The sequence below is a fragment of the Rhodococcus sp. ACS1 genome (assembly GCF_002300155.1).
Classification (GTDB): Bacteria; Actinomycetota; Actinomycetes; order Mycobacteriales; family Mycobacteriaceae; genus Rhodococcus_F; species Rhodococcus_F koreensis.
Map to the genome: position 1 here is coordinate 230,686 of NZ_NSDZ01000008.1, position 57,206 is coordinate 287,891.

The 57,206-nt window shown below is 64.7% G+C and carries 52 protein-coding genes and 1 pseudogene (2 of these 53 only partly in view); 30 read left to right on the forward strand and 23 right to left on the reverse strand.

The window, feature by feature from the left end; translation table 11 throughout:
• The 8 genes from CJ179_RS35410 to CJ179_RS35445 form a co-directional block, all read left to right on the forward strand.
• Window positions 1-1,251: the 3' portion of an MFS transporter gene (locus tag CJ179_RS35410; RefSeq protein ID WP_095864486.1), read on the forward strand. The gene continues 186 nt to the left of window position 1, outside the view; the window shows 1,251 of its 1,437 coding nt (coding positions 187-1,437); its start codon lies off the left edge, out of view; the stop codon is at window positions 1,249-1,251.
• 131 nt (window positions 1,252-1,382) lie between these two features.
• The gene (locus tag CJ179_RS35415; protein WP_095864487.1) at window positions 1,383-2,546 is read left to right on the forward strand and encodes an iron-containing alcohol dehydrogenase family protein; all 1,164 of its coding nucleotides are present in this window, start codon (window positions 1,383-1,385) and stop codon (window positions 2,544-2,546) included.
• Between the two features lie 213 nt (window positions 2,547-2,759).
• Window positions 2,760-4,247, forward strand: coding sequence for an aldehyde dehydrogenase (locus CJ179_RS35420; protein WP_095864488.1), 1,488 nt, complete (start codon window positions 2,760-2,762; stop codon window positions 4,245-4,247).
• A gap of 60 nt (window positions 4,248-4,307) precedes the next feature.
• Complete coding sequence (locus CJ179_RS35425) at window positions 4,308-5,489, forward strand: MaoC family dehydratase N-terminal domain-containing protein (RefSeq protein WP_095864489.1); 1,182 nt, start codon at window positions 4,308-4,310, stop codon at window positions 5,487-5,489.
• Window positions 5,486-7,072, forward strand: coding sequence for a class I adenylate-forming enzyme family protein (locus CJ179_RS35430; RefSeq protein WP_095864490.1), 1,587 nt, complete (start codon window positions 5,486-5,488; stop codon window positions 7,070-7,072). The genes CJ179_RS35425 and CJ179_RS35430 overlap by 4 nt, the downstream gene beginning before the upstream one ends.
• On the forward strand, window positions 7,069-7,818 hold the full coding sequence (locus CJ179_RS35435) for an enoyl-CoA hydratase/isomerase family protein (protein ID WP_095864491.1): 750 nt from the start codon (window positions 7,069-7,071) through the stop codon (window positions 7,816-7,818). The genes CJ179_RS35430 and CJ179_RS35435 overlap by 4 nt, the downstream gene beginning before the upstream one ends.
• Before the next feature lie 117 nt (window positions 7,819-7,935).
• Window positions 7,936-8,634 (forward strand): IclR family transcriptional regulator, encoded by a 699-nt coding sequence (locus tag CJ179_RS35440; protein ID WP_257015940.1) that lies wholly within the window; start codon window positions 7,936-7,938, stop codon window positions 8,632-8,634.
• A gap of 83 nt (window positions 8,635-8,717) precedes the next feature.
• On the forward strand, window positions 8,718-9,485 hold the full coding sequence (locus CJ179_RS35445) for an alpha/beta fold hydrolase (protein WP_095864493.1): 768 nt from the start codon (window positions 8,718-8,720) through the stop codon (window positions 9,483-9,485).
• Window positions 9,486-9,610: 125 nt separating this feature from the next.
• On the opposite strand, the gene CJ179_RS35450 is transcribed toward CJ179_RS35445, so the two are convergent.
• Window positions 9,611-10,501, reverse strand: a complete 891-nt coding sequence (locus CJ179_RS35450) for an IS1380 family transposase (protein ID WP_179377761.1) — start codon at window positions 10,499-10,501, stop codon at window positions 9,611-9,613.
• Between CJ179_RS35450 and CJ179_RS50860 the strand changes: the two genes are divergently transcribed.
• Complete coding sequence (locus CJ179_RS50860) at window positions 10,494-11,039, forward strand: hypothetical protein (protein ID WP_143548958.1); 546 nt, start codon at window positions 10,494-10,496, stop codon at window positions 11,037-11,039. The two genes, CJ179_RS35450 and CJ179_RS50860, sit on opposite strands and share 8 nt — an antisense overlap.
• A gap of 137 nt (window positions 11,040-11,176) precedes the next feature.
• Here CJ179_RS50860 and CJ179_RS35460 read toward each other — a convergent pair whose 3' ends face one another.
• The 4 genes from CJ179_RS35460 to CJ179_RS35475 form a co-directional block, all read right to left on the reverse strand.
• Window positions 11,177-11,893, reverse strand: coding sequence for a 2,3-bisphosphoglycerate-dependent phosphoglycerate mutase (locus CJ179_RS35460; RefSeq protein ID WP_095864810.1), 717 nt, complete (start codon window positions 11,891-11,893; stop codon window positions 11,177-11,179).
• Between the two features lie 126 nt (window positions 11,894-12,019).
• Window positions 12,020-13,375, reverse strand: a complete 1,356-nt coding sequence (locus CJ179_RS35465; RefSeq protein ID WP_095864496.1) for an MFS transporter — start codon at window positions 13,373-13,375, stop codon at window positions 12,020-12,022.
• A gap of 123 nt (window positions 13,376-13,498) precedes the next feature.
• Window positions 13,499-13,876 carry a carboxymuconolactone decarboxylase family protein gene (locus CJ179_RS35470; protein ID WP_095864497.1) on the reverse strand — a complete coding sequence of 126 codons (378 nt, stop codon included), beginning with the start codon at window positions 13,874-13,876 and terminating at the stop codon, window positions 13,499-13,501.
• Window positions 13,877-13,910: 34 nt separating this feature from the next.
• Window positions 13,911-14,837, reverse strand: coding sequence for an NAD(P)-dependent oxidoreductase (locus CJ179_RS35475; protein ID WP_095864498.1), 927 nt, complete (start codon window positions 14,835-14,837; stop codon window positions 13,911-13,913).
• 452 nt (window positions 14,838-15,289) lie between these two features.
• On the opposite strand from CJ179_RS35475, the gene CJ179_RS35480 reads away from it, so the two are divergent.
• From CJ179_RS35480 to CJ179_RS35525, 9 genes and pseudogenes are all read left to right on the forward strand, one after another.
• On the forward strand, window positions 15,290-16,702 hold the full coding sequence (locus CJ179_RS35480) for an aldehyde dehydrogenase family protein (RefSeq protein WP_095864499.1): 1,413 nt from the start codon (window positions 15,290-15,292) through the stop codon (window positions 16,700-16,702).
• Window positions 16,703-16,945: 243 nt separating this feature from the next.
• Window positions 16,946-17,623, forward strand: coding sequence for a hypothetical protein (locus tag CJ179_RS35485; protein WP_143548959.1), 678 nt, complete (start codon window positions 16,946-16,948; stop codon window positions 17,621-17,623).
• Window positions 17,624-18,082: 459 nt separating this feature from the next.
• Window positions 18,083-18,265, forward strand: a pseudogene (locus CJ179_RS35490) (transposase); the annotation flags it as partial.
• Between the two features lie 1,072 nt (window positions 18,266-19,337).
• Complete coding sequence (locus CJ179_RS35500) at window positions 19,338-20,750, forward strand: aldehyde dehydrogenase family protein (RefSeq protein ID WP_095864499.1); 1,413 nt, start codon at window positions 19,338-19,340, stop codon at window positions 20,748-20,750.
• Window positions 20,751-20,833: 83 nt separating this feature from the next.
• The gene (locus CJ179_RS35505) at window positions 20,834-21,877 is read left to right on the forward strand and encodes an ABC transporter substrate-binding protein (protein ID WP_095864501.1); all 1,044 of its coding nucleotides are present in this window, start codon (window positions 20,834-20,836) and stop codon (window positions 21,875-21,877) included.
• A 50-nt stretch (window positions 21,878-21,927) separates the two neighbouring features.
• On the forward strand, window positions 21,928-22,767 hold the full coding sequence (locus CJ179_RS35510; RefSeq protein WP_095864502.1) for an ABC transporter ATP-binding protein: 840 nt from the start codon (window positions 21,928-21,930) through the stop codon (window positions 22,765-22,767).
• Window positions 22,768-22,900: 133 nt separating this feature from the next.
• The gene (locus CJ179_RS35515; protein WP_257015942.1) at window positions 22,901-23,665 is read left to right on the forward strand and encodes an ABC transporter permease; all 765 of its coding nucleotides are present in this window, start codon (window positions 22,901-22,903) and stop codon (window positions 23,663-23,665) included.
• Between the two features lie 217 nt (window positions 23,666-23,882).
• Window positions 23,883-25,301, forward strand: a complete 1,419-nt coding sequence (locus tag CJ179_RS35520) for an MmgE/PrpD family protein (protein WP_095864504.1) — start codon at window positions 23,883-23,885, stop codon at window positions 25,299-25,301.
• Window positions 25,302-25,428: 127 nt separating this feature from the next.
• On the forward strand, window positions 25,429-26,550 hold the full coding sequence (locus CJ179_RS35525) for an alpha/beta hydrolase (protein ID WP_218834873.1): 1,122 nt from the start codon (window positions 25,429-25,431) through the stop codon (window positions 26,548-26,550).
• Window positions 26,551-26,749: 199 nt separating this feature from the next.
• Here the strand turns inward: CJ179_RS35525 and CJ179_RS35530 are convergent, their stop codons facing one another.
• The 4 genes from CJ179_RS35530 to CJ179_RS35550 all read right to left on the reverse strand — a co-directional run bounded on the left by CJ179_RS35530 (window position 26,750) and on the right by CJ179_RS35550 (window position 31,517).
• Window positions 26,750-27,607, reverse strand: coding sequence for an enoyl-CoA hydratase/isomerase family protein (locus CJ179_RS35530; protein WP_095864505.1), 858 nt, complete (start codon window positions 27,605-27,607; stop codon window positions 26,750-26,752).
• A 527-nt stretch (window positions 27,608-28,134) separates the two neighbouring features.
• On the reverse strand, window positions 28,135-29,184 hold the full coding sequence (locus tag CJ179_RS35540; RefSeq protein WP_095864507.1) for an NAD(P)-dependent alcohol dehydrogenase: 1,050 nt from the start codon (window positions 29,182-29,184) through the stop codon (window positions 28,135-28,137).
• A 73-nt stretch (window positions 29,185-29,257) separates the two neighbouring features.
• Entirely contained in the window at window positions 29,258-30,286 is a 1,029-nt protein-coding gene (locus CJ179_RS35545; protein WP_095864508.1) for a zinc-binding dehydrogenase, read from the reverse strand.
• A gap of 43 nt (window positions 30,287-30,329) precedes the next feature.
• Window positions 30,330-31,517: a CaiB/BaiF CoA-transferase family protein gene (locus CJ179_RS35550; protein WP_095864509.1), complete on the reverse strand. Its 1,188-nt coding sequence runs from the start codon at window positions 31,515-31,517 to the stop codon at window positions 30,330-30,332.
• Between the two features lie 284 nt (window positions 31,518-31,801).
• Between CJ179_RS35550 and CJ179_RS35555 the strand changes: the two genes are divergently transcribed.
• Window positions 31,802-33,145 (forward strand): MFS transporter, encoded by a 1,344-nt coding sequence (locus tag CJ179_RS35555; RefSeq protein ID WP_257015943.1) that lies wholly within the window; start codon window positions 31,802-31,804, stop codon window positions 33,143-33,145.
• A 70-nt stretch (window positions 33,146-33,215) separates the two neighbouring features.
• On the opposite strand, the gene CJ179_RS35560 is transcribed toward CJ179_RS35555, so the two are convergent.
• Window positions 33,216-34,232, reverse strand: coding sequence for an MBL fold metallo-hydrolase (locus CJ179_RS35560; RefSeq protein WP_095864510.1), 1,017 nt, complete (start codon window positions 34,230-34,232; stop codon window positions 33,216-33,218).
• Window positions 34,233-34,648: 416 nt separating this feature from the next.
• Here CJ179_RS35560 and CJ179_RS35565 point away from each other — a divergent pair, with 416 nt between their 5' ends.
• The 3 genes from CJ179_RS35565 to CJ179_RS35575 all read left to right on the forward strand — a co-directional run bounded on the left by CJ179_RS35565 (window position 34,649) and on the right by CJ179_RS35575 (window position 38,082).
• A complete protein-coding gene (locus CJ179_RS35565; RefSeq protein WP_095864511.1) occupies window positions 34,649-36,037 on the forward strand; it encodes an MFS transporter in 1,389 nt (462 codons plus the stop codon).
• A 22-nt stretch (window positions 36,038-36,059) separates the two neighbouring features.
• A complete protein-coding gene (locus CJ179_RS35570) occupies window positions 36,060-36,809 on the forward strand; it encodes an N-acyl homoserine lactonase family protein (RefSeq protein ID WP_095864512.1) in 750 nt (249 codons plus the stop codon).
• A gap of 73 nt (window positions 36,810-36,882) precedes the next feature.
• A complete protein-coding gene (locus CJ179_RS35575; RefSeq protein ID WP_095864513.1) occupies window positions 36,883-38,082 on the forward strand; it encodes an acetyl-CoA C-acyltransferase in 1,200 nt (399 codons plus the stop codon).
• 62 nt (window positions 38,083-38,144) lie between these two features.
• Here CJ179_RS35575 and CJ179_RS35580 read toward each other — a convergent pair whose 3' ends face one another.
• The 5 genes from CJ179_RS35580 to CJ179_RS35600 form a co-directional block, all read right to left on the reverse strand.
• Window positions 38,145-39,254 (reverse strand): alpha/beta fold hydrolase, encoded by a 1,110-nt coding sequence (locus CJ179_RS35580; protein WP_095864514.1) that lies wholly within the window; start codon window positions 39,252-39,254, stop codon window positions 38,145-38,147.
• A gap of 421 nt (window positions 39,255-39,675) precedes the next feature.
• Window positions 39,676-40,410, reverse strand: coding sequence for an SDR family oxidoreductase (locus CJ179_RS35585; RefSeq protein ID WP_095864515.1), 735 nt, complete (start codon window positions 40,408-40,410; stop codon window positions 39,676-39,678).
• A gap of 205 nt (window positions 40,411-40,615) precedes the next feature.
• Window positions 40,616-41,350 (reverse strand): flavodoxin, encoded by a 735-nt coding sequence (locus CJ179_RS35590; protein ID WP_257015944.1) that lies wholly within the window; start codon window positions 41,348-41,350, stop codon window positions 40,616-40,618.
• The gene (locus tag CJ179_RS35595) at window positions 41,337-42,158 is read right to left on the reverse strand and encodes an oxidoreductase (protein WP_095864516.1); all 822 of its coding nucleotides are present in this window, start codon (window positions 42,156-42,158) and stop codon (window positions 41,337-41,339) included. The genes CJ179_RS35590 and CJ179_RS35595 overlap by 14 nt, the downstream gene beginning before the upstream one ends.
• Window positions 42,155-43,000 carry an oxidoreductase gene (locus CJ179_RS35600; RefSeq protein ID WP_095864517.1) on the reverse strand — a complete coding sequence of 282 codons (846 nt, stop codon included), beginning with the start codon at window positions 42,998-43,000 and terminating at the stop codon, window positions 42,155-42,157. Before CJ179_RS35600 ends, CJ179_RS35595 begins: the two co-directional genes overlap by 4 nt.
• Window positions 43,001-43,191: 191 nt before the next feature.
• Here CJ179_RS35600 and CJ179_RS35605 point away from each other — a divergent pair, with 191 nt between their 5' ends.
• The 4 genes from CJ179_RS35605 (at window position 43,192) to CJ179_RS35620 (ending at window position 46,945) form a co-directional block, all read left to right on the forward strand.
• Complete coding sequence (locus tag CJ179_RS35605) at window positions 43,192-44,073, forward strand: helix-turn-helix transcriptional regulator (RefSeq protein ID WP_095864518.1); 882 nt, start codon at window positions 43,192-43,194, stop codon at window positions 44,071-44,073.
• A 118-nt stretch (window positions 44,074-44,191) separates the two neighbouring features.
• A complete protein-coding gene (locus tag CJ179_RS35610) occupies window positions 44,192-45,073 on the forward strand; it encodes an aldo/keto reductase (RefSeq protein ID WP_095864519.1) in 882 nt (293 codons plus the stop codon).
• A gap of 22 nt (window positions 45,074-45,095) precedes the next feature.
• Window positions 45,096-46,004 (forward strand): FAD:protein FMN transferase, encoded by a 909-nt coding sequence (locus tag CJ179_RS35615; protein ID WP_218834875.1) that lies wholly within the window; start codon window positions 45,096-45,098, stop codon window positions 46,002-46,004.
• 143 nt (window positions 46,005-46,147) lie between these two features.
• The gene (locus CJ179_RS35620) at window positions 46,148-46,945 is read left to right on the forward strand and encodes an SDR family oxidoreductase (protein ID WP_095864520.1); all 798 of its coding nucleotides are present in this window, start codon (window positions 46,148-46,150) and stop codon (window positions 46,943-46,945) included.
• A gap of 79 nt (window positions 46,946-47,024) precedes the next feature.
• On the opposite strand, the gene CJ179_RS35625 is transcribed toward CJ179_RS35620, so the two are convergent.
• Window positions 47,025-47,495: a hypothetical protein gene (locus CJ179_RS35625; protein ID WP_179377762.1), complete on the reverse strand. Its 471-nt coding sequence runs from the start codon at window positions 47,493-47,495 to the stop codon at window positions 47,025-47,027.
• Between CJ179_RS35625 and CJ179_RS53195 the strand changes: the two genes are divergently transcribed.
• Window positions 47,396-48,343 (forward strand): DUF998 domain-containing protein, encoded by a 948-nt coding sequence (locus tag CJ179_RS53195; protein ID WP_095864522.1) that lies wholly within the window; start codon window positions 47,396-47,398, stop codon window positions 48,341-48,343. The genes CJ179_RS35625 and CJ179_RS53195 overlap by 100 nt on opposite strands.
• Before the next feature lie 10 nt (window positions 48,344-48,353).
• On the opposite strand, the gene CJ179_RS53200 is transcribed toward CJ179_RS53195, so the two are convergent.
• Complete coding sequence (locus CJ179_RS53200) at window positions 48,354-48,488, reverse strand: hypothetical protein (protein WP_257015945.1); 135 nt, start codon at window positions 48,486-48,488, stop codon at window positions 48,354-48,356.
• A gap of 210 nt (window positions 48,489-48,698) precedes the next feature.
• Here CJ179_RS53200 and CJ179_RS35635 point away from each other — a divergent pair, with 210 nt between their 5' ends.
• A complete protein-coding gene (locus CJ179_RS35635; RefSeq protein ID WP_095864523.1) occupies window positions 48,699-49,487 on the forward strand; it encodes a response regulator transcription factor in 789 nt (262 codons plus the stop codon).
• 71 nt (window positions 49,488-49,558) lie between these two features.
• Window positions 49,559-51,046 carry a cell wall metabolism sensor histidine kinase WalK gene (locus tag CJ179_RS35640; protein WP_306454266.1) on the forward strand — a complete coding sequence of 496 codons (1,488 nt, stop codon included), beginning with the start codon at window positions 49,559-49,561 and terminating at the stop codon, window positions 51,044-51,046.
• 59 nt (window positions 51,047-51,105) lie between these two features.
• On the opposite strand, the gene CJ179_RS35645 is transcribed toward CJ179_RS35640, so the two are convergent.
• From CJ179_RS35645 to CJ179_RS35665, 5 genes are all read right to left on the reverse strand, one after another.
• Window positions 51,106-52,098, reverse strand: a complete 993-nt coding sequence (locus tag CJ179_RS35645; protein WP_095864525.1) for a zinc-binding dehydrogenase — start codon at window positions 52,096-52,098, stop codon at window positions 51,106-51,108.
• Window positions 52,099-52,136: 38 nt separating this feature from the next.
• Window positions 52,137-52,550, reverse strand: coding sequence for a cupin domain-containing protein (locus tag CJ179_RS35650; RefSeq protein WP_095864526.1), 414 nt, complete (start codon window positions 52,548-52,550; stop codon window positions 52,137-52,139).
• Between the two features lie 26 nt (window positions 52,551-52,576).
• Window positions 52,577-53,404, reverse strand: coding sequence for an SDR family oxidoreductase (locus CJ179_RS35655; RefSeq protein ID WP_095864527.1), 828 nt, complete (start codon window positions 53,402-53,404; stop codon window positions 52,577-52,579).
• 103 nt (window positions 53,405-53,507) lie between these two features.
• Window positions 53,508-54,353: an SDR family oxidoreductase gene (locus CJ179_RS35660; protein WP_095864528.1), complete on the reverse strand. Its 846-nt coding sequence runs from the start codon at window positions 54,351-54,353 to the stop codon at window positions 53,508-53,510.
• Window positions 54,350-55,126: a carboxymuconolactone decarboxylase family protein gene (locus tag CJ179_RS35665; protein WP_095864529.1), complete on the reverse strand. Its 777-nt coding sequence runs from the start codon at window positions 55,124-55,126 to the stop codon at window positions 54,350-54,352. Before CJ179_RS35665 ends, CJ179_RS35660 begins: the two co-directional genes overlap by 4 nt.
• A gap of 237 nt (window positions 55,127-55,363) precedes the next feature.
• On the opposite strand from CJ179_RS35665, the gene CJ179_RS35670 reads away from it, so the two are divergent.
• On the forward strand, window positions 55,364-56,251 hold the full coding sequence (locus CJ179_RS35670; protein WP_095864530.1) for a helix-turn-helix domain-containing protein: 888 nt from the start codon (window positions 55,364-55,366) through the stop codon (window positions 56,249-56,251).
• 167 nt (window positions 56,252-56,418) lie between these two features.
• Here the strand turns inward: CJ179_RS35670 and CJ179_RS35675 are convergent, their stop codons facing one another.
• Window positions 56,419-57,206: the 3' portion of an oxaloacetate decarboxylase gene (locus CJ179_RS35675; protein WP_257015947.1), read on the reverse strand. The gene runs 91 nt beyond the window's last position; only the last 788 of its 879 coding nucleotides appear in the window; the start codon falls outside the window, past its right edge; the stop codon is at window positions 56,419-56,421.

Consider the following 57,206-nt stretch of genomic DNA (forward strand, 5'->3'; position numbering starts at 1 on the left):
ATGTACATCACCACGGCGGTGGGTGCGCCCACGGCAGGCCGCATGGGTGCACTCTTCGGAGCGCGGCGCATATTCGTCGGCGGCCTGGTTCTGGCCGCTGCCGGCTCGATCGTGGGAATGCTGGCCCCCGACGTGAGGTGGTTGATCGCGGCGTATGTTCTTCTTGGCTGCGGTATTTCGGCGCACATGCCCAATGCCATGACGATGATCCGCAGCTATGCGGAGCGTTACGGGCGGCAGTCGCGCACCGCGCTCACCACGTTGGTGGTGTGTGGCCAGTCCGTCGCTGCTCTCGGGCCCACGATCGGCGGTTTGCTCGTGGGTACATTCGGATGGCAGTCCATTCTGTGGGTAAACCTTCCGGTCGTGTTGCTCAGTGCCATCGCTGTAATGCATGCGGACGTCGGGTACGCAGGCGGGCGTTCGGCGTCGGTACGGGGAGCGCTCCGTGCGCTCGATGTGGTCGGAATCGGGATGTTCCTCGTCGCGATCACCTCGCTGATGTTGCTACTCGTCTCGCTTCGAGACAGTCCCTCGTGGTGGTTGCTACCTGTGGCCGGAAGCGGACTCGCCCTGTTCGTCTGGTGGGAGTGGCGTGCGTCCGACCCCTTTTTCGATGTTCGTGCTCTGGTACGCAACCGTGCGCTCAGCAATACTCTCGGTCGTACACTCGTCACCTACACGTGCTTCTACTGCGTCTTCTTCGGCATTCCCCAATGGCTGCAGTATGTGAGGGGGATGAGTGCGATCGAGGCCGGCATGACGATGCTGCCGGTCGCGGGGGTCAGCGTCTTCTCCACGATCATCGGGTCACGTGTCTACCGAAAGGTGGGGGCTCGGGCGACACTTCTCGTCGGCACGATCGCTCTGATGATCGGGGGGGTCCTGATTGCCTCCGTCGAGCGTTCGACAGCGCCAATACTGGTCTTGCTGCTTGTCGCCGCCGTGCTCGGCATTCCCAACGGATTCAACAACATCGGCAATCAGAGCCTGGTCAACTCGGTGACCACGGTCGAGGAAGTCGGCACTGCAATCGGCATGTTCCGCACGATGGCGTTCATCGGCGCCAACCTCTCGGTGGTGGTGCTTCAGGTGACTGCCGGTCACGAGATCGACGATGCCGGCCTGCATCGAATGGGTTGGTTCATTGCCGCCACAGCGTTCGTACTGGTGGTCGGGGTCGCGCTCTCGCGCCACATGGGTCCGAAGGTCGAGGTCGAGAGGGTCGAATCCGAACCACGCTCGGGGTAACTCCTTCCTTTCTCTCTGTCGCCACAACATGAAATGATTGCATATACGATCTAGGGTTCCTATATAAGAACAACGCGGCTACGCTCGGGTCAGAGAAGACGTCAAGAATCACTGACCCCGGAAGGCTCCCCATGACCGTGTTGGCCGTGCGGCACACGACCCCGGCGTTTCGCACCTACTCGGGTGAGAACGCCCTCGACCTGCTGTCGAAAGAACTCGACCGTCCCAGCCCCCATCGCGTGATGCTGGTCTGTGGCGCCTCGATGCTGGCTCACGACGAGGCGCTTCGTCGTGTGGAATCGGCCATCGGGGAACGGTTGGTGGCCCGCTTCAGCGAGGTGCGCGAGCACAGCCCGCTGCCGTCTGTGGAGAAGGCGCGCGATGTGCTGATCGATTCCGGGGCGACCGCGGTGGTGGCGCTGGGCGGCGGCTCCGCCGTCGTCACCGCGCGGGCAGCGGTGATTCTGGCGGGTGAGAAGGGGGATGCCCACGACTTGTGCACCCGCCGTGCGGACGACGGCCGGATGATCAGTCCGCGCCTGTCTGCCTCGAAGGTTCCGATGTGGGTCGTGCCGTCCACGCCGACGACCGCCTACGCCAAGGCCGGCGCCGCGGTGAGGGATCCCGCGACAGGGGAGAGGCTGGCGCTGTTCGATCCGAAGGCGCGCGCGGCCGGGGTCGTCTTCGATCCGGTGGTGGCAATGACCGCGCCGGCGTCGCTGATACGTTCATCGTCGCTCAACGCCCTCGCGATGGCAGTGGACGGGATGCAGTCCACGGGCGGGAACCCGCTGGCCGAAGCATTACTCGGCCACGCATTGACTGTGTTGACGACGTGGCTGGGTCGTGTCGGCGACCGGCCCGACGCCGAGGCAGCCGTTCAGTTGATGTTCGGCGCGCTCCTCGCGGGGCAGGGCAGCGACCATGCCGGAACGGGGTTGGCACAGGCGCTTTCCCATGCGGTGGGGCCGCGCTCGACGGTCGGCAACGGCGTCGTCGAAGCCCTTCTGTTGCCGCACACGATGCGTTTCAATCTCGGCGTGACCGACGAGGCCCTGGCCCGGATCGCGCGTCTGCTGGGTGTGCCGGGTGCCGATTCACCCGCCGATGCCATCACGGCCATCGAAGAGGTGTTGACCTCTGCACAAATTCCGCTACGACTTCGCGATGTCGGCATCGAGCAGTCCGACTTGCCGGACATTGTCGAGCACACGCTGCACGACTGGGCTCTCACCGCGGTCCCGCGTCCTGCTGATCGCGACGGGCTGCGCAGCATCCTCGATCACGCCTGGTAGCAACACGCTCAGGCCCGCACGCTTCGCCTGCGTGTTGCCGGTTCGAGGATTTCTTTGCCCTGAGGTGTTCCCAAATACAACCAAGAGTTCTAATATACGAACTATCGCATTCTGTTGACCTTGGGCCGGCGAGTGCCGCCGACACGAGAACACCGTCACGTCCTGCCGGTCTGCACTGCAGAACCGGCCGTCCATTCACAAGGAGAGACGTTCATGACGACACAGCCGCAGAGCTGGTCTTTTCCCCTGCAGGCAGATAACGGGCCCGCACCGATGCTCATCGACGGGAGTTGGCTCTCGTCGATCTCGGGGCAGACGTTTCCGACCTACGACCCGGGAACGGGTGAGAAGATCGCGGACGTCGCGCTCGGTTCGGAAAAGGATGCGGACGTTGCGGTTGCGGCCGCCCGCCGCGCCTTCGACGAAGAGCGGTGGATGAAGTTGCCGGCGCAACAGCGGGGTGCAATCCTGTGGCGGGCCTCCGAGCTGATCAAGTCCTCGGCCGACGAACTGGCCAAGCTCGAGAGCCAGGACATGGGAATCCCCGTTCCACAGGCCCGTGCCATGGTGCTCGAAGCCGCCGCGCAGTTCCAGTACTACGCAGGATGGGCAGACAAGATCCACGGTCGCACCGCCGACCTGGGCCCTGCCGAACGTCGCATTCAGGGTTACACGCTACGAGAACCGGTCGGCGTGGTGGCGATGATCGTGCCCTGGAATGCTCCGCTGATCTCGGCATCGAAGAAACTCGCTCCCGCCCTCGCCGCCGGATGCACCTGCGTCCTCAAGCCTGCCGCCGAAACCCCACTCACCGCGCTGTGGCTGGGTCAAATCCTCTTCGCGGCCGGTGTCCCCGCGGGTGTGGTCAACATCGTCACCGGCCCCGGCTCGACCGTCGGATCCGCGCTGGCCGAGCACGACGACGTCGATGCCGTGGCATTCACCGGTTCGACCGAAGTCGGGCGCTCGATCATCAACGCCGGTGCGGGCAACATCAAGAAACTGTCCCTCGAACTCGGCGGCAAGTCACCGGTCATCGTCATGCCGGACGCCGATCTCGCGGCAGCGATTCCCGGAGTGGCAGGAGCGGTGTTCTGGAACACCGGTCAGGTCTGCGCCGCGGGGACGCGACTGTTCGTTCACGAGGCGGTCTTCGACCAGGTCGTCGAAGGTGTTGCGGAAGAAGGCCGTCGACTGCGCATCGGCTACGGAGCGGACCCGGACGTCGATCTCGGTCCTTTGATCTCCCGTAAGCAACTCGAACGCGTCACCGCGTACGTCGACGGCGGCCGCGAGGCCGGCGCCCGCGTGGTGTCGGGCGGCAACCGGATCGGCGACAAGGGCTACTTCTTCGAGCCCACCGTCCTGGCCGACGTCGACCAGACCATGGCGGTCATGCGCGAGGAGATCTTCGGACCTGTCCTCGGGGTGATGCCTTTCGTCGATGTCGACGAGGCCGTCGCCCTCGCAAACGACAGCTCGTTCGGGCTGGCCTCGAGCGTGTGGACACGCGACGGCGCAGTCGGCCACGCGATCGCGCGCCGACTGCGCGCCGGACGGGTGGGCATCAACGTGCATCGCGCCGGCGGCGTGCACATGCCTGCCGGCGGCTACCGCCAGTCGGGATGGGGGCGGGAAAGCGGCCCGGAGGCGATGGAGAACTACCTCGAAACGAAGTCGGTCGTCTCAACTCTGAGCTGACTCCAGCACGGAACAGCAGCCCACGTCGGCCGGCCTCGGCTCAACAACCCAAGGAGAACCATGACCCAGACACAGGACCCCACAATCGGGCGCGAACTCGCTCAGGCGAAGTTCACCGACGAGATGCTCGACAACATGCGCGCACTGATCGGTACCGAACTGCGCACCGCAGCGGCGGTGAACAACGAGTACGCAACACGATTGGCCATCCTGCGCTTCTGCGAAGGCATCGGTGACGACAACCCGCTGTGGACCGACGAGGAGTATGCGTCGACCACAGCGCACAAGGGAATCATCGCTCCGCCGTCGTTCATCTTCGCCTGCCTGGGCTCGGTCCAGGTCGGATGGCCCGGCCTCGGCGGATTCCACTGCGAGACCACCATCAACTTCCACGAACCGATCCGTGTCGACGACAAGATCACCGCCAAGGTGGTCTTCGACGGCTTCGACGGTCCCACCGACGCGAGCAACTTCGCCGGCCGCCGCATCAAGGATTACCTGCGTCAGGAATACCGCAACCAGAACGACGAACTCGCTGCGACGTTCATCTGCTCACGGATGAGGTTCGAGCGCACCGAGATGCAGGCAAAACGTGAGTCCCGCAAGATCGAACTCCCACACCCCTGGACCGATGAGGAACTCGAGCAGATCGAGAACGACATCCTCGACGAGAAGCCGCGTGGCGCCGAACCACGCTACTGGGACGACGTCCAGGTCGGTGACGAGCTCGACGTCATCACGAAGGGCCCGATCGGACTGACCGACGAGATCGCGTTCATCGCCGCGGGCGCCGCACCGATCCCGCGTATCGCCGCCCACGGCGTCGCGCTGCGCCGCTACAAGAAGCACCCGAAGTGGGCGTTCCGTGACCCGTCGACCAGCGCACTCGAGCCCGTCTACTCCGTGCACTACAACGACTACGCCGCCCGTCTGCAGGGCGCCCAGGTGGCCTACGACGTCGGAATCCAGCGCACCTCCTGGCAGATCCACCACCTGACGAACTGGATGGGAGACGACGCCTTCCTGAAGTCGATCCATGGTCAGTACCGCTCCCACGTCTACCTGTCCGATGTCGTCCGACTCGGCGGCCGGGTCACCGACAAGCTCGTCGACGACGCCGGCGACCACGTCGTCCACGTCGAGACCTGGGCAACCAACCAGCGCGACCAGTCCGTGATGCCCGGCTCCGCCGTCATCCGCCTGCCGCACCGCGCGACCGATGCAAAGGGGAGCGCCCAGTGACCCCCGAGCCCACCATCACCGCCTGGGGCACATCGATCGCCCCCGTTGTCGTCGACGGCCGAGAATTCCGCATGTACTCGGAACGTCCACGCAATCTCGGATCACTGTTGCCCTTCGCGGACCGCTGGAGCGGACGTGCACACATCGTCCAGGGCGAGCGCGTGATGACCTTCGCCCAGTTCCATCAGGCAGTTCGGACACGCACTGCTGAACTGCGAGCACGCGGGGTCACCACCGGCGATCACGTGGTGATTCTCGGATGGAACAGCCCGGAATGGATCGTGAACTTCTGGGCGACCGTCTCCGCCGGCGGCGTCGCGGTTCTGGCCAACGCCTGGTGGAGCGAGAAGGAACTCGCCGACTCGCTGGACACGGTGGCCCCCGCATTGGTGATCGCCGACGACCGGGTCGTCGACCGGGTGCCCTCCCAATGGGAGTTGCTCCCCTGGGATCCGCAGTCCGGGACCGACTCGGAGACACCGCTGGAACCGTCCGTCGAGGACATCGACGAGAACGCCCCCGCGGCGATCATCTTCACCTCGGGAACCTCGGGCCGCCCCAAGGCCGCCGTCCTGTCCCACCGGTCGCTGCTTGCCGGCCTGCAGATGCTTCTGCACATCACCCGCAGGTTGCCGCATCAGGTCGACGAATCGACCGGCCAGCCCGCCCTGCACACTGGACCCATGTTCCATGTCGGCGGAGTGCAGACCCTCCTGCGGGCGATCTGCGTCGGGGACACGCTGGTGATGCCGGCAGGCCGATTCGATCCCGTCGAGGCGATGCGACTGATCGAGCAGTGGCGCGTCCAACGGTGGAGCGCGGTGCCGACCATGGTTTCCCGTGTACTCGAGCACCCGGACGTTCGGACCCGCAACCTGACCACCTTGAGGTCATTGACCGTCGGCGGCGCCCCGATGACCCCGGAGTTCGTCGAACGCATCCGCACCGGACTCTCCGGTGTGGAGCCGCGAATCCCCACCGGCTACGGGCTGACCGAGAACGGCGGCCAAGGCGTCGCGGCATCGGGAGCCGACACCGTCGAACGCCCCGGAACCACCGGGCGGGCTCTACCGTGCGTCGAAATCATGATCGCCCCGGCCGCCGAGTTCACGGACGGGGAAATCCTCCTGCGGAGCCCAACCCAGATGCTCGGGTATCTGGGAGAGAACGAAGCGCCGATCGACTCCGACGGCTGGCTGCACACCGGCGACCTCGGACGCCTGGACGACGACGGATACCTGTTCATCACCGGACGGTCGAAGGAGATGATCATCCGCGGCGGTGAGAACATCGCCCCCGCAGCAGTCGAAGCGGCTCTGACGGCTTTGCCGGACGTAGCAGACGCCGTCGTGTTCGGGATGCCCCACCCGGATCTGGGCGAGGAGGTCATGGCGGCGGTCGTTCTCACCCGCGACGTCGATCCGGACACCCTGGCAGGTCAGCTGCGTGGCCGGATCGCATCCTTCGCGATCCCGAGCCGCTTGGTCCCGCACCGCGAGCCCTTCCCGGTCAACCACGCAGGCAAGATCGACAAGAAGGCGGTCGTTGCCGCCGCACGACAGCTCCTCGAGGAGGTCCGATGACCGGCGTGGTTGCGGCCCACACCCAGGGACGGGTCGGCATCGTCGAAGTACAGCGAGGACCGCACAACTTCTTCGACGAGGCAAGTCTGTGCGACATCGGTGCGGCACTCGTGCACTTCGACTCCGTCGCCGACGTTCGTGCGATCGTCCTCTGCTCGCAGGGACGGAACTTTTGTGCGGGCGCTGATCTCCGGGGAGTGGACCAACACATCCTTCGCCGGGTCTACCGCGCAGCGGCGTCGCTGTTCACCACCCGAAAGCCCATCGTCGCGGCGGTCCAGGGCGCGGCGGTCGGAGGTGGGCTCGGTCTCGCGTTGGCCGCGGACTTCCGCGTCGCAGGTGCGGACGCCAGGCTGACGGCGAACTTCGCCAGACTCGGCTTCCATCATGGCTTCGGGCTGTCCGTCACCCTCCCCGCCGTCGTCGGCCAGCAGAAGGCGCTGGACCTGCTGTACACCGGCCGCAACGTCGGTGCGGACGAGGCGCTGGCGATCGGGCTGTGCGATCGAGTCAGCGCCGGTGATCCCCGCGAGGCCGCGATCGAGTGGGCAGCCGAGATCGCGGAGTCCTCACCGCTGTCCCTGGCAGCCATCAGGTCCACGATGCGACGCTCCCTCGCCGCCCAGGTAACGGCAGCCCTGGACGAGGAAGCCACCGCGCAGACAATGCTGCTGGCAACCACTGATCTACACGAGGGCATTGCGGCCTCGATCGCCAAGCGTCCCCCGGTATTCGTCGGCGCCTGAGATGAAAGGCTGCAGCGGCCGGATACCACGAATGAATGGGGTTAAATTGTGACCGTGAGCGATTCTTCGAGTGACCAGGTGGAGCGAGGTCCACAGAACCACCGGACGATCGACCGAGTGACGCGCATCCTCGAGGAGGTTGTCTACAACCCGGGGATGACCTTCGCGGAGCTGTCCCGCGCGCTGGACGCTCCGAAGAGCTCGGTACACGGTTTCATTCGTGGACTGGTCGCTGCCGGGTGGCTCCACCAGGACAATAACCGGTTCTACATCGGTCCGGCCCTGCACGGGCTGACGCTGGCAAGTGGACACCTTCGTGCCGGATCGGTCACCGACGCCGACCTTCAATCGCTGCACGAAGCGACCGGGGTGACCGTGTTTCTCGGTGTTCAAGCCGGCGACAACCTCATCTATGTCTCCGAATTCGGCGCGGATCTCCTCGCCGGGTTCGGCGCCCGCAAGAACATCCGCCGGCGGCTGCTCGAGACCGCCGGCGGCAAGGCGCTGCTGGCTGACCAACCAGCGAGCCAGATGGACTCCTATCTCCGTCGGTGTGGGAGCGACGAAGCGGCGCTCGTCGACACCTTCCTCAGCGAATACGACGAGATCAAACGCACCCGCGTCGCCCGGAACACCCTCCACGCCGGTACCCGATTCGCGCTGGCAACCGTGGTTCGGAACAAGGCCGGGAAACCTGTTGCCGAAGTGACCCTGGTCGGTGCGAGCGCCGACATGCTGCCACGCGAGCAGGAACTGAGGAAACTACTCCTCGACCACGTCGACGGATGGCAGCAGCGGATCGGTTCCCCGCGCTGAGCGCTGACGCCCAGAGCTCGGTAGTGGCACCGCTGTGCGCACATCACACTTGTGCGGTAGTGACTCGAGAAAGGGAAGCTGCGATGGAAGCGGCCTCTTCACCAGAATCGACACCCTTCGTGCTGCTCCACGGCGGTCGCCACGGCGGGTGGTGTTGGCGACGTGTCGCCGCGCTTCTCCGACAGCATGGACATGAGGTCTACACACCAACCCTGACCGGGCTCGGCGACCGATCCCATCTTCTGAGCCCGCAGATCGGCCTCGACACCCACATCCAGGATCTTGTCGCGACCTTCACCTACGAAGACATCCGGGACGCCGTGCTCGTCGGTCACAGCTACGGCGGCATGGTGGTCACCGGTGCGATGGAGGTCATCTCCGACCGTGTGAAGACCGTCGTCCTGCTCGACGCACTCGTGCCCCGCGCCGGGGAATCGGTCTTCGACCTGAACGGTGAATCGCGAGCCGCGGCGATGACCGCCCTGGCCGATCAGCACGGAGATTCCTGGTACATCCCCCCGGCCGACGCGAGTCGCTACGGAGTGACGGACCCGGACGACGTCGCGTGGGCAAACAGTCGAATGACCGCCCAGCCACTGAAGACCTATCAAGATCGGATCGGCGCCACCGACCGGCTCTGGCGCCACCCCGGGATGTTCGTCGAGTGCGTCCCTTCGTCACTCGAACCCCACCTGCTCGAGCGAGCCAGGCAGCGAAGCGCTACCGATCCGCGCTTCCACTACCGGGTACTGCAGACCTCGCACAACGCGATGGTCACCGACCCCAAGGCCGTGGTGGAGCTCCTGTTCGAGGCGCGTGACCTCGCTTACCTGAATTCACCGATTCGCTGACCTGATCGCTGCGAGTTTCGTTGGGCGGCATGGAACGGTGTGTGGGCATGGTAGAGCGTCCGACCTGTCGTGTCGGGTTGTTCCACTGACTCTTTCGTGTCGAGGCTGTGCAGGGATCGCGGGTGTTAGACGATGATCGGGTAGGAGCGCCCGAACGCGTTGTCGAACAGAGTTATCCATGCTGTTTCCCACGGCCAGTTCTGCGGGAGGTGCAGCGTCAACCGTCTCGCCGAGGAGGCGATGCGTGCGGGGACCGAGACGATGGTGCGCCGGAGGGTGCCGGTGGTCGCTTTCGTCAGCTTCGGGTCAGCCGTGAGGGTGCCGGCGGCACGGGTGAGGTTGAACGCCATCACCGCGCAGACCAGCCAGGCGGCGTTCGCCGAAAACGAGTTCGACGGCAGATGCGCGAGGGCGGAGTTCTTCAGGTCCGCGTGCACCTGCTCGATGACTGCGTGCTGGCGGTGGGTCTTGTCGGCGGCGACGGCGAAAGAGGTCGTCGGGGTCGGTGGTGGTGAAGAACGCCTGGAACCGCCAGACGTCGAACAACGTGCCCTGGCCCTGGACCTTGGGCGGGCGCAGGTCGGGGATGCGGCGCACCACCAGCCGACCCGGGTGTGATGGGACTTCTTCTGCGAGGCGAACGCGGTGAACGGGATCTCCGCGACCTCCGCCCGCGAGATCCAGGTGTCGGTGGCCTCGTCGTAGACGGCGTCGGTGTATTCGATCGGCGTCCAGGCGGACTTGTCGTCGCCGATGGATGCGATCGCACGTTTGATGGTGGAGGTCAGGCGCACGGTCACCGAGACGTCGGCGCCGGCCCGGAGCGCGGCCCCGATGGTGGGATGGCCGTAGAAGGCGGAGTCGCCGCGGACCACAACCTTCGGCGCGCCGTCCCCGCTGGTTCCTGCCGCGTGGGTGCGCAGCCGGTCGACGGTGGCCAGGGCGTCGGCGATCATGCGGGCGGCCCCGCGTGCGGAGCCGCAGGCTCCTCGGCGCAGGCGTTGACCGATGATCACCGGTGCACAGGTGTCGGTGGTGACCGTGGTGAGCAGGGGCGTTCAGCCCGCGGACGCCGGAGTAGCCGTAGCCGGAGCCTTGTTTGCCGTGGCCGTGGACTTTGATGATCGTATCGTCGATATCGACCAGGACTCGCCCGGTGTCGATGCCGGTGACCAGCGTGGTCTTCGCGGCGAGGTTGCCCAGGAATCGCGAGGCGACGGCGTCGAGTTGCCGGACGTGCCCGAAGGTGAACTGGCGGAGGAACGATCCCAGCGTCGATGGTGCGTAGGGGCGGTCGAATATCGTTCCCATTGCCCCGTGCCGCAGGATCGCCAGGTCGGCGATGCTGTCGGCGCCGGCGACCATCCCGCCGATCAGGGACCCGATCTTGCGGCCCGGGTTGCTGCCTTTGTCGGTCGGTACGCTCAGGTGCCGATCGGCGAGCGTGAGCAGGCCGCTGGCCTGCGCCAATGCCATCACCGGGACCAGTCCTGCGGTCGCCACCAAATTGGAGTCATCGAACCTCGACGCCGAGACGGGTCTGGTGTGAGATAGTTGCACCTACGAGATGCCCTTCGTCGTGGCCGAATTGTTTCTGTGAGAAGTTCAATTCTTTCACTACGACAGGGCATTTCGCCGTTACGACCCGCCTACGGACTCATCCGAATCGGTGTATCCAGGATAAGGCAAGGTTAAGGCACGTGGGCGGGCTCCAGGACGACACCTCCGGGCACGACCGGGCGCAAAGCGTCGTCCAAGTCGTATCGAATCGGAATTCCAGTCGGAATGTTCACTGCGCCGATGTCGTCGGCAGTCAAGCAGTCGAGATGCATGATCAGCGCACGCAGGGCGTTACCGTGGGAGACGACCAGTGCTGTTCGACCGCGCATCAGATCGGGGATGATCGCCGTCGCCCAGTAGGGAAGTAGCCGGTTCTGCACGTCCCGCAGTGATTCCGCGGAGGGGACATCGACGCCCAACGCGCGATAGCGGGGATCGTCGGCCTGCGAGAAGGCGCTGTCCGCTCGAATTTCTGGTGGCGCAATGTGATACGAGCGCCGCCACAGCCGGAAGGTGGCCTCGCCGGCCTCAGCGCGGACAGCGTCTCGGGTTCGCCCTTGAAGGTCGCCGTAGTGCCGCTCGTTGAGCCGCCAACTGCGATGGGCGGGGATCCAGTGACGTTCGGCAGCATTGAGTGCAACGTCGGCCGTCGCAACAGCACGCCGCAGCAGCGACGTGTGCACAACGTCCGGAAGCATGCCGGCTCGGCGGATCAGCTCACCCGATCGGCGGGCCTCGGCCCGCCCGACGTCGGTCAGCGGGACGTCGACCCACCCGGCGAAGCGATCGGCGGCGTTCCACGCGCTTTCCCCGTGCCGTAGCAGGATCAGGCGGCGCCGCCCACCCATGGTGCTGTGCTTCCCGGAATCAAGATTCATCGTCAGCTTTCCTTGTAGCGTGCTCATCGCCGTTGACGCCGGACTGCCTCCGGTCCCGATAGAGGGACCGGAGGCAGCCTGCTGTTTACGGATTCGTCACGAGACGGGAACGCCGTCTTCGCGGTCGAGGTCCAGTTGCTTCGTCTCGCCGATCACCAGGACGCACGTCAGACTCACAGCCGCCAGGGCGGCCATGACGAGACCGAAGGCGAATCCGCCCCAGGCCGCGATGATGGGCGTCGCAATGAGCGGGGGGATCGCCCCGCCGAGCATGCCGGCGAGACTGTAGCTCAGGCCGGTCGCGGTGTAGCGATAGCGAGTGTGGAACAGTTCGGAGAGGAAGGCCCCGAGGGGGCCGGTTGCGAGACCCGAGATGAACATCGTCACCGGAACGCCGATGGCGAAAGCGAACAACGACCGTGTCTCGAGGATCGGAAACAGCAACAGGGTCCAGACGATCGCCAGACACGCAGCCGTCATGATCATGCGGCGGCGCCCGATTCGATCGGACAGGACGGCGCCGAGGATGACCGCGACGGAGATTGCGAAACCGCCGGCGATCGCGATGCTGAGTACAAACGGACGAGGCAGTTCGAGCATTTTGGTGCCGTAGCTGATCAAGTAGGTGCCACCGATGTAGGTCAATGACAGCGTCATCGCTGCGGTGCCGGTTGCGAGCAGGACCTGCCACGGCTGACTCTTGAACGCATCCAGGAAGGGTGTGCGGGCAGTTCCGTGCTGCTCGACCTGCTTGGCGAACACCGGTGTCTCGTCGATACTGAGGCGAACCCAGAGCCCGACCACGATCAGGAAGATGCTCGCCAGGAACGGGATACGCCAACCCCACGCCGCGAACGTCTCGTCGCTCATCCCGATTGCCGCGGCGAAGAAGGTGGCGTTGGCGAGAATAATCGCCCCGCCACCGCCCAGTGACGGAAACATCGACCAGAATCCGCGTTTCGACTTGGGGGCATGCTCCGAGACGAAGAGCACCGCCCCACCCCATTCACCACCCGCTGCGAGGCCCTGCAGGATCCGCAGCACCACGATGAGAATCGGTGCGGCGACGCCGATCTGACCCGCGGTCGGCATCAGTCCGACGAGCAGAGTCGCCACGCCCATCAGCAGCATCGTGACGATCAGAGTCTTCTTCCGGCCCAGACGGTCACCGAAGTGACCGAACAGGATGCTCCCGAACGGTCGTGCCACGAAGGCCACGCCGAGTGTGGCGAAGGATGCCACAGTGCCTGCCACCGCACCCAACGCGGGGAAGAACACGGTCGGAAACACGAGCGCCGCGGCGACACCGTAAATGTTGTAGTCGTAGAACTCGATCACGGTACCGATGAAGCTCGCTGCCGCGACCTTCTTCATGCCCGGCGGATTGGCCTTACCCGTGGAGGATCCGGGTGTGGGGCTCGGTGGGTGGACCTTCTCCTGCGAGTGGGTCATTTGGATCTCCTTGCTGCCGACGAGTCACATCACCCAGGGAGGGGAGGGAGGCGCCGGAGGCTTCGTAGAGGAGTGGTGGGGGATTGACGGGGACGGGCCGGCCCTGAATATGGGTGGCATGTGTCAGTCGAGGTGGCCGTGCTCGCGCAGCACGTTCTCTGCGACCCGGAACGCTTCACCGGCTGCGGGGAGTCCGCAATAGACGGCCGCCTGCAGCAGCACTTCCTTGATTTCGGCGACCGTGCAGCCGTTGGTGAGCGCACCTTCGACATGGTGGGCGAGCTGAGCCGGCCGGTTGAGCGCCGTCAGCATGGCAATGTTGACGATGCTGCGTTGCTTGCGGTCGATCCCGTCCCGGGCCCACACGCGGCCGAAGCAGACCTCGATGGAGTAGTCGTGAATGACGTCGTTGAAGTCGTTGCGGGTCTCGTCCTTCTTCTCGACGTAGTCCGCACCCATGAGTTCGCTCATGATGCGACGTCCGGTCTCGTTGGTGTCCAATGGATCTCCTGATGTTTGTGAGCGAGGCGGCTGGTCAGCCTCGATCGAGGACTTCCTGTACTTCTTCTGCGGAGAGCTTGATCGTCACGTTCGCGCGCTCGTTCTGCAGCTGCATCGGCGACTGGGAGTCGCGATGGCCCCATCCTCGGGCGAGCGCCTCGGTAAAGTCGGCCTGCGCAACTTCCGCGCACGCCATGGGCACACCGAGCTGGTCGGCCAGCTCGAGGGCCAGGCGAAGGTCCTTGTTGGCGAGGGCCAACGCGAAGGACGGCGGGTCGTAGGCGGATTGAAGGTACCGATCGCCGATTCGGTCGAACGTTCGCGCGCGTCCGATGGCCCCTTGCCGCACTGCGTGCCAGAGTGCTGCCGGCTCGACTCCAGCCTTGACTCCCATCGTGAACACCTCGGCGATGGCACGCCGGATCGTGATGCTCGCGCAGTTGTGCACGAGCTTGGCCGTGTTGCCCGCACCGATCTCGCCGACATAGAGGATCTGGTCACCGATGGCATCGAGCACCTGCTTGTGCTGGTCGAATGCCGTCTGACTGCCGCCGATGTAGATGGCGAGCTTTCCTGTTCGCGCACCCTTGGGCCCACCGCTGACCGGCGCATCGAACAGTTCGACGCCGTGGTCGGCGCAGGTTGCGTGCACCTCCCTGACGACGGCGGGGGAATTCGTCGTCAGGTCGAACCAGGCGCTTCCGGTCCGCAGTGTGCTCAGCAGGCCGTCCTTGCCGAGGCCGACCTCTTGCATTTCCACCGGACCGGGCAGTGAGGTGAAAACTACGTCGACCTGCCGACCGAGCTCTGCGACATTGTCTGCCCAGCTTGCGCCTGCCTGCTCGAACGGTTGCCCGCTTTCCCGCTTGATGTCGTGCACGACGAGGTCGTATCCGGCGTCGAGGAGGTTGTGGGCCATGCCCGACCCCATGCCGCCGAGGCCGATGAACCCTACTTTCATCTGCGGACTTCCCTTCGATGATCCTATATACGAACAATGGTTCCTAAAAAGGAACGATCTGACCGTAGCTGTGGTGGGTGTCACTCGTCAACAGGCTCGTGGGACGGGTTGCGATCGAACTGCAGGTTCGGCATGTCACCGCGAGGCGACGGGGTCCATTAACCCGCGCGGCGCAACGGCCAGGGTTGTATGGCGCATGGATCCAAGCGGTGCGGCACACATTCTCGCGTGCAGTGCTAATGGGTGATGGGCGGGCATTGACAGCTGTGTTCGACTCCGCGTAGCGTGCGCAAGGACACACTCTCGATCAAAGGTTCGTATATGCGAACACGATGAGGTAGGGCCAAGCCCGAGTCGTATGCCATCTTCATATCTGCGTTCGCCGGGGTGTCCGAGTGCTGGCAGCCTTGTCCGCCCCGCGGCGTCACAACACATCACAGGAGTGATTTCGGTTGATCGTCAAGGATCAGATCTTCATCAACGGCAAGTGGGTCCCTTCAGCGGGCGCCGACGTCATTCCCGTGATCAGTGCGATCTCGGAGGAGACGATCGCGACCATTCCGGCAGGCACTGCGGAGGACGTCGATCTCGCCGCACGGGCAGCGGCGGACGCGTTTCCGGCCTGGTCCCAGACGTCGATCGACGAGCGCGCCGACATGCTGCACAAGATCGCGCGCGGCATGGAGGCGCGAGTCGACGAGATCACCAAGACCATCGTCAGTGAGCTCGGATATCCCGCCAAGATGGCGGAGGCCGCGCATGCACGTGCGGCGATCAAGGACTTCGAGATCGCCGCGGACAGCCTCCGCGACATCGTCTGGTCGGAGCAGGTCGGCGACACGACGGTGTGCCGTGCGGCCGCGGGTGTCGTCGGCGCCATCACGCCGTGGAACGGTCCGATGCGGATGGTGAGCCTGAAGGCCGGGGCGGCCCTTGCAGCCGGATGCACCGTGGTGCTGAAGGGGACGGAACTGGCTCCGCTGAGCTCGTTCCTGTTCGCGGAGATCGCCGAGGAGGCGGGGCTTCCCGACGGCGTGTTCAACCTGGTGTCGGGAACCGGTCCGGTGGTCGGTGAGGCGCTCGTGACGCATCCGCTGGTCGACATGGTGTCGCTGACGGGGTCGGTTCGCGCCGGCCGGCGTGTGATGGAGTTGGCGTCCCAGTCGGTCAAGAAGGTCTGCCTCGAACTCGGCGGCAAGTCGGCGAACATCATCCTCGAGGACGCCGACCTCGAGACTGCGGTCACCCGCGGAATCGAGGACTCCTTCCGTAATACGGGGCAGGCCTGCGGCGCACTCACGCGGATCCTCGTGCCGCGATCGCGTCTGGCGGAGGCCGAGCAGCTTGCGGTCCGTGCGGCGGAGAGCTTCGTTCTGGGCGATCCGTATGACCCCGGCACGACACTCGGTCCGGTTGCGAACGCGGCGCAGCGCCAGCGTGTCCGTGACTACATTCAGCTGGGAATCGACGAGGGCGCACGTCTGTTGACGGGCGGTCCCGAGGCACCCGAGGGCATCGAGCGTGGATTCTTCGTGCGCCCCACCGTCTTCTCCGGCGACAACTCTCTTCGAGTCGCCCGGGAGGAGATCTTCGGGCCCGTCGTTGTCATCATCCCCTTCGACAGCGAGGAAGAGGCCTTCCAGATCGCGAACGACTCCGTGTACGGGCTTGCCGGTGCGATCTGGGCCGGCGACGCTGATCGGGCGAAGAAGCTGGCGAGCAAGCTACGCGCCGGACGCATCCGCATCAACGGTTCGCCCGTGAACCTGAGGGCACCGCACGGCGGATTCAGACTGTCCGGAATCGGCCGCGAATCGGGCCGCTTCGGAGTCGAGGAGTACCTCGAGTACAAGTCCATCGGATAGCTGCCCCGGTCCGACAACGCCCAGGGGCAGCCGGTCTCGCAGCTCTCGATCCGGGTCGCTGGAGAAGCGACTATGACGTCATCACGACCATCCGGATCATGAGCACCTTAATCCTTCAACACCGCACGTCCAGCACTCCCGGTCGAAGGTGACTTGCCGAACTACGGTCGGCTGGCATCGAGGAGCTTCCCCGGTACAAGCTCATCGGATTGTCGGCAAAGGGGTCGAATTCATTGTTCGGCAATGGATACGTCCGCCGGTCGAGGCTTTTACCGCCGAGGTCGGGAGTCCAGGACGGGTGGAAAGGTGATCTACCTCGATGACCATTCCCGACGGATTCTCAGCATCCCGCTGGTGATTTTCGTGCTGAGGTCGGGCGACCGGACCGTGGTGGTGGACACCGGCGGTCCGGCGGACGAAGAACAGATCCGTCGCATGATCCCCTTCGGGTATGCGGTGAAGGAGGCGGATCCCATGGAGAACGCCCTGACCCGCCTGGGCGTGCGCGCCGACGATGTCGACCTCGTCATCAACCCCACCTGCACTGGGACCACTGCTCGAACAACAACGTATTCCGCAACGCCGAGATCCTGGTCCAACGCGACGAACTGGGCTATGCCGCGGCGCCGTGTGCGGAGCATCTGCGGGCCTATGGGATCACGGCAGGCTTCGTGCCGCCATTCGCTCGGCTCGCAGGGCGTCCGTGTCGACACCGGTGAGGGCACCTTCGTCATCACGGGTGACTGCGTGGGCACTTTCGGCAACTGGAACAACGGAGGCGCGGCCATGCCGCTGCCGTCCGGGCGGTTCACGGCCTTCCGTGCCTTTTACGCCAGCCTCGCCCACCTCGAGGGCACTGACTGGAAACCGCTGCCCAGCCACGACCACACGGTGGTCGAGAAAGGTACCTTCGGCTACTGACACCACGACGCCGAATTTCCGCCCGATGGCGTCGGTGTCGAAAGCCTGATCGGAGAGGGGTCTCAAAATCGGGCCCGGTGCGGAGGGTGGTCTGGTCTCCTACGGAGTGAACGCAGGACCCGTCTCGGTGCTGGGAAAGTGCCACCGGGACAGTCTGATTGCGGGTTGATCAATCACCGGAACCCAACCCACCGATCAAGGAGGGAGGATCATGAGCGCGATCGGTCTGCCTGAGACACGCAATCGGGACCTGTGCGACGTCCTTGCCGCAGAGCGCTGATCCATGCCCATCCGAAAGAAGCATGGCCGGTGCCCGGAACGACCAACCTCCCTGTGCTCAGCGGACACTGCAACGACACTTTTCGACAGGTAGACGACCTGGTCGGGTGGTCGCGATCTGGTTGCTCTCGAGGTGGAAGCGTTGCATGAGAGGATCTCCGGTAGGTTCGTCGTGTCGGGGAGCTGTACCTTCCCGAGTCCTGGGCCTCCGACCGGGACCGGTGCCTGCCCGGCGGGATCGGTGACGATGTGGAGTTCGTGACCAAACCCGTGCTGGCGCAGCGCATGATCGAACGCGCGCTCGATGCGCGAGTGCCGTTCGCCTGGTTCACCGCGGACGAGGCGAAGGTGAAGTATGTCCGGAGCAGCGGCACCGCGACTCGGCCGGCGTGCGGAACAACGGGTCTTCTCCCGAGCCCGCATCAACGGCTACCGCTGGGCACAACATCAGGCGGCGAGGGCCGGGCTCGAGTTCACAGCGCTCGACAACGCCTTCACCGCCGTCGACGACGCCAACGCGCTGCAAAGCGATCTGCGATCGGCTGAACGATCCACGGATCGATGCCCTGCTGCGCAAGTGGCTGGCGATTCTGCCGGAATCCGTTCACCGATGCCGACAGCGGCGCCGGCTACCGCTACGACCTGTCGGTGTTGCAGACGGAGTCCTCCCTGACTCATGACCTCGACGCGCCGGGCCCGTCACCACCGCCGCCGGCACCCACGTCCCAGGCTTGCGGTTCGCCGACCATCGTAGCTATGCCCTGCTCTCCGCGGTGCTGGTTTTTCGCTGCACCCGAACGGCTTCACCAACACGAACCTGCGCACCCTCACTGTCGAGCTGCGCGGACTGGACTCGGACACGTTGTCCGTCGGGCAGATGACCTACGACCTGCGCCGGCTGAAAACCCGCGACCTCATCGTCCGGATCGAGGGCACCCACCGCTACAGCAGCCACGGACTCGACACAGTGAATTCCTCACCTGGGTCCACGACCGGGCCCTGCGCGCCGGCTGACCGAGCTCGCCACCCCGACACCCCACTCCCGGCCGCCCGTGATCGGCCGCCATCTCCGTACCTCACCCGCCGTTGGTGCCCTCATCGGCACAGCGCAACTCGTGGCGCGAAACATCAAGCAAGCAAACACGATCCGAACACCGCAAAACTAGTCCCACAATCCGGCTACATCATCGGTAGCTACCTAAGTTTTGGGTGAGTCCGAGCGAACGACCGGCGAGAGGCATTGACAGGTTTGTCCGAATCCGCGTAGCGTGCGCAAGGTCACACTCTCGATCAAAGGTTCGTATATGCGAACACGATGAGGTAGGGCCAAGCCCGAGTCGTATGCCATCTTCATATCTGCGTTCGCCGGGGTGTCCGAGTGCTGGCAGCCTTGTCCGCCCCGCGGCGTCACAACACATCACAGGAGTGATTTCGGTTGATCGTCAAGGATCAGATCTTCATCAACGGCAAGTGGGTCCCTTCAGCGGGCGCCGACGTCATTCCCGTGATCAGTGCGATCTCGGAGGAGACGATCGCGACCATTCCGGCAGGCACTGCGGAGGACGTCGATCTCGCCGCACGGGCAGCGGCGGACGCGTTTCCGGCCTGGTCCCAGACGTCGATCGACGAGCGCGCCGACATGCTGCACAAGATCGCGCGCGGCATGGAGGCGCGAGTCGACGAGATCACCAAGACCATCGTCAGTGAGCTCGGATATCCCGCCAAGATGGCGGAGGCCGCGCATGCACGTGCGGCGATCAAGGACTTCGAGATCGCCGCGGACAGCCTCCGCGACATCGTCTGGTCGGAGCAGGTCGGCGACACGACGGTGTGCCGTGCGGCCGCGGGTGTCGTCGGCGCCATCACGCCGTGGAACGGTCCGATGCGGATGGTGAGCCTGAAGGCCGGGGCGGCCCTTGCAGCCGGATGCACCGTGGTGCTGAAGGGGACGGAACTGGCTCCGCTGAGCTCGTTCCTGTTCGCGGAGATCGCCGAGGAGGCGGGGCTTCCCGACGGCGTGTTCAACCTGGTGTCGGGAACCGGTCCGGTGGTCGGTGAGGCGCTCGTGACGCATCCGCTGGTCGACATGGTGTCGCTGACGGGGTCGGTTCGCGCCGGCCGGCGTGTGATGGAGTTGGCGTCCCAGTCGGTCAAGAAGGTCTGCCTCGAACTCGGCGGCAAGTCGGCGAACATCATCCTCGAGGACGCCGACCTCGAGACTGCGGTCACCCGCGGAATCGAGGACTCCTTCCGTAATACGGGGCAGGCCTGCGGCGCACTCACGCGGATCCTCGTGCCGCGATCGCGTCTGGCGGAGGCCGAGCAGCTTGCGGTCCGTGCGGCGGAGAGCTTCGTTCTGGGCGATCCGTATGACCCCGGCACGACACTCGGTCCGGTTGCGAACGCGGCGCAGCGCCAGCGTGTCCGTGACTACATTCAGCTGGGAATCGACGAGGGCGCACGTCTGTTGACGGGCGGTCCCGAGGCACCCGAGGGCATCGAGCGTGGATTCTTCGTGCGCCCCACCGTCTTCTCCGGCGACAACTCTCTTCGAGTCGCCCGGGAGGAGATCTTCGGGCCCGTCGTTGTCATCATCCCCTTCGACAGCGAGGAAGAGGCCTTCCAGATCGCGAACGACTCCGTGTACGGGCTTGCCGGTGCGATCTGGGCCGGCGACGCTGATCGGGCGAAGAAGCTGGCGAGCAAGCTACGCGCCGGACGCATCCGCATCAACGGTTCGCCCGTGAACCTGAGGGCACCGCACGGCGGATTCAGACTGTCCGGAATCGGCCGCGAATCGGGCCGCTTCGGAGTCGAGGAGTACCTCGAGTACAAGTCCATCGGATAGCAGTTGCGACAACAATGTCAACGCCATCCGGTCTCGTGCCCAGCGGTCGTTGCATACCCCCGAATCGATACGAGGAATGAACAATGATGTTTCGCCGACTGGCCATGGTGGCCATTCCTGCACTCGCGGTTGCATTGACGGCCTGCGGCGCTCAGTCCGGGCCACTGAAGGCCGACGAAGCTGGCGTGACGACCGTCCGAGTCACAAGCAGCCAGTCGTTCAACACGGCGCCCGCAGCACTCTTGACTCAAGGTGATTTCACGCAGGACGGCCTGAACTTCGAACAAGTGAACATCGCTGGATCGGGAAGCTCGAACCAGATCGCAGCAATCCTCTCCGGCGATGCCGACATCGCAATCGCAGGCTCCAACGCGTTCGTCGACGCCGTTATCGGCGGAGCGGATCTTCAGATCATCGCAGGTACCAGCGACATCATCCAGAGCCTGGTCGTCTCGAACAGCGCGATCGAGAGGTTCAACGTCGACGTCCATGCCGGCCCGGACGAGCGAGTGCAGGCACTTCGCGGAATGACGATCGGCGCAGGAGTGACGGGCTCGGCCGGCAATTCCGCGCTGCGCGTCGTGCTGACCCACGCAGGACTTGACCCCGACCGCGACGTCAAGCTCGTTCCCCTCGCAGACACCACGACTGCAGTAGGAGCAGGCCTCGAGCAGGGTACCTACGATGCGACGTGGGCTGCTGCCGGTTCTGGCGAGGTTGCCGTGGCGAGAGGTACTGCCACCACGCTCATCTCGGTGCCCGATGGTGAGGCGCCGGCGCTGGACGGCTACGTGTGCAATGTGGTTTTTGCCCCCACGCGCTTCATCGAGCAGAACCCCGAGCTCGTCGGCCGCATCCGCGAGGCGCTCGCCGAAACCACCCGGATGACGAAGCAAGAGCCGGAGAAGGCGGGGCAGATCCTCAAAAACTCGATCTACTCCGGTATGGATCAGCAGGTGTTCGACCTCGCATGGACTGAAGCCGTCAAGGCGTACTACGAGGGGAACCTGTTCACTCGAGAGGACTGGAACACCTTCGTCCGAATCTTCGATCCCCTCTCCGAACATGACTATTCCGAACTGGATTACGAGAAGATCGTCAACCCGGTGGCGCGCGGAGAGAACTGACCGAGCTTGAGTCAACGCCTACCCCGAGCTACACCCTTAGGAGACTGATCATGTCGAAGTTAGCCCACCATGCAAGACGAGCCGATGCGAAATCAGCTACCAGCCCCGCATCCGGGCCGATCTTTGAGGTACGGAACCTAGCGATAGGTTTCGACGAACGTGAAGACGTTCTCCACAATGTGACAATGCAGGTCGAACCTGGCGAGTTCGTCGTCCTGCTCGGACCGAGCGGATGCGGAAAGACCACCATCCTCAACCTCGCCGCCGGGCTGCTGAGCCCGCGCAGCGGATACGTTCGTTTCGACGGCGCCGAGATCAACGGTGTCAACACCAATGTCGGCTACATGACTCAGGACGACACCCTCCTGCCCTGGATGTCCGTCCAAGCGAATGTCGGTCTGCCTCTGCGCATGCGAGGTGTGAGCAAGTCCGAAACCAAGGCGCAGGTCGAGCACTACCTCTCGCTTCTGGATCTCACCGAAGCCGGAAGTCTGTTTCCGAGCCAGCTCAGTGGTGGCATGCGCCGCCGCGCGCTCCTCGCACGAAGCATGATCTACGATCCCCGCCTGCTCTTGATGGATGAGCCGTTCGCGGCCCTCGACGCCCAGCTTCGTCACCAGATGCATGTCGAGCTACGACGAACAGTGAAGAGACTGAACCAGACGGTCGTCTTCGTCACTCATGACATCGCCGAGGCAGCAAAGCTGGCCGACCGAGTGCTGATCGTCGGCGGAGGGCGACCCGGCCGCTTGGTCGCCGAGTTCCATGTTCCCTACGGTGACGACAGGGACCTCGAAACCATCGTCTACACAGACGAGTACGCCCGGTTCGAGCGCGAGTTGAATGAAGGGCTTCGTGGCGCGCGTGACCCGAACATGCCAGCCGTTTGAGCGTGACGAATCCATCGAGCATCAACCCTGACCAAGACAGGTGAAATTTATGTCCACTCAAGTTCTCAGCGCACCGGCGGGTCCGGCGTCCCCGTCGGTGAAGCGGCGCAGTACGGTCTCACACACTCGTAGGATGCATCGGGCGAAAATCGCCGTCGCACAGATCGCGATCATTGCCGTCCTGCTCACGACCTGGGAGCTCGTCTCCGGTCGGCTGATCAACGACATCATGATCAGTGCGCCATCGAATGTGTTCCCGCTCTTCTGGGAATGGCTCACCACCGGTGTCATCCTCGATGCCGCCCTCCAGACGTTCAGCAACGCCGCCCTCGGTATGGTGCTCGGTGGAACCGCTGGCATCGCGGTTGGAGTGGTCCTGGGTCAGTCACGGCTATTGGGCGACACCTTCGAACCATTCATCACTGCGCTGTACACCATGCCGAAGTTCGCCCTGATCCCGCTCTTCATCATGTGGGTCGGAATCGGGTCAGCACTGGGAGTCCTCACCGCGGCGGTCGTCGCGTTCTTTCTCATATTCTTCAACACTTTCTTCGGCATCCGTGAAGTAAAGCAATCGCTGATCAACTCGGTCCGCATCATGGGCGGATCGACCCTGGATGTCCTGTGGCGCGTCCGGCTTCCCTCGGCGCTGGTGTGGGTCTTCGCAGGACTCAAGCTCGCGGTGCCGCAGGCGATCGTCGGAGTCGTGGTCGCCGAGATGCTCGCCGGCGACCAGGGCCTGGGTCACCTCGTCGCACGTAACGCGTCGTCGTTCAACTCTGCGGGCACGTACGCGGCGCTGATCGCGCTCCTGCTTGCCGGATTCCTGATCGACAGAATCATGAGCGCGCTGACGAAGAAGCCGCTCGAATGGAAGAACTCCGGCAGCGCGATGTGATGCCGAGTCAGCCGCGAACGCAGCGGACCCGATATCCCTGGCACCGACAGGGAAATCGCGGTCGGCTGAGACCCGCCTAAATCGGTAGCGGTCCGGTCCGCGTAGTCCAAGCGGATGCGCGCTCCACGATCTGAAGGTCGACGGCATCGCCAGCGGAGGCGTTCGCGCCTCTGGCGGTGTCGCTTTCGACATCGTCACGACGAAGATACGGAAAAGAATGCTCAAGCAACATGAAGTCGCCGCAGACACCCTGGTCGGCAGTGCCGCTTATGCATTGGCGAGCTACGCCACTGCCACCCAGTACGAAACACTGCCAGGGGAGGTGGCCGATCGTGCGAAGCTCATCGTGTTCGACCAGCTCGCCTGCGGGTTCGTAGGCGCCGAACTCCCGGCAGGCCGGATCATCGGACGTTACGTCGCCGATATGGGTGGCAAACCTCAGTCCGTGGTGCTCGGCTCACCCGACCGATGTTCAGCGCCCCTCGCTGCCCTCGCCAACGGCACCTCCGGCCACGCCGATGAGTTCGACAGCGTCCATGCAACGTCGGACTTCCTCGGCACCGGTCATCCGGCCGCGATCATTGTCCCGGCGGCCGCTGCACTGGCCGAACGCCAGTTCTGCACCGGCCGCGATCTGGTGAACGCAGTGACCCTCGGTTACGACGTCGGCGCACGAGTCATCTCGGTGACCGGCGGCCTTGCACCCATGATGGGCAACCACGGGATCGACCCGGGTTCACTGCACTCGCTGGGCGCTGCATTCGCATGTGCGCGGCTGCTCGGTTTGGACGAGAGCCGACATCTGTTCGCCGCTGCATTGGCGGTCCAGCAAAGCGTTGCGCTCAACGCGCCCTACGGGGAACGCAGGCACATGAGTAAAGCGTTCGTCACCGGCCAGGCGGCATACGCGGGCGTCACCGGCGCGGTGCTGGCGGCAACGGGTTTCGAGGCCAGCGACAACATTTTCGAGGCACCGGGCGGGATCATCGACACCTGGGCCGAACCGGGCCGTGAGGGACAGCTGGCGAAGGATCTCGGCGTCGACTATGCGGTGATGGGCGCGAACTTCAAGTTCTATTCCGCTGGTTATCCCATCCATTCCCCGGTTGAAGCCGCCCTTGGATTGCAGAGTGAGCACGGATTCGCCCTCGACGACATCGAGCGGATCACCGTTCGTATGCCGTCGCATCCGGCCAGCGTGGTCGACAACCGGTCGATGCCGACCATCTGTCTCCAGCACATGGTTGCGGCTGCTCTGGTCGCCGGCAACCTTGGATTCGACGAAGCGCACTCGGCGACGTTGCTAAACGACCCGAAGGTGCTGCACCTGAAGTCGCTCGTCCTCCTGATCCGCGACGCGGAATTCGATCGCGTTCAGCCGCAAGGGCGAGGCGCCGAAGTGACGATCGATCTCGCCGGTGGCTCGGTCTCGCGCAGGGTCGAGCACCCCCGTGGGCATCGGTTCAGGACCCCAGCCCCGACCTGGGACGATCTGCGGGCCAAGTGGGAAGACCTGCTGGTACGTCGGGTCGGCCAAAGTCGCTTCGATCAGTTCTACCACGCATGTGCATCCCTCGAATCGGTAGACGACGTCAATGAGGTGAGTAGCCTCCTCGCTGGAGGACATGTGTCGTGACGTCTACACAACCCGTCTTGTCGAATCCAGCTGAATATTCGTCCGGGTCTGCGTCGAAAAAAGCAGGGTCTTTGATGATGATCGACAAGGTACGCGGGCGAGCTACGACCGGACAGGCGTATCGACGTTGACGGGCATTGCGGACGGCGACATGGCAGATCACCGGAACGACCCAGGCCGGGATGCAGACGAATCCGGATGGCCGCTCGTACTGTCCGACCAAGGCTGCTTCTATGTCGGTGGCCGGTACAGCGACGACACGGACACAATGACGGGTCAGGTATTCGTGCAATACCAGATACCCGCGGACCTGCGTTACCCGTTCCCAGTGGTGATGATTCATGGAGGCGGACAGACCGGCGCCGGCTTCCTGTCGACGCCCGATGGGCGGCGTGGCTGGGCCGACAATTTCGTTGCGTACGGATTCGCCGTGTATGTCGTCGACGTGCCAGGCCGAGGTCGAGCCCAAGGTCACGACCAGGTAGGCGCAGTGCGCCCGGCAACCGCGGTAGCGGGCCGGGTGCGCGCCGACCGGTCGGCACCGGCGTGGCCGCAGGCGCATCTGCACACCCAGTGGCCAGGAGAAGGGCGGCGGGGAGATCCGACTTTCGATCAGTTCTACGCGTCACAGGTATCGAGTTCGGCCGACGCAGAGTCGGTCGAACTGGCGATGCGCGGCGCCGGCGCCGCGTTGCTCGACAAGATCGGTCCCGCTGTTCTGCTCACGCATTCCCTGGGCGCTCCCTTCGGTTGGCAGATCGGTGACGCACGTCCGGATTTGACGCACGCAATCGTGGCGATCGAACCGAATGGTCCGCCCGTCTACGACGTACGTTTCACGCCTGAGCCAGAGTGGTTCGACGATGCTGACCTCGCCCGGCCATGGGGAATAACGCGGACGCCGATCACGTACTCGCCGGCTGCCGAATCGGCAGACGAGCTGTCGTTTGAGCGTCAGGAACGGCCGGACGGCCCCGGATTCGTGCGTTACTGGCGTCAGGCCGAGCCTGCGCGCAGGCTGCCGAATTTGGCTCGTCTCCGAGTTCTGATCGTGTCCGGCGAGGCTTCGTATCACGCGCCGTACGACCACGCGACGTCTGAGTACCTCACCCAAGCTGGCGTCGAGCACGACTTCGTTCGACTCGCTGATCGAGGTATTCGCGGCAATGGGCACATGATGATGTTGGAAAAGAACAACGCCGACATCGCGCGTTTACTCCGCGAGTGGATCCTCTCCAGTCCTTCATGAGACCTCTTCGGCTCTGGCCACGGTGCCCGCCGAGATTTCGGCGGGCACCGTGGCCAGAGCGTCCGCCTCTGCAAACGCGCGGGTTGGTGCAACCTCCGGCCGGCGAACAAACGGCCGGCGAACAAACGGCCGGCACACTGCTCAGTCTCTAGCGAAGCCCATGTACCTTTTTGAATCCGCTCTGATGGAGAGCGACCCGCTATAGCGAAGACCCCAGCACGTCGCCGAGTAGGGCCTCGAGACGCATCTCGCCCTCTCGCGTCTCACCGCCTATGGCGAGGAATCGCTCCACATTCGCCAAGGACTCAGACGAGGCCATGAGACGTTGGAGTCTGAAGTTCTCCTGACGCAGTCCATCCTCTATGGGTCCGTCTGCCAGGGCGATGACCTGCTTTGTCAGGCGAACAGCCTCCGCAGGGCAGGCGGCAATGCGCCGCGCGGTGCAGGAGACGAAGTCGTCGATCTCCGCAGGCGAAAGGGCGCGGTTGAGGTACCCCCAGCGTTCCGCTGTCAGCGCATCCAGATCGAGCCCACCCATGATGAGTTCAATCGCACGCGACCGCCCGACGAGGCGAGGTAGGTATTGCGATGCACCACCGCCCGGAACGCTGCCGATGGGAACCGACATGGTGTTGAAGACAGCTTTGCCGATCGCGCCGAACTTCATGTCACATGCCATCACGATGGCCGCGCCGCCGCCGCTCGCTCGGCCCTCTACCTGTGCAATCGTGATCTGGTTCATCGTCCGTAGCCGCTCGCAGATTTCATGCATGTGGTTGAGACCGACCTCACCCACGGACGCGGGGACTTCCGGTGGCTGCATACGGTAGAGGTTCGCGAAGTCATTGTGAGTGATGAAAATGTCGGGATCCCGACTCTTCAAGACGACCACAAGCGGATCGGGGTCAGCCGAAACCTGCCGGGTAAATGTGTCGAGGTCTTCTACCAGGTCGCGAGTCAAGAGGTACAGCGGTGGGTTATCCACGGTCGCGGTGACGATCCGCCCCAGATCCTCGACCTTCAAGGTGGTGAATGAGTCGTACTGCAGTTTGGACATGATGTTCCCCAGGGCTGTTCGTGTGGGATCGGGAGCAAGGGTGCCGAAAACGCCCCGGCGCTTTGGTTCCGGTCAGACTGCCGCGAGACCCTCGAAGTTCTGGTCACACGTCAATGACGCGACGCCCGCGGACTCGAAGGGTACGGATATACGCTCTCGAGAATGCGTACCTCACTTGGGAGACAGTTCGATTCAGGGAGGACCTGCCATAGTCGCTCGATGAACCGGCGCATTGTCATTCCGAACTGCACAAGGACTTCCTCCTCGGTGGCGCCCCCGAATGGTGCCCACTTGCTGGCAAACTCAATGAGGCACTCCGCTTCGGTGTCAGAATGAATCCGTTGATGGTTGGCTTCGATCCAAGCGGCGCGACGTCTTTGGCGCCACTGGCGATACTCACGAGAGTTCATGCGAATTTACAATCCAAATGTAGGGGCAGACGAGCCTTGCTGACAGTGCCCTGCTGTTGCCGTCGGGTGCCGTCGGACAGACGGCACCCGAGAGCTGGGTCAATCAGAGTTCGCGTATTATTTCGAGGCCATCGTGCTGATGTCGATGACGAAGCGATACTTGACATCACCGGCAGCGACACGGTCGTAGGCCCGATCGATCTCGTCGGCGTCGATCACCTCTACCTCGGCAGTGATCCCATGAGCGGCACAGAAATCGAGCATCTCCTGTGTCTCTTCGATACCACCTACCAGCGTGCCCGCGATCGACCGCCGGTTGTGCAGCAGGGAGAACACGTCGAAGCTGATCGGACGCTTCGGGACACCGAGATTGACGAAAGTTCCATCGAGCGCGAGCATCTGCAGGAAGGCGTCGTAGTCGAGGTTCGCCGGCACGGTCGACACGATCAGATCGAATGTGTCGGCGTAATCGGTGTAGACCGTCGAATCGGTCGACAGGCGATAAGCATCAGCGCCGCGCCGCACCGCGTCGGCTTCCTTGTCCATGGTCAGGTCCAACACTGTGGTGTGAGCACCCAGAGCCTTGGAGATCGACACGCCGACGTGTCCGAGTCCGCCGAATCCCACGATCGCGACCTTGCTGCCGGGGCCGGCCTTCCAGTGGCGGAGGGGTGTGTACGTGGTGATTCCGGCGCACAGGAGGGGTGCAGCCTCGTGCAACGGGAGACTGTCCGGGATCCGGAGAACATATGCCTCGTCCACAACGATCTTCTCGCTGTACCCACCCTGGGTGACCTTCCCGTCGCGGCCGACGGCGTTGTAGGTCCGGATGTGTTCGACGCGGCAGTACGACTCGAGGCCGGCCTTGCAGTGGTCGCACTCCCGGCACGAATCGACGAAACACCCGATTCCGACACGGTCACCGACGGCGAACTTGCTCACTTCAGCGCCGACGGCGGAGACGGTTCCGGCGATCTCGTGTCCGGGGACCAGTGGATAGTTCGTCTTGCCGAATTCGCTGCGCGCGCGGCTGACGTCCGTGTGGCAGATGCCGGCGTACGCTATGTCGATCAGTACATCCGCCGGGCCGACCTCCCGTCGCTCGATCTTGGTCGCTTCGAACGGCGCGCCCGGGGCCGCCGTGGAGCGGGCGTTGACAAGCATCATTCGTCCTTTCTCTCCGCCACTGCCGACCAGCTTTGTGGTCGAGGCGGATCGGATATGAATCTGTTCAGGTCGGTCAGAAGACGAACACGCCTTTGCCCGCGTCCTGTTTGTCGAACTTCGTGTACGCCTCTTCTGCCTGGTCCAGGGACCAGCGATCGCTGAACAGGTCGTCGACCGGCAGCGTGTGACGTTCGATGAAATCGGCACATTCCAGCTGCTGAACACTCGACAGTGACCATGAGGTCATGACGGTCAGCTGCCGTGAGAGGTTCTTCCGCACATCGAGTTCGACGGTGCCACCCAGCCCCACCACGCACAGACGACCCCATGGTGCCAGCGCGGCTACGGCCGACCTGGCAGCTGCGGTGGCGCCGGAAGTCTCGACGATTGCCGGTGCGCCGGACCCTCGAGTCAGATCTTTGATCGCCTGGACGGCGTCGACGGACCCGGCGTCGACGGTCTCGGCAGCACCGAACTGAATCGACTGGGCCAGCCGCTTGGGCTCGAGATCGACCGCTATGACTCGCGCTCCTCGGTCGGCGGCGAGCATGGTCGCGGAGAGACCGACCGGTCCTTGCCCGAACACCACGACATCGGTGCCGCCGATCTCGCCGAGTCGTTCCAATGCCCCCCACGCGGTACCTGTCCCGCACCCGATCGCCGCGCCTGCCTCGAAGGAGAGGGAGTCGGGAAGTCGAAGGGCCGACCTCACGGCAACCTGCATGAACGGAGCATGGGCGCCGTGCGCGTTCTTGCCGTACACGAGGGGAGCACTGGTGGTGCACATTTGGGTCCAACCGGATCGGCATGCGACACAGCGTCCGCATCCCGCGTAGTGATGGATCATCACACGATCACCGACGGCCAAACTGTCGTCGACACCGGGGCCCAGCTCCTCGACGACACCGGCCGGTTCGTGGCCGCCGATGCAGACCGCTGCCGGGTCGGGTGTCGCGTCGGCGGGTGCGCGATAGTAGTGCAGGTCGCTTCCGCACATACCCGATGCGGTTACCCGAATGACAATCTCACCTTCGCCCGGCTTCGGGTCCGGAAATGGGCGCAGTGAAACCCGCCGATCTCCGTCGAACACCAGACCCTGCATTACAACCTCCTGTTACAGATGATTTTACGGGTGCCGACCACCCTCAGATGGCCCCAGCCGAGCGCAGTTGTTCGACCTCCTCGGCCGACATGCCCAGATCCTCGAACAGGATCTGGTCGGTGTCGGCTCCCAGACCGGGAGCCCTGGTCGGCTCCACGATCGGTGAGTCGGAGAGGAACAGTGGGCTGCCGAGTGTCATCCACGAGCCCTTGTCGTCGGACATCCGGCGCAGAACGCCACGCTCGGCGATGTGGGGATCCACCATCAGTTCGGCAAGGTCGATGACGGGGGCGGTGGGGATGCCGGTGTTCTGCAACAGGTCGGCGACCTCTTGCTTGGTGTGAGTGCTCGTCCACCGTTCGACGATCATGTCGACGTCGTCGACATGATCGCAGCGGCCCCCCATCGAATCGAAGCGGGGATCCTTCGCATCGGGGTCACCCATGATGTCGCACAGCCGATCCCAGTGCACCTGAGTGGGGCACAGCACGGTCACCCAGCCGTCGCGTGCCCGGTACGCGTTGTACGGCACGACCGCCATGCCGCCGTGACGGTTCCCGGTCCGCTCCGGCATCGCGTTCTCGCTGTGGGCCATGCCGGCGATGTTCGAGGTGAGTGACGGCAGAATCGCATCCTGAAGCGCCACTTCCACGTGTTGGCCTCGGCCGGTGTGCTCGCGCTGATAGAGCGCCGCGAGGACGCCGCCGACGAGGTGGGCGCCTCCCATGAAGTCGACCACGGAGGGGCCGGTGCGAGTCGGGGGCCCTTCCATGAAGCCGGTTGTGCTCATGACGGCTGTGCGGGCCTGGATGGTCAAGTCCATCGCCGGCTGTCCCGCGTACGGCCCGAACGAGCCGAATCCTGTACCGGAAGCAACGATCAGCTGGGGATTGATCTTCGCCAACTCTTCGTAGCCCAGGCCGTAGCGATCCATCGCGCCCGGCGCGAGATTCTGGATGAGGACGTCGGCGGTTTCGGCGAGTCGCCGAAGCACGGCCTGTCCGTCGGGGTTCTTCAGGTCCAACCGCATGGCGCGCTTACCGGAGTTCAACATGCTGAACTGGACTGACGAGCCGTCCTCGGCGGCGGTGGCCAACCTTCGATAGGGGTCGCCCGCGGGCGCCTCGATCTTGATGACGTCCGCGCCGAGTCGCGCAAGCAACATCGAGCAGTAGGGCGCGAAATAGAACTGCCCGACGCAGATGACCTTCACACCGTTGAGTGCGGGCATACCCACCCCTTCGTGATCGTAATTACGGACAAAAGTTTGTTACTGCGGAACGATAGGCGCGGCCGTGGGAGGTGTCAATGAACGAAAAGGGCGCCGAGGCGGCGGTGCCCCACCTTCGGGTCGAGTGGTCGACTCGAACCCTTGACTGGTGACTGGCGCCACAGTTATCGTCGAGATGATCTTTATTAGGAACACTCGTACTTATATACGACCATGCATCGAGGTGCGAGGCCGCGGCGATTCGGCGTCACGTCGGACCGCCCCACCATCAAGGAGAAGGCCGGATGTCGCTGCAAGAGCAGCCGGTGGGAGTGGATTCCCCCGCTTTGCCCCCGAGCGCGAACAAGATGCACAAGGTCGCGCTCGCGAGCTTCATGGGCACTGTCATCGAGTTCTACGACTTCATCATTTACGGTACCGCCGCGGCGCTGGTGTTCTCCGACGTGTTCTTCCCAGCCCTGGGGGCTCACGCCGGCACCGTCGTCTCGTTCGCGACGCTGGGTGTCGCGTTCGTGGCGCGACCGTTCGGGGCGATCCTCTTCGGACATTTCGGAGACCGGCTCGGGCGAAAGCGGACGCTGATCGCCACCATGCTGACCATGGGCGTTGCGACCGTCCTCATCGGCGTACTTCCCACTGCTGAAACGATCGGTGTCCTCGCACCGGTCTTCCTCATTCTCTTGCGCGTTGCGCAGGGGCTGGCCGCGGGCGGTGAATGGGCCGGTGCCGCGCTCTTCACGACGGAGAACGCGCCGAAGGACAAGCGTGGCTTCTGGGCGATGTTCACCAACTTGGGAGGCGCTGCCGCCAACATGCTGGCCGCCACGACCTTCCTGCTGACCAGTGTGTTCATGACCGACGACACGTTCGTGTCCCACGGGTGGCGGATCCCCTTCCTGCTGAGCGCGCTCCTGGTGGTCTTCGGCCTCTATGTCCGCCTCAAGCTCGATGACACTCCGGTGTTCACCGAACAGATCAAGGGCGACGGTGCCAGCTCACTTCCGTTCGCGGACGCGTTCCGCAACCAGGGCAGGCAGATCCTGCTCGGCGCCGGCACCTTGCTGATGGCCTTCGCTCTCAACTACATGGGCGCGTCCTACCTGACCAACTACGGCACCGCAACGCTCGATCTGGATCGCTCGCAGGTCCTCGGAGCCGGCGTGTTCGGCGGTGTGATGCTCGGAATCGGCATCATCTCAGGTGGAACCCGGTCCGACCGCGTAGGCCGGAGACGCATTCTTCTGATCACGAACGTTGTTGCGATCCCCTGGGCGCTGGTGCTGTTCCCGTTGCTCGACACGAAATCGCTGGCCGCGTTCTGGATCGGACTTGCTGTGAGCTTCCTCGTCGCCGGTCACGCATTCGGTGTCGCGGGATCCTTCCTGTCGGAGCTGTTCCACACCAGGTACCGCTACACCGCCGCAGGTCTGTCGTACAGCCTCGCCGGAATTTTCGGTGGTGCGCTTCCCCCGCTGATCGCCGCGAGTGTCATCTCGACGTGGGGAGGTCTTGCTTTCGGTGTCCTGCTGGCAGGCCTCGGCCTGGTCTCCATCGCGTGCACGCTGAGGTTGCGGGAAACTCGGGACGTCGAGTTGGACGACATTCCGGACGTCCCACGCGCTACCTGATCCTTCGTTCCTCGCCTGGTACAAGACTGCGCCGGTACCCGGACGGGTACCGGCACAGTGCTGACGCGGTTCAGGGAGAAGTGCGACCGGTGATCGGCAACCAGCTCAGTGGGCTGCCGTCCTGCCTTTCCACCCGCGCCTCGCGTTCCAGTCGCACGAGGTGGGACATGGTTTCGCCCAGAGCAGCGCGGGCGCCGCGCGGATTCAGTGAATCGAATGGTCGGGCCCACTTCACCGCATTCGCGACGTCCCAGGCCGTGCGGTGTCCGTCAGCGACCGCAGTCCAGATTTCGTCCAATCGCGCGAGGTGGTGCACTTCCACCTCGCGAACTCGTCGATCGACGCCGGTGAAGGTCCACTCGTGACCGGGGGCGGCCACGGCGTCGCCGAACGGTCCCAGCCTCGTGAGTGAGGCACAGTAGTCGCCGAGGGGGTCCTCGCCTGACGTCGGGCGCTGTGAGATGTTGGCCGACACGCGGGGCAGCAGGTGGTCGCCGGTGAAGAGAATGTTCCGGCCCCGATCGTGAAACACCATGTGACCTGGCGTGTGGCCGGGTGTGTGCACCGCGAGAAGTTGGCCGTCGGTGTCGGGGACCGTGGCGCCGTCGACAAGCTCGCGGTCCGGCCACTGCGACGACATGTCGAGCATGAGTTGATCACGGTCGGCGAGGAGGTCGGCGGAGCGGTGGGGAGGCACCCCGACGCGATCAAGCCACGAGGTGATCTCGGCGAGGCGCCGGCGGCGATCCGCGGTGGTGCGTGCTATCTGGGGGTACTCGGCAGGGTGAAGCGCAATCCATGCCCCACTGTGCCGGTGGACTCGTGCTGCCAGGCCGTAGTGGTCAGGATGGCCGTGAGTCACGACCACACCCGTGAGGTCATCCAGCGTTCCACCTGCGCCCGCGAGTCCATCGGTGAACGCCTTCCAGCCCTCGTCGCTGTCCCACCCCAGATCGACTGCAACATATCCGCGATCCGACTGCAGCAGGTAGGCGAAGGAATGCCGCAACGGACTCGGAAACGGCATGGCGATCTGCCACAGGCCGGGAGCGATCAACGAAAGCCCTGAGTCGTCGGAACCGCTCATCGGATGGGTTTCCGCTCGATGGATGAACTTGCAAGTGGTAGAGGACTATTCGACGGTGTTCGCCGGTCCATGGTGACGGTGACCTTTCCGGTAGTGATGTGCGCGAGCCAGGTTGCGCGTAACGAGATTCCGACTGGAATTCGGTCCAGGGCAACGACACTGGGTGGGTATCCCGACGCTACGCTACGCCCGTCACGACGTCCACGGTGACACCGCCGCGGCGGTCGCGCCCAGTGGTTTCATTCGATGGCGCGATGGGCCAAGTTGCTATTGACGAGCATTGTGAGGCGGGATACATTCTAGTTCATAAATGGAGCCAATGGTTCGTATATAAGTACGAATTTCGGCCGCACTGGGCCGTGGGGCGCATTCGGCCGCTGCGCTCGCTACTTCGAAGGCATTGAGGAGCACCTGCTTTGACCGACTACCTTCCCCCTCCGACGCAGGACTCTCCAGTTGCCGAGCGCCCGACGGAGCCCGCCGATTCGTCCGAGGCCAAGACGAACAAGATGCCGAAGGTGGCGTTCGCCAGCTTCATGGGAACTGTCATCGAGTTCTACGACTTCGGCATCTTCGGTACAGCAGCTGCTCTGGTGTTCGCCCATGCCTTCTTTCCGGCCCTGGGAACCTACGCCGGAACGGTCGTGGCATTCGCGACTCTCGGCGTGGCGTTCGTGGCCCGTCCGTTCGGCAGCATCCTCTTCGGACACTTCGGAGACCGTCTCGGCCGTAAGCGGACGCTGATCTCCACGATGTGCCTGATGGGTGCCGCCACGGTCATCATCGGTCTGCTGCCCACCGCAGCGACCGCGGGGGTTGTCGCACCGATCCTGCTCATCGTGCTCCGCATAGCCCAAGGGCTGGCCGCGGGCGGTGAATGGGCAGGCGCTGCACTGTTCACGTCGGAGAACGCTCCCAGCGACCGCCGCGGATTCTGGTCGATGTTCACCAACCTCGGCGGAGCCGTCGCCAACATCCTCGCGCTGTCGACCTTCTTCGTGACCGGCCTCTTCATGAGCAACGAGGCATTCATCGCCTGGGGCTGGCGTGTTCCGTTCCTCCTCAGCATCGTCCTCGTCACGGTCGGCCTCTACGCCCGGTTCAAGCTCGAGGAGAGCCCGATCTTCGCGAACGAGGTCAAGCGGCGCGGGCGAAGCAGTCTCCCGTTCAAGGATGCCCTGACGAACCAGTGGAGGGAGATCCTCCTCGGTGCCGGGGCGCTCGTGTCGTCGTTTGCCTTCGGCTACATCGGGATCGCGTATCTGATCAATTACGGGACCGCGACACTGCACCTGAGCCAGCACGGCGTGCTCGCGGCCGGGATCTTCGGGAACGTGGTGAACGGTCTGGCCATGATCTCGGGTGCGATCCTGTCCGACAGAATCGGCCGGCGACCTGTTCTGTTGCTCGTCAACATGATTGGCATACCCTGGGCGCTGGTCCTCTTTCCCCTGCTCGACACCGAGTCACCGGTCGCGTTCTGGATCGGCATCACCGTGAGCTTCCTCATCGCCGGCCACGGCTGGGGAGTGTGCGGGTCGTTCCTCTCCGAGCTGTTCCACACGCGCTACCGCTTCACCGCCGCCGGTCTCGCCTACAGCCTCGCCGCAATCCTCGGTGGTGGTATCCCGCCGCTGGTAGCAGCAAGCATCATCGACAGTCACGGTGGCTTCGTCTTCGGGATATTCTTGGCGGGTTACTGCCTGGTGGGCCTTGTGTGCACCCTCGTCCTTCGAGAGACCCGCAGCAGGGCACTGGACGAACTCCCTCCCGACATCGGATTCGCACGAGCCGACAACAACTAGACAACTACATCGGAGTGGTCTCATGAGCCTGACGATCAGAGCATTCTCTGTCGGCCGCGTATTCGGCCTCCCGAAGCCCTCGTTCACCTATCTGCGGGGATGGGGCGACACCATGGACCTCCCGCTCATCATGTTCGTGATCGAAGGCGGGGACGCGCCCGTGGTCGTCGACACCGGGGCCGACCTCAGCCGCGCCTGGGACACCCACCGCATCAAGATGGAACAAACTGTCGAGGAACGACCGGAGGTGGCTCTGCGGTCCGCCGGGATCGATCCGGACGACGTGCGCCTCGTCGTCAACACACACCTGCATTGGGATCACAGCTCGAACAACCATCTGTTCCCCAACGCACGCGTCGTCGTCCAGCAACGTGAACTCGACTTCGCCCGACAGCCCGTGCCCTGGCACTGCCGGCAATTCGAGGCACTGCCGGATATGGACCCCGCATGGCAGCGCGCCGAGGACAAGATCGTTCCCGTCGACGGTGACACCGAGTTGGCCCCGGGAATCACACTGGTCGCGTTGCCGGGGCACACTCCGGGCTCGCAGGGAGTTCTCGTCGAGGCAGACACCACCCGCTACCTCATCGCCGGCGACTGCGTCTACCTGTACGACAACTGGGAGGGCGACGCCGAAGCCGACCACATTCCCGTCGGACTCTTCACCGATCTCGTGGCCTATCACGAGAGTCTGCTGAAGATCGAAGCCCTTGACTGCGAGGTCATCCCGAGCCACGACTTCCGTGTTCTCGAACGGTCGATTTTCAAGTGATCTCGCCGATTCTCGAGGTCGCCGAACCCCGGCTCCCTGCTGAACATCATCGCCTAGCTCCGGAAGGAACCCAGTGACACGAGAAGCCGTCGTCGTCTCCACGGCACGCACCCCGATCGGAAAGGCTTACCGCGGCGCCTTCAACGACACCCCGCCGCAGCACCTCGCCGCCCACGCGATCACCGCCGCGGTCGAGCGGGCCTCGATCGACCCCGCCGAGATCGACGACGTCGTCCTCGGCTGCGCCATGCAGGAAGGCGCCTCCGGGCTCAACATCGCACGCCAGGCGTCCCTGCGCGCGTCGCTGCCGGTCACCGTGCCGGGTATGACAATCGACCGCCAGTGCGCATCCGGGCTGATGGCCATCGCCACCGCCGCGAAACAGATCATTGCCGACTCCATGACCGTCACGGTCGGCGGTGGCGTCGAATCCATCTCGCTGGTGCAGAATGATCACGCGAACCGCTACCGGGCCCGCGACCCGTGGCTGGTGGAGAACCTGCCGCAGACGTACATGCCGATGCTCGAGACGGCCGAGATCGTCGCCGAACGCTACGGCGTGTCCCGCGATCGCCAGGACGCCTTCGCCCTTCTGTCCCAGCAGCGCACCGCCGCCGCTCAGCAGGCTGGTCTGTTCGACGCCGAGATCGTTCCCCTCACCACCACCAAGGTGGTCACCGACCGCTCGACCGGGGAGGCCGGCGTCGAGACGGTCACCGTGACCCAGGACGAAGGCAATCGCCCGCAGACCGATCTCGCCGGACTCGCGGGGCTGCGCACCGTCCTCGCGGACGGGCACGTCACCGAGAAGGCCACCGTCACCGCAGGCAACGCCTCCCAACTCTCCGACGGCGCCTCGGCCGCAGTGCTCATGGAAAGCCGGGAGGCGGCCCGCCGGGGCCTCGATGTCCTCGGCACCTACCGTGGGATGGCCGTCGCCGGCAGCCACCCGGACGAGATGGGCATCGGCCCCGTCCACGCCATCCCGAAACTGCTCCGCCAGCACGACCTGAAGATCGACGACATCGACCTGTGGGAACTCAACGAGGCCTTCGCCTCCCAGGCGGTGTACTGCCGCGATCACCTCGGCATCGACCCCGATCGCTACAACGTCAACGGCGGCGCCATCTCCATCGGCCACCCCTACGGCATGAGCGGCGCCCGCCTCGTCGGACACGCACTGCTCGAAGGACGTCGCCGCGGGGGCCGATACGTGGTCGTGACCATGTGCATCGGCGGCGGCATGGGCGCCGCTGGGCTATTCGAAATCTGAATCAGTAAGGCGTCCTGGAAGGACGAACGCAAGGAGTTTCGCCTTTCGCGCAAAGAGTTCGGCTACTTGCCGTCGAGTTGCTTGTCGGCGAGGAATTTCGAGACTTCGTCGGCGATTTGGGTGTTGTTGAGGTCGGAAAACGGGAAGTGGGTGTTGCCGGTGATGCCGATCTCGGGCAGGTGGACGACGGTGGCGTCGCCGCCGTGGCGGTTGACTGCATCGGCCCACAGCCGTGCCATCTGGAGCCGGGCCCGCCAGCTGTCCTGGTTCGGCTGGTCGGTGGGCTCGCTGGGGATGTTGTCGCCGTAGTAGATGACGATCGGAATCTTCGTCAGCGCGGTGAACTGGTCCATCGGAACGGTTTCCGGGCTGAGGGTGTCGAAACCGTTCGGGATCGGTTGTGGTGCTTCCCCTTCGGGGAAGACGAATCCGCTGCCCGGCTCGAACGCGACGATACCCTTCACGTCGGGATTCTTCATGGCGGTCTGCCAGCCGGGCCCGCCACCCTGGGAGTGGGTGAAGAGGATCCCCTCGCCGATCCGGTCGAACAGGGCTGACAGGCTGTCGGAGATGACCCCGGCGTCGAAGGGACCGGTGTTGGGTGTCATCGAACGGTAGAACTGGTCCAGGGCTGCGGGGTCGCTCGAGAACTGCACCCCGGGGTACATATCCGGCCAGGTCCCGAGGCGGAACTGGTTGAACCACAGTTGCTCGTCCGGGGTCGGGGTGACGGTGGTGCCGACCATGCCGCGGCCCGCGTCACCGCGCCGCGGCTGGTCGACGAGATATGTGGAGAACTGTTTGCGCAGGAACAGGTTTTGGAAACCTTCCCGGCCGTCGGCGGTGGTCTCCCAGGTCTTGGCGGACTGGCCGGCGCCGTGCAGCATCACGATCGGCAGGTTCCGGGCGTCTTGGGGCACCTGGTAGTAGGCGTAGGCGTGGTCGCCGTGATAGGTCTGTCCCTGCGGGTCGGCAGGACGACGAGGATCGAACTGGCCGGGCGCGGTTGTCATGGTGCCGCCGACGGTGAAACTGCCCTGCTCGGCGATGGCGAGTCCGGTCGCAGGTGAGTCACTTCCGCTGTCGCCGGAGCTGCAAGCGGTGAGCGCAGCGGCGACAGCCACCGCGAGGGCGGCCATCCGTGTCCGCGTGCCGATCGTTGTGGTGTGCATATCGTCTGTTCTCCCGACTGGAGCGTGTTCTGCGAAATATTGGCGGTCGGATGGTCGATGCCGTCCCGGCGTGGCGTGCCCGCGAGATTCCCGATGCTCCGGAGACTGTGATCAACGGGAGCCGCTGGAATCGAGATCGGAGCTCGCGGGAATCCCGAATCCCTGTCCCGCACCCCGGGGGGTAAGCCACACCAACACATGCCGCATGACGATAGAGAAACTGTCGATGCGTTCTGTGTGAAAAGATGTGAGCTTCCTGTGAAGCGCCGGTCCGCTCGCCCGGCCGTAGCTGGTCCGAGGCCCAGCCGTCTGCGCCGACCATCGACCCGATCGGCAGTGCCGCGCTGCCGCTGGGAAGAAGTCCCCGCGGGAAATACCGAAACCAGTCCACCCGGTGGGGTGCGGGTGGACTGGATCGCCGTCAGCCGAGTTGGCCGGCGGGGCGGAGCAGGATTTCGTTGATGGCCAGATGACGGGGGCGGGCGAGGGTGAAGGCGATGACCTCGGCGATCTCCTCGGGCTTGACCGTCGCCGCGTCGTAGCCCTGCTGTACAGCCTGCCTGGTGGCCTCGTGGGTGATGTGGGTAGGCAGTTCGGTGTCGACCACACCCGGTTCGATCAGCGTGACCCGCACGTCCGGTAGCAGTTCCTGACGGAGGGATTCGGACCATCCGTTGACGCCCCACTTGGTAGCGGCGTAGACCCCGTTGGTTGCCCTGGCCGTGCGTCCGGCGACGGAGGAGATGTTGACGAGGTCACCGCCGCCGTCCTTGAGCTGGTCGAGGAAGACCTCGGTGGCGGTGATCGCACCGAGCAGGTTGACCTCGATCATGTTGCGATAGTCGGCGCGCTGTTCGGAGGAGAACGGGCCCAGGAGCATGGTTCCTGCGTTGTTGACCAGCACGTCGGCTCCGCCGAGCTCGTCCTGCACCCGTTGAGCTGCGGCCACGATTGCGTCGCGGTCGGTCACGTCGGCCTGGATCGCGATCGCACCGTCACCGAGCTCGGCGGCGAGAGCCTCGATACGGTCGAGGCGGCGCGCCAGGAGTGCGACGCGATATCCGTCGGCATGGAGGGCGCGAGCGGTGGCCGCGCCGATACCGGACGATGCACCGGTGATGACCGCAACACGGGGAAGATTCTGGGAGTCAGTCATGTGATTGGGTTCCTTGTAATTGGTCAGGGGATCTAGCAGAGGTGGCGCCCCGATACACGGTGGGACACTCGCCCTGCTGCCTTTCCAGCACACCACGGTGAGGCCGAATACGGGAGTAACCGGCTATCCGTGTACTGGTATTACTCCTTACCACTGTCGAGCGGTCGTGACGTACATGAGCGGGCGCCTTGCCCGTGCCGCTTTCTCACACGAGGTTGTTGGCGCTGAGCCACGTGTCGAGGTCCGGGGCTGCTTCTGCGACGGTCTCGCCCTGAATGGCCAACCCGTCACGGACATCGCTGCCGGGAAGGGCATCGCGGTAGTCGTCATCGATGCCGCTCATGCCGCTGACGGCATAGGTGACGAAGGGCAGGATCGTCTTCCCCGCGAGGTCGACGCCTTCGACGAAGGTGGACATGATCATCGGGGTGCGCATGTTCCACACGGGGCTGCCCAGGAGCACGATGTCGTAGCCGCTGACGTCCGGAAGCGGGTTCGCGATCGCGGGACGGGCGTCGTCCTGTTGTTCTCGGCGGTTGCGCTCGACAGTCGGGTCGTATGCATCGGGATAGGGGTCAGCGGCCTCGATTTCGTAGGTGACACAGTCGATCCGGTCGGAGATCATCCCAGCGAGGACTTCGGTGTTGCCGACCTCCAGGTTCCGACGGCCCCTGTAGTAGTAGTTCTCGCCGGCGCGGGAGAAGTAGACGAGTAGCACTCGCGGGCCGGGGACGGTGGTTGTCTCGGGATCGGGTGTCCTCGGGGTTCGCTCTCCGGTGGCCGGGCCCTCCTGCGGGCGCTGCTCGGTGGTGCAGCCGGTGAGGACCGCGGCAATGGCCGTGAGCCCGGTGAGCCCGGCGGTCAGGAGTGTTCTGCGGCTGAGGGATTCGATCATGATGCCGTCAGGTGCGGGACGGCGGCGGCGCTCACGATGCTGCATCGGTGCTGCGGCTGAGTTGCTCGAACCGATCGACGTCGCGGGCGGCGTCATCGGCGGCCGCACGAAAACCGCCGAGCGCATCGCTACCGAGAACGAGCAACTTCGGTGGCTCGGCGTCCTCGGCGGCCTGCAGGATCGCGGCCGCCGCTTTCTCCGGCGCGCCACGCTGCGGGCTGAGCGCCGCGTCACCTGTCCGTCCGAGTACCTGGTCGTACGCCTCGATCTGGATGCTGGACCGGTCGGCGGAGCGTCCGCGGAAGTCGGTGCGGAACGATCCGGGTTCGACGACCATCACGCGCAGCCCCAACGGCTCGACCTCCTTGCGGAGTGACCCGGACAGTCCCTCGAGGGCAGCCTTCGCGGCGGAATAGTAGCCACCGCCCGGAATGGTGATGCGCGCGCCCACAGATGAAATGTTGATGATCAGGCCGTTCCCGCGGCTGCGCATACCGGGCAGGGCCGCCTTGATCAGCGCAACGGGACCGAAGAAGTTCGTCGCGAACAGGCGAGTCACAGCCTCGTCCTCGCCTTCCTCGATTGCGGCGGTGTACCCGTAACCGGCGTTGTTCACCAGCACGTCGATACCGGTCCAGCGCTCCTCGACCCTCGCTACGGCGGCATCGATGGATGACGGGCCGGTGACGTCCAGGGACGTGATCAACGCGGTTTCCGGATAAGCCGCCCGGAGGTCGTCGAGGGCGTCCGTGTTCCTCGCGGTTGCGACGACCTGATGCCCGGCAGCGAGAACACGCTCGGCGAGCGCGCGGCCGAGTCCGCTCGATGCTCCGGTGATCAACCACGTCGTCATTCGTCGTCCTTCTCGATGGCGAAGTCGGTGGTGGCACTGACATGCGCCCACTCGTCGATTTCGTCGATGCGTCCCTGGAGCTCTTCGCGGACGATCTGAATGGCGTCGGTCCCGAGCAGCAGGCGGAACGGGGCGTCCGTGCCGTCGACCGCGGCGATGATGACCTGCGCCGCGCGATCGGGGTCACCCTGCTGGGTGCCGTGGGTGTGGTCGTTCTCCTTGCGGCGCTTCCCGGCGGTGTCGGCGTAGTCGTCGATCACGGTGCTGGACTGGTTCAGGGAGCGACCGGAGAAGTCGGTCCGGAACGCGCCCGGCTCGAGCACCATCACCCGGATCCCGAGCGGCGCAACCTCGCGGTTCAACGCGTCGGACACGCCCTCCAACGCTGCCTTCGTCGCGGTGTAGTAGCCGGAGGCGGGGTTCGATCGGGGCGCGCCAATCGAGGAGACGTTCACGATGGTGCCCGACCGGCGGGAACGCATCTGCGGCAACACCTGCTTGATCACGTCGACGGGGCCGAAGAAATTCGTGGCGAACAGCTCGTCCACTTCGTCCACAGCTGCTTCCTCGACCGCGGCCCGGTACCCGTGCCCGGCGTTGTTCACCAGCACATCGATACCCCCGAACCGGTCGGTCCCGGCGCCGACCGCGGCGACTACCTGATCGTGGTCGGTGACGTCCAACGGCACCGCCAGCGCACTGTTCGGATGCGCGGCGACGAGGTCCTGTACGTGGTCGGCGTTGCGGGCGGTGATCACCGCGTTGTCGCCATGCTCGAGGACGGCCCGTGCCAGCGAGGCTCCCAGGCCGCTCGAAGCTCCTGTGATGAACCAGGTGGTCATGTTCGTCTCCTTTGTCGTGCGTAGTGCGCCAGCGCTCGCGCCTGGCCGGGCGGGCAGGGACGCTGTCCGGGGCGCGGAAGCAGAAGCCCTATGCCCATTCCATCGCACCGTGCGCGCGCGTGGGAGTCACGTCTTATCCGTGTACTGGCAGTTCCTCCCACAGCACCGTCGCTGACGTTAGCGTTGAAGATATGGATCACCGAGCAGAAGTGGCCGAGTTCCTGCGGACCCGCAGGGACCGGATCACCCCGGACCAGGCGGGCATCATCGGTGGGGGACGCCGCCGCGTGCCCGGACTGCGCCGCGAAGAGGTCGCCATGCTCGCCGGGGTCAGTGTCGAGTACTACGCGCGGATGGAACGCGGCGATCTCACCGGAGTGTCCCCTGAAATACTCGACAGCATCGCCAGAGCTCTTCAGTTCGACGACGCCGAGTGCGACCACCTGGCGGATCTCGCCCGAGCCGCCGGTCCACCGCCGCCGCGGCGACGCAAACGACCCGCCGAGCAGACCGTGACGCCCACGTTGCAGCGGTTCCTGGACGCGGTGACCGGCGCGCCGATGTGGGTGCGGGATCGGCGTATGGACTTCATCGCCGCCAATCCACTCGGCCGGGCGCTCTACGCGCCCATGCTCGATGATCCGGCGAACCGCGGGAATACGGCCCGGTTCACGTTCCTCAATCCCGCCGCGCGGATCTTCTTCCCGGACTGGGAACAGAACGCCGACAACATCGTTGCGACAATGCGAACCTACGCTGGTCAGAATCCGCTCGACAAGCCGCTCACCGATCTGATCGGGGAGCTCGTCACCCGTAGCGACACCTTCCGGCACCGGTGGGCCGCACACAACGTCCGTCATCATCGCGGTGGAATCAAACGCATCCACCACCCGGCCGTCGGCGACCTCGAATTCTCCTACGAAGCAATGGATCTGCCCGCGAACCCGGAATGGTTCATGTTCGCCTATACCGCCGAGCCCGGCAGCCCCACGGAGGAACGCCTGAAGCTCCTCGGCAGCCTTGCCGCCACCGGCCAGACAATCAGCGACGCCCGCGCGCATCGCTCATTCTGATCGGCCCCGCCCCACCTGTGGGGCGGAGAGGCACACCGCCGAGTCCGGCAGCCCGACCGCGAAGGGTGTACTCCCAGTTACTCCCTCATCTCACATCGAGTGTCTAACGTTAAGGAATATGAGTATGAACCTGACTTTGAACAATGGCGTCGAGATGCCCGCCCTGGGCTTCGGCGTCTTCCAGACCCCGCCCGAAACCACTGCCGCTTCCGTCGCCGAAGCCCTCCGGGTGGGCTACCGGCTGATCGACACGGCCGCCTCCTATTTCAACGAGCGCGAAGTCGGCGAGGGCATCCGCCGGTCCGGGCTCGACCGTTCCGAGGTGTTCGTGGAGACGAAGATCTGGATCAGCGACTACGGCTACGACCAGACCCTGCACGCCTTCGACAAGAGCGCGGGCAAGCTCGGCGTCGACCAGATCGACCTGCTCCTACTGCATCAGCCCGTCCCCACCCAGTTCGACAAGACCGTCGCGGCCTACAAGGCGCTGGAGACGCTGTTGAGCGACGGCAAGGTCCGCGCAATCGGTGTCAGCAACTTCATGCCCGACATCCTCGCGAAACTGCTGGAGCAGACCGATGTCGTGCCCGCGGTGAATCAGGTCGAGGTGCATCCGTACTTCACCCAGGCGGACGTGCAGGCCGCGGACACGGAGCGCGGGGTTCTGACTCAGGCGTGGTCGCCGATGGGCGGCATCACCAGCTACCGTGGCGACGGCGCTCGGTCGACCTTCAACGATCCGGTGATCGGCGAGATTGCCGCCGCCCACGGCAAGACGCCCGCCCAGGTCATGCTGCGCTGGCACTTGCAGGAGGGACGCTCGGCGATTCCGAAGTCCGTCAACCCCGAGCGCATCGCCGCCAACTTCGACGTGTTCGATTTCGAACTCACCACCGACCAACTCGGCGCGATCGATGCACTCGACACCGGTGTCCGTGGCGGACCCGATCCCGTGACCGTCACTCCCGAGTTGTTCGCACGCGACATACCGGAAGCATGAACCGCAGGTGATCGGTGACGGGATGAACGCCCGTGTTCGAGCGGATGGCCAACCGGTCAACCTCGAGGTCACATTCCGGGTCCAGGCGATCGGTACCGATTGGGAGGCCGACACCGAACAGCCGCTTCCCGAGAAAGTACGGGGCAGAATCTGCTCCGTCACCGAGGACTTCGATCACGTCTGGTCCCGGTTCCGTGCGTATTCACCGGTCACGCGGATCGCGCGCGCCGAGGGCGGGGGACGGTTCGAGTTCCCCGCCCGGGACCTCGCCCCGTTCGAACTCTACGACCGCCTCGTCGTCGCAACCGACGGGGCGGTCGACCCGCTCATCGGAAGGGACCTCGAACTGCTCGGCTACGACGCCCGGTATTCCCTCGTCCCCGACACTGCCGCGCTCGTGCACCGCCGTCGCGACCGCTGGCTCTCCGACATCCACCGTGACGGAACCACCATCGCCTCGGATCGTCCGACCGTGATCGACGTCGGCGCAGCAGGAAAGGGGTACCTGGTCGACCTCGTCAGCCAGACGCTGAACGAGGAGGGAATCGACCGGTTCTTCGTCGACGCCAGCGGCGACATGCGGCATCGCGGAGCCGCGGCCGTCAGGGTGGGACTGGAACACCCCCGGGCTCCCGGCCGAGTGATCGGCACCGTGAACCTCCGAGACGGTTCGCTGTGCGCGTCGGCGACGACCAGACGAGCGTGGGGCGCCGGACTGCACCACGTGCTCGACGGCCGAACCCGCCCGGTCGCGGACGTCGTTGCGACCTGGGTGCTCGCCGCCGACGCCGCCACCGCGGACGGGCTGGCGACAGCCCTGTTCGTGAGCGAACCAGCGAGCCTGAGGTCATTCGAGTTCAGCTGGGTGCGCATCCTGGCTGATGGAAGAGTCCAGTGGTCCGATAACTTCGATGGGGATCTCTTAATCTGACCGGTGATCGGTTGCGGCCCGTACAAATCGCCTCGCCGAAAACTTCGAATTCCGAAGGAGTTTCGGTTCCGGAGGGAGGAACCGCGGAGGGGTGTATCAGCAGTTCCTCCCACCCCGCTCGAGCCGACCGTAACGTTGAATACATGAACCAGCAACCTCACAAAAGACCGGGCGACACGCGTCCGTCCGCGAACCCGGTGCTCGTCGTCGGCGCATCGGGAAGTATCGGCCGACTGGCGGTCGACGAAGCCTTGCGCGAGGGGTTCGAGACCAGGGCACTCGTTCGCGACCGCACTCAGTCTTCCTTGTTCCCTGAGGGCACCCGTGTCGTCGTCGGCGACTTCACTCAGCCGGACTCACTCACCGAGGCACTCGAAGGGGTGACCGGGGTGGTATTCACCCACGGCACCTATGGCGGCGCCGACGAAGCAGAACGGGTCAACTACGGCGCCGTCCGCAACGTGCTGAACGCGCTGAAGAAGCCCGCCCGGATCGCGTTGATGACGACGATCGGCGTCACCAAGCCCACGCCCGGCCACGACTGGAAGCGGCGCGGTGAACGCCTTGTCAGGGCCAGCGGGCTGCCCTACACGATTGTCCGTCCCGGCTGGTTCGACTACAACGAGCCGGATCAGCACCACCTCGTGATGATGCAGGGCGACACCAGGTGGGCGAGCGATCCGTCCGACGGTGTGATCGCACGCCGGCAAATCGCGGAAGTCCTCATCGGCAGCTTGAGCTCGGACGCAGCCGAGCACAAGACCCTGGAACTGGTGGCCGAGAACGGCGGGGCTCAATCCGATCTGACGTCGCTGTTCGCCGCGTTGAAGACCGATCCCGTGCAGTCGTTCGACGCCGTCCTGGATCGAGACAATCTGCCGATCGCCGGCGAACCGGCCCGTGTGGTGAGCGACCTCGACGCGGTACGGGGACGGTTCTGAAAGCGGAGAGTGCCGCACCCGAGTGAGCCGACTTGCACACGACGAACCCCGGAGAGCCGGCGAACCCGTGAAGCCCAATTCAGTTGCCGTCGGTCGAGCGCGCCTGCTCGCGGATCTGCTCGATGGCGTCGTTGAAGCCATCTGGGCAGGTGCTCGCGCCCGCCAGCTTCCCGACCTCGGCCTCATCGAGGCTCTTGCCGATCACCTCATCGGGGACGGCGGCCGCGAGCCGTTCCTGATATCCGAGGGACGTCTCGTTCTCCGCCATTGTCCCGACCGTGACATCGGCAACGACCTCGTCGCTGATGGTGACGGTGACGTCCAGGTAGGAGGGTCCGCCGCCGTACACACCGATCGCGTTGTAGGTCCCGTCCTCGTACCCGGTCGCCGACCCTGTGCTGCTTTCCGGCGGCCGGGTCGACACAGTGGCAGGAACAGATTCCGAAGGGGATGGCCCGCGGCCGAGATCGGAGCATCCTGCCAGCGGCACGAGAGCAACGGCGGAGGCAACGGTCGCGAGCGCGGCGCGTGTCAAGGTGTCGGTTCTCATTTTTCAAATGTATAGGGCGCCAGGCGCTTTCGGAAGGAACTGGTGGTACACCCCTGGCGCATAGGAAACACTCATCTTTTCAAAGAGGACACATCGAATTGGGCATTATTCTCACGTGCCAAGCGGCTTGCAGCGCCAAGCAGAACCGGCTCCAGACCCCCAATCGGACGGATCGACCTGTGACAAGACCAACTGCCCTACGGCCCACCCTTGCGAAACCGACAGATCGGATCGCCGTGGGCGCGCTCTGCGCGATTGCAGCCTCCGCTGCGGTGTTTCTCCTGCTCGACCTGTATGCCGTAGTAGCGATGCGAAGCCGACTCGAATCAGCCATCAGCGCATACGGTGTCGGCAGCGGCCGTTGGATCTTTACCCTAGCCATTCTCTTCCTTGCTGCGGGATCCGCTGCGCTACTCGTAGCAGTTGTAGACCAACAGCTCACGAGGTGGAGATCCGGCGCTACCGTCGCTCTGACACTGTGGGTTCTCGGACTCCTCGCCATCGCAATCTTTCCCAAACAGGACTGGTCTCAACCCCCGAGTATCAGTGGCAGTATTCACCTCACCGCGAGCGGGATTGCATTCCTCAGTCTTCCCATCGCGGCCGTCCTCCTCGCCAAGCCGTGGCTTCGGCATCGAACCCATGGTGTGCACGCCCGACGGACTCGGCTCTTCGCCTGGCTGGCGATCGCAAGTTTTTCGCCACTCCTATACGCGTTTGTCGTTGCTGGGGTGACGGATGTTGCGTGGTGGGAGGTCGTGACTTTCGCTCATTCCGAGCGTCTACTGGCAGTGAGTGAAGTGGCGACATTGGCCGTGATCGGCACCTGGGTCCTGACGAGGAAGTGAAGTACAGAAGTTACGTGGGTGCTGCGTCCAGATAGGTTGTGACAACCAGGATCAGGAAGACAATCGCGAAGATGATCGCCCCCTTCCGGGTGATCAGCGGTTCGAACTCGTGAGTTTCGTCGTCTGTGTCGTTGCGCGAGTTCATGCACCGATCACTGTCCGTTCGATAGGTAGGCCGTCTCGGCAGCCCGAGTAGTGCCCGTCAGTCCACACCTTGTCCCGTGTCCGAAGAGGTTTGTCACACCACGCATGACGCATGACGATAAAGAACCTGTCGGTGTGTTCTGTGTGAAAAGATGTGAGGTTTCTATGAAGTGCCCGTGCATCCTATGATCACAAGAGTCGATCAGGAATAATGGTCGCAGTGTCATCAACTCGTCCGGATATTCATGCTGCCGATTCGGGACGTCGCCGCGCCGTTCTGGCGCAACTGCCCCGAATGTATCGAGCAGACGGGTCGACGATTCGCGTGCTACTCGTCGACGACGAGCCGACTCTGACCGACCTGGTGGGTCTCGCTCTCGGGTACGAGGGTTGGGCCGTCGAGGTGGCGCACGACGGTTCGACCGCTCTGCAGAAATTTCGTGAGCAGCAATTCGACGTGGTGGTCCTGGACATCATGCTGCCCGACATCGACGGGCTGAGTGTGCTCCAGCACATACGGGGCTCGGGCGGGGGAGTGCCGGTCCTCTTCCTCACTGCGCGGGATTCGGTCGACGACCGGGTGATCGGACTGACCGCCGGCGGCGACGACTACATGACCAAGCCCTTCAGCCTGGAAGAACTCGTTGCACGACTGAGGGGTCTGCTACGGCGGGCGGCCGATTCGATCTCCGAGAACGATGCGGTACTGACCGTGGGCCATCTTTCGCTGGACGAGGGCAGCTACGAGGTGAAACGGGGCGGCGACAGCATTGCGCTCACCGCCACCGAATTCGAACTGCTCCGCTACTTCATGCACAATCCCAGACTTGCGCTCAGCCGGGCGCAGATTCTCGACCGCGTATGGAATTACGACTTCGCCGGCAAGGCGAGCATCGTCGACCTCTACGTGTCCTATCTGCGGCGAAAGATCGACGCGGGTCGGGAGCCGATGATTCACACCGTTCGCGGCGTCGGATACATTCTCAGGCCCGCAGAATGACATTGCCGGGCCGTTTCCTCGCTCGGGGACCGTGGAGTTTGCAACGGAAATTGGTTGCAGCACTGACCACGGTGATCGCAGTTGTTCTGCTCGTCGTCGGAGTGGTCGGCGTGGTGACGCTGCGCGCGTCGGTCACCACTGTCGTCGACAAGCAATTGACCGGATCCATGTCCGTATTCAGTCACTCGGTCGACAAGTACCGTGACGGAAGCCCGGTCGCCGCCCCCCCTGGCGTCGACCCGAACTACGTGAAGCCATTGACCGAGTTCGGCGGGCAGGCTCCGGGCACCGTGATCGTGCTCCTGGACGACGGAGTGGTCACCGACTCCGCGGTCTTCTCGGACTCCGAGCCGGCCCCGCTCAGTTCCGAGGCAATCACGCAGATCGAGAACAGGGAGTGGGCAGACAATCGCCGGCAGGACTTCGACGTGGCGGGCCTCGGCGACATGCGGATGGAAAACCTTGCACACGATGAAGATTTGACTCTCGTCGCCGGAATATCACTGACAGCGGCGAACGAGGCTGTGGTCCGCGAAACCGTGGTGCTGTCGATTCTCGCCCTTGCGGCACTCGCCGCGACGATGATCTGCACGGTGCTCGTAATTCGGGTCGCCTTCCGACCATTGAGCCGCGTGGTCGCCACGGCGAAGAAGGTCACCGATCTTCCGCTCGGCACCGGTGAGGCGGCCCTCACGGTGCGGGTCGCGGACCCCGACACGGATCCACGGACCGAAGTGGGCAAGGTCGGGGAAGCGCTGAACCACCTGCTCAGTCACGTCGACGACGCACTCGCGGTCCGCGTGGCGGCGGATCGGAGGATGAAGCAATTCGTCACGGATGCGAGCCACGAATTGCGGACGCCGCTGGCCGCCATCCAGGGCTACGCCGAGTTGACTCGACAGGACAGCGACCAGCTCCCCGAGATGACCGAGTACGCACTGGCCCGGATCGAATCGGAAGCCAAGCGGATGGGCGCCCTTGTCGCCGATCTCTTGTTACTCACCCGTCTGGACGAGGGCCAAGACCTGCACACGACCTGCGTCGATCTCGCCGACCTGCTGGTCAATGCCGTGAACGATGCTCGGGTCTCGGCTCCCCTGCACCGCTGGTCGGTGGTCGTGCCCGAGTCCGCGGTCATGGTGAATGGTGACAACGAGCGTCTCCATCAGCTCGTCGCGAACCTTCTGTCGAATGCGCGGGTACACACCCCGCCGGGTACCGCAGTGGTCGCAACGTTGACAACCACGACCGACGACCGGGATGTGGTGACGGCCGAGTTGACGATCGCCGACAACGGGCCTGGAATCGCGCCAGATCTGCTGACGACCCTGTTCCAGCGTTTCGTTCGGGGCGATAAGGCCCGCTCCCGCGAGACCGACAGCACCGGCCTCGGGCTGGCAATCGTCTCGTCGATCGTCGACGCGCATCACGGTCAGGCGAGTGTCGAGTCGACTCCGGCCGGGACGACATTCCGCGTTCGGATTCCTGCGATCGAACTCTCTGGCAATGCCACCGTCACCCATCAGCGCCTCCGGACTTCCGCCGTCACGCGCAACTAGTGTGTTGGATCCCAACAGGGTCCACGGGAACGGGAGTGTCACCACCCCGACAGGCGTCCTTACGCCGCGGCGAAGGTGAGGACGATCTTGCTGACCGCCTCACCGGAGCGGAGCCGCCCGGCTGCCTGCTGGACGTCGGTGACGTCCACGGTTTGGTCGATCACGGGGCGGATCTCACCACGCGTGACGGCTGGGATGACCTCGGGCAGGAGCCCGGCGATGATGCCGGCCATCTCCCAGTCGCGGGTGAAGCCGAAGGACACGCCGTGGACGGTGAGGTGGCGGTAGGACAGATGGTCGAGGTTGATCGTCGACTCGGCGCCGTCGAGGCGTCCGATGTTGACCACGTGACCGTCCTCGGCGGTGGCGGGCAGGCACTGGGCGAAGGTGTGCCCGGCGATGTGGTCGAGCACGACGTCGACACCCCTGCCGTCGGTCGCCGCCAGGGTCGCCGTCGTGAGGTCCTGCTCGCCGGTCACGATCACGGTGTCGACCCCGGCGGCGGTGAGCAGGTCCCGCTTGGCGCTGCTGCGGGTGGTGCCGATCACGTGTAAGGCACCCAATGCCTTGACCATCTGGGCGCCGATGAGGCCGATCCCGGTCGAGGCGCCGGTGATCAGCACGCTCTGCCCGGCAGCGAACCCTGCGGTGGTGAGCGCACCGTGCTCGGTCAGCAGGCCGGTCGGCAGCGCGCAGGCCACGTCGGGGTCGAGTCCCTTCGGACGGGGCAGGACGAACCGGTGGTCGGCGACCACGTACTCGGCGAAGGCCGACGGGATCGACCCCATCACCGCGTCGCCGACCTGCCACGTATCCACACCCTCGCCGAGTGCGGCCACCTCTCCGGCGTACTCGAACCCGGCGATGAACCTCTTGCCGTGACCACCGTGAGTGGGATCGGCCGCGGCGAGCATCGGGATGTCGGCGTTGTTGGTCGCCGCGGCCCGGTTCCGGATCAGGACCTCACCGGGCCCGGCCTGCGGGACGGGGACCTCCTCGAGGACCCACTCCGGGCCGATTCCGCCGACGAGGGCGCGCATCGTGTCAGTCATGTGTGGTCTGTCCTCCGGGAGCGAGTCGGGCACGGTTGTCAGGAGCGGCGGGTGCGCGGCGCGTGGTAGTGCTCGTCGGTGACTTCCTCGAGCCAGGTCGTCTCCGGCGTGCTGGATCCGTCGCCTTCCCAGATGGCCAGGTGTTCCATGAACCGGTCGTCGGTGGCGCCGTGCCAGTGCTCTTCACCGGCGGGGCAGGTGACGGTTTCCCCGGGCTGGGCGGCGAAGACGACACCGTCGCGGGTGCCGACGAGCGCGGTCCCGCTCACGACGTGGAGGGTCTGCCCGAGTACGTGGTGATGCCAGAACGTGCGGGCGCCGGGCGAGAACCGGACCATGTTCGTCCGGACGCGGGACGGTTCCTTCCCGGCGTAGATGACGTCGAACCAGACATCACCGGTGAACCACTCGGCCGGACCCTTGCCGGTCGGGACGGGATCGATGAATTCCATGAGTTGTCTCCTCAGTTGGTGATGTGTCAGTTGTCGAGGTCGAAGCCGAGTTCGCGGGAGGCTTCGGCCTGCGAGGTGATCTGACGTCCCTTGTCGATGACGGCGGGGATCGCGTCGGATCCGGCGACGAACCGCAGCGGCGGCTTGTCCAGCTCTGCGACCTTGATCAGTGCTTGGGCGAGCTTGACCGGGTCGCCGGTCTGCTGCCCGTTCATCGACTGCCAGGCGGCCTTGGTCTGGGTGGTGCGCTCGGCGTAGTCGTCGATCGACTGGTCGGCCCAGGCGGTGGACGCCTCTTCGAGTAGTTCGGTGCGGAAGAACCCGGGCTCGACGATCGTCGTCGTGATTCCGAACGGTTCGAGGTCGTAGCTCAGCGACTCCATCCAGCCCTCGACACCGAACTTCGTGGTGGCGTAGGCGACGCAGAATTCCTGGCCGATGATCCCGGCCAGTGAGGAGACGGTCATGATGTGCCCTGACCGCTGCTTGCGCATCTGGGGTAGGACGGCGCGGGTGACGTTCATCGGGCCGAACAGGTTCGTCTCGACCTGCGTACGCATCGCGGTGTCGGAGATTTCCTCGAAGTAGCCGGCTTGGAAGGTGGCGGCGTTGTTGATCAGTACGTCGATCCGGCCGAACCGCTCCACCGCGGTGGCGACGACGGCTTCGGCGTCGGCGGGGTTGGTGATGTCCAGGGCGGCGGTCAGCAGGTTGTCGCTCTCACCCAGCAGTTCCTGCACTTTTTCGGGGCGGCGGCCGGTGGCGATGACCTGATGGCCGGTCGCGAGGGCCGTGCGGGCGATGTCGGTGCCGAGCCCTCGGCCCGCGCCGGTAACCAGAATGACCTTGCTCATCAGTATGTGTCTCTCGATTCTTCGGTCGTGGTGACTGCCAGTTGTTTTAGCAGCACCTGGTGGCGCGCCATTTTGTATGAATGAATTCGACTTCCGCCCACACTCAGTCGGTTTCCGGTGGGAAGTCGGTGGAGGCGGCGAGTTCGGTCTGGGACTCGAAGTCGGCGACGCGTGTGCGGAGTACCGCGAGGGTGGACTCGAGTGCCTGCGAGCCGAGCATGAGGCGCAGCGGTGCGGGTTGGACGTCGACGCTTTCGATGATGCGGGCGGCCATTCGTGCCGGGTCTCCGGGCGCCAGGCCGGCGGCGGGGTCGAGCATTTTCCGGAAGTTGTGCGCGGGTGTCGCGTCGTAGTCCGGAATCGGTTCGGCGATCTGGGCGCCGCGGTAGCGGAAGTCGGTGCGCGCGCCTCCGGGTTCGACGAGCGTCATGCCGATGCCGAACGGCGCCACCTCCTGCGCCACCGATTCCACGAAGCCTTCGATTCCCCACTTGGTGGCGTGGTACATCGAGTTGCCGGGGAACGCGACCTGTCCGCCGTACGTCGAGAGCTGGACGATCCGGCCTCCGCCGGCGGCCCGCATGTGCGGGAGCACGGCGCGGATGAGCTGGATGGACCCGGTGAGGTTGGTGGCGATCATGGCGTCGACCTGTTCGTCGGTGAGCTCCTCGGCGGCCCCGAACAGGCCGTATCCGGCGTTGCTCACGGCCACGTCGATCCGACCGAAGTCCGCGACGGTTCGGGTCACGGCTGTGCGCAAGGCCGGGGTGTCACGGACGTCGAGCACCTCGGCCCGGAACAGGTCCGGATGCCGGCTGGTCAGTTCGTCGACGGACTCCGGTCGGCGGACGGTGCCGACCACGCGGTCGCCGCGCTCGAGCAGTTGCTCGGTGAGGTGGCGGCCGAAGCCATTGCTGACGCCGGTGATGAGCCAAATACGTTCGGTCATGACTGCGATGACGGGTCGGCGGCGGGTGCGGACTCGTTCAGTACCCGCAGGGCGTTGAGCGTGCGCGGGTAGCCGATGAACGGCAGCAGGTGCGTGAGGACGGCGAGCAGGTCGGCCCGGGTGTTCCCGACGCGGAGATTCGCCATCGTGTGTCCCTTGACTTGAGGTTCGCAACCACCGAGGGAGGCCAGCATCGCGAACGTGAGCAACTCACGGGTCGGCGTGTCCAGACCACTGCGCGTGACGTAGTCACCGAAGCAGTTCGCCGACAGGTAGCGCTGGATGTGGACCTCGTCCGGTGCTGCGGCGTCGTACATCCCGTCCACGGTGTCTGCGCCGACGATCTCCTTCTGCTTGGCCAAGCCCTTCGCCAACCGGTCCTGGGCCGTGGTCGTCGCTCGGCCTTCCAGTGGGAGGCTGATGCCATGCTCGGTGAGCACGTCGTTCGTCGCGTGGAGAAAGTCGAATACTTTCGACATGCCGACGTACGGGACCGCCTGATACACAACCTCCTTGACCTCCGCGGGGCTCACCCCCACGGTGAGCGCTGCGCCCAGCATGACCCGGTACTCGGCCAGTGCCTGGCTCGCGATCATCGAGGCGAGTTGCACCATCAGACGTGTACGGGTGTTCAGGTCGCCGTACTGCAGCACCTCGTCGAATGCGAAGTTGTCGAACACCTCGATGAGCTCCGGATCAGTCTCCTTCAACGTCGAGACGTGCCCCGGAAACAACTCGTCGTGATTGTTCCGGGCAGCTTCGGTGATCGCCATTCCAACTCGCTTCCAGGGGTTCGTCGTATCGATGCCGCACCGGAGCACAGCGTTCGTCAGGGGTGGCCGATCAGAGCTGTCGCGAGGATCGCCGCGGCGGTGCCGCGACCGGCGGTCGGTCATGCGAGGTGGTCACCATTCGAGTAAACGCGCGATCCGGCACCTGCGGGAGTCACTGCTCTTCCAGGTAACCGCAGTACCTCCCTCAGTCGTGCCGGGCCGCATACCGTGGAACGCATGGACGACCAGCGAGCACAGGTCCGGGAGTTCCTCACATCCCGGAGGGCGCGGATCAACCCGGCACAGGCCGGACTGCCCGCCTACGGCGGTGCTCGGCGGGTTCCTGGGTTGCGTCGAGAGGAAGTGGCCCTGCTCGCCGGCGTCAGCATCGACTACTACGTGCGGATGGAACGCGGCAACCTCGCCGGTGCCTCCGACAGCGTCCTGGAAGGCCTTTCCCGCGCCCTGCAATTGGACGAGGCCGAGCGCACACACTTGTTCGACCTCGCCCGGGCCGCCGAACCCGGACCCGTCCGGCAGCGCCGATCGAAGACCGCGGGGGTCACGGCCGGCGTGCAACTGGTTCTCGACGCGATCACCGACGCACCCGCCTGGGTACGCAACGCCCGCCATGACATGCTCGCCGCCAACCGGTTGGCCCGCGCCCTCTATGCGCCTGTGCTCGCCGACCCGCGCCGACCGGCGAACAACGCCCGGTTCGTGTACCTCGACCCGGCTGCGCGCGACTTCTACGTCGACTGGGACCGCGCCGCCGATGACATCGCTGCCATGCTTCGTTCCGAAGCCGGCCGTCACCCGCACGACAAACAACTCATCGAGCTGATCGGCGAATTATCGACCTGCAGTGAGGTTTTTCGGACCCGGTGGGCGGCGCACAACGTCCGGTTCCACCGAACCGGGCACAAGAAGATCCGCCATCCCGCCGTCGGAAAGCTCGAGCTGAACTTCGAGGCGATGGAGTTCCCTGCTCATCCCGGCCTCATCCTCCTGGTGTACACCGCACCCAAGGACAGTCCAGCTGCCGACGGCCTCAAACTCCTCGCCACCTGGGCCGCGACACTCGAAGAAGCCGGCGAACTCGCCACCCACCGTGGTGCGGAATAGTCTGACTGACGCCAACGCAGGTCGTACTTGCGTGGATCCTTGTTCAGGGGCAGACTTCCCGGATTCCCGGCACCACACGCGCCTCCCGCGTAGAGGACAACACCGCGACCGCCGACGTCGTCCTAATCCTGTCGTCTATCGACAGGATCACACTGGTCTATGCGCGTCTAGGCTTCGTGCGAATCGGCGTATCGGTTCTCGAGTTCCCGCATGGCAGGCAGGCCCACCAGGTCATTGAATCCGTCGAAGGTGGGTGGCGGAATCTCGGCCTCGACCGGGGAACCGTCGGTGGCCAGTTCTCGAAGTGAGCGCTGCATCGCTGCTGTGGCAGCGAGAAGCGTCCCGATGGGCAGGAGGAGAATCGAGAAGCCCAGATCGGCGAGGTCGTCGAACGACAGCGGTGGCGATTGCCGCCCTTCCGGGACCTTGAAGACCAGTGGCGCCAGCGGTGCGAGGCTCGATGCGATCTTCTCTATCTCTCGGACGTCATCCGGCGCTTCGACGAAGAGGATGTCGGCCCCGGCATCGGCATAGGCCTGGGCTCGCGCGATCGCCGCGTCGGTTCCTTCGATGGATGCCGCATCCGTCCTGCCGATGATCATGAGGTCGGAATCTTCGCGGGCGTCGACGGCCGCCCGAATCTTGCCGAGCATTTCCGCGCAGTCGATCACCTGCTTTCCCGACATGTGCCCGCAGCGCTTGGGGGTTACCTGGTCTTCGAGCTGGATGGCGGAGACTCCGGCCTGCTCGTAGGTCTCTACGGTTCGCATCACATTGATGGCGTTGCCGTAGCCGGTGTCGCCGTCGACGAGGAGCGGAATCTGGACTGCGGCAGCCATACGTCGTGCGTTGTCGACCATTTCGCTGCCAGTGAGCAGGCCGATGTCGGGCTTACCCAGCAGTGCCGCCGAGACTGCGTAGCCGGACATGAATGCAGCCTTGAACCCGACCTGCT

Coding starts and splice junctions, on each gene's coding strand:
- CJ179_RS35590 (WP_257015944.1), bottom strand. CDS start 41,350: ATGCAGCATCGTGAGCGCCGCCGCCGTCCCGCACCTGACGGCATCATG.
- CJ179_RS53200 (WP_257015945.1), bottom strand. CDS start 48,488: ATGAACTCGCGCAACGACACAGACGACGAAACTCACGAGTTCGAACCG.
- CJ179_RS35570 (WP_095864512.1), top strand. CDS start 36,060: ATGAGCCTGACGATCAGAGCATTCTCTGTCGGCCGCGTATTCGGCCTC.
- CJ179_RS35660 (WP_095864528.1), bottom strand. CDS start 54,353: ATGACCGAACGTATTTGGCTCATCACCGGCGTCAGCAATGGCTTCGGC.
- CJ179_RS35425 (WP_095864489.1), top strand. CDS start 4,308: ATGACCCAGACACAGGACCCCACAATCGGGCGCGAACTCGCTCAGGCG.
- CJ179_RS35485 (WP_143548959.1), top strand. CDS start 16,946: ATGGATACGTCCGCCGGTCGAGGCTTTTACCGCCGAGGTCGGGAGTCC.
- CJ179_RS35505 (WP_095864501.1), top strand. CDS start 20,834: ATGATGTTTCGCCGACTGGCCATGGTGGCCATTCCTGCACTCGCGGTT.
- CJ179_RS35610 (WP_095864519.1), top strand. CDS start 44,192: ATGAGTATGAACCTGACTTTGAACAATGGCGTCGAGATGCCCGCCCTG.
- CJ179_RS35445 (WP_095864493.1), top strand. CDS start 8,718: ATGGAAGCGGCCTCTTCACCAGAATCGACACCCTTCGTGCTGCTCCAC.
- CJ179_RS35670 (WP_095864530.1), top strand. CDS start 55,364: ATGGACGACCAGCGAGCACAGGTCCGGGAGTTCCTCACATCCCGGAGG.
- CJ179_RS35645 (WP_095864525.1), bottom strand. CDS start 52,098: ATGACTGACACGATGCGCGCCCTCGTCGGCGGAATCGGCCCGGAGTGG.
- CJ179_RS35465 (WP_095864496.1), bottom strand. CDS start 13,375: ATGACCCACTCGCAGGAGAAGGTCCACCCACCGAGCCCCACACCCGGA.
- CJ179_RS35420 (WP_095864488.1), top strand. CDS start 2,760: ATGACGACACAGCCGCAGAGCTGGTCTTTTCCCCTGCAGGCAGATAAC.
- CJ179_RS35635 (WP_095864523.1), top strand. CDS start 48,699: ATGGTCGCAGTGTCATCAACTCGTCCGGATATTCATGCTGCCGATTCG.
- CJ179_RS35650 (WP_095864526.1), bottom strand. CDS start 52,550: ATGGAATTCATCGATCCCGTCCCGACCGGCAAGGGTCCGGCCGAGTGG.
- CJ179_RS35665 (WP_095864529.1), bottom strand. CDS start 55,126: ATGGCGATCACCGAAGCTGCCCGGAACAATCACGACGAGTTGTTTCCG.
- CJ179_RS35460 (WP_095864810.1), bottom strand. CDS start 11,893: ATGGGTGGGCGGCGCCGCCTGATCCTGCTACGGCACGGGGAAAGCGCG.
- CJ179_RS35605 (WP_095864518.1), top strand. CDS start 43,192: ATGGATCACCGAGCAGAAGTGGCCGAGTTCCTGCGGACCCGCAGGGAC.
- CJ179_RS35595 (WP_095864516.1), bottom strand. CDS start 42,158: ATGACGACGTGGTTGATCACCGGAGCATCGAGCGGACTCGGCCGCGCG.
- CJ179_RS35620 (WP_095864520.1), top strand. CDS start 46,148: ATGAACCAGCAACCTCACAAAAGACCGGGCGACACGCGTCCGTCCGCG.
- CJ179_RS35540 (WP_095864507.1), bottom strand. CDS start 29,184: ATGATGCTTGTCAACGCCCGCTCCACGGCGGCCCCGGGCGCGCCGTTC.
- CJ179_RS35655 (WP_095864527.1), bottom strand. CDS start 53,404: ATGAGCAAGGTCATTCTGGTTACCGGCGCGGGCCGAGGGCTCGGCACC.
- CJ179_RS53195 (WP_095864522.1), top strand. CDS start 47,396: ATGGCCCGCGGCCGAGATCGGAGCATCCTGCCAGCGGCACGAGAGCAA.
- CJ179_RS35585 (WP_095864515.1), bottom strand. CDS start 40,410: ATGACTGACTCCCAGAATCTTCCCCGTGTTGCGGTCATCACCGGTGCA.
- CJ179_RS35600 (WP_095864517.1), bottom strand. CDS start 43,000: ATGACCACCTGGTTCATCACAGGAGCTTCGAGCGGCCTGGGAGCCTCG.
- CJ179_RS35515 (WP_257015942.1), top strand. CDS start 22,901: ATGCATCGGGCGAAAATCGCCGTCGCACAGATCGCGATCATTGCCGTC.
- CJ179_RS35550 (WP_095864509.1), bottom strand. CDS start 31,517: ATGCCCGCACTCAACGGTGTGAAGGTCATCTGCGTCGGGCAGTTCTAT.
- CJ179_RS35625 (WP_179377762.1), bottom strand. CDS start 47,495: ATGAGAACCGACACCTTGACACGCGCCGCGCTCGCGACCGTTGCCTCC.
- CJ179_RS35545 (WP_095864508.1), bottom strand. CDS start 30,286: ATGCAGGGTCTGGTGTTCGACGGAGATCGGCGGGTTTCACTGCGCCCA.
- CJ179_RS35415 (WP_095864487.1), top strand. CDS start 1,383: ATGACCGTGTTGGCCGTGCGGCACACGACCCCGGCGTTTCGCACCTAC.
- CJ179_RS35580 (WP_095864514.1), bottom strand. CDS start 39,254: ATGCACACCACAACGATCGGCACGCGGACACGGATGGCCGCCCTCGCG.
- CJ179_RS35435 (WP_095864491.1), top strand. CDS start 7,069: ATGACCGGCGTGGTTGCGGCCCACACCCAGGGACGGGTCGGCATCGTC.
- CJ179_RS35555 (WP_257015943.1), top strand. CDS start 31,802: ATGTCGCTGCAAGAGCAGCCGGTGGGAGTGGATTCCCCCGCTTTGCCC.
- CJ179_RS35510 (WP_095864502.1), top strand. CDS start 21,928: ATGTCGAAGTTAGCCCACCATGCAAGACGAGCCGATGCGAAATCAGCT.
- CJ179_RS35560 (WP_095864510.1), bottom strand. CDS start 34,232: ATGAGCGGTTCCGACGACTCAGGGCTTTCGTTGATCGCTCCCGGCCTG.
- CJ179_RS50860 (WP_143548958.1), top strand. CDS start 10,494: ATGATCACCGGTGCACAGGTGTCGGTGGTGACCGTGGTGAGCAGGGGC.
- CJ179_RS35530 (WP_095864505.1), bottom strand. CDS start 27,607: ATGTCCAAACTGCAGTACGACTCATTCACCACCTTGAAGGTCGAGGAT.
- CJ179_RS35475 (WP_095864498.1), bottom strand. CDS start 14,837: ATGAAAGTAGGGTTCATCGGCCTCGGCGGCATGGGGTCGGGCATGGCC.
- CJ179_RS35615 (WP_218834875.1), top strand. CDS start 45,096: ATGAACGCCCGTGTTCGAGCGGATGGCCAACCGGTCAACCTCGAGGTC.
- CJ179_RS35520 (WP_095864504.1), top strand. CDS start 23,883: ATGCTCAAGCAACATGAAGTCGCCGCAGACACCCTGGTCGGCAGTGCC.